This is a genomic window from Actinoplanes utahensis, assembly GCF_016862455.1.
Classification (GTDB): Bacteria; Actinomycetota; Actinomycetes; order Mycobacteriales; family Micromonosporaceae; genus Actinoplanes; species Actinoplanes utahensis.
Genome location: NZ_BOMZ01000012.1, coordinates 1 through 57,120, shown reverse-complemented (window position 1 = coordinate 57,120; position 57,120 = coordinate 1). Strand labels below are relative to the sequence as shown.

General features: G+C 72.1%; 51 protein-coding genes and 2 pseudogenes (1 of these 53 only partly in view). 29 read left to right on the top strand and 24 right to left on the bottom strand.

Features of this window, described 5'->3' with window-relative positions; genetic code table 11:
- A protein-coding gene (locus tag Aut01nite_RS03215) for a hypothetical protein (protein ID WP_043533667.1) crosses the window boundary here: on the top strand, positions 1-50 show its 3' portion. 505 nt of this gene lie to the left of the window's left edge; the window shows 50 of its 555 coding nt (coding positions 506-555); the start codon falls outside the window, past its left edge; the stop codon is at positions 48-50.
- A gap of 1,403 nt (positions 51-1,453) precedes the next feature.
- Here Aut01nite_RS03215 and Aut01nite_RS03210 read toward each other — a convergent pair.
- Both Aut01nite_RS03210 and Aut01nite_RS03205 read right to left on the bottom strand, forming a co-directional pair.
- Positions 1,454-3,988, bottom strand: coding sequence for an ABC transporter permease (locus Aut01nite_RS03210; RefSeq protein WP_043533668.1), 2,535 nt, complete (start codon positions 3,986-3,988; stop codon positions 1,454-1,456).
- Positions 3,988-4,764, bottom strand: a complete 777-nt coding sequence (locus Aut01nite_RS03205; RefSeq protein ID WP_043533669.1) for an ABC transporter ATP-binding protein — start codon at positions 4,762-4,764, stop codon at positions 3,988-3,990. The genes Aut01nite_RS03210 and Aut01nite_RS03205 overlap by 1 nt, the downstream gene beginning before the upstream one ends.
- 197 nt (positions 4,765-4,961) lie before the next feature.
- Here Aut01nite_RS03205 and Aut01nite_RS03200 point away from each other — a divergent pair, with 197 nt between their 5' ends.
- Together Aut01nite_RS03200 and Aut01nite_RS03195 are read left to right on the top strand one after the other, a co-directional pair.
- The gene (locus Aut01nite_RS03200) at positions 4,962-5,672 is read left to right on the top strand and encodes a neutral zinc metallopeptidase (protein ID WP_043533670.1); all 711 of its coding nucleotides are present in this window, start codon (positions 4,962-4,964) and stop codon (positions 5,670-5,672) included.
- 53 nt (positions 5,673-5,725) lie between these two features.
- Positions 5,726-6,403 (top strand): HAD family hydrolase, encoded by a 678-nt coding sequence (locus tag Aut01nite_RS03195; protein WP_043533671.1) that lies wholly within the window; start codon positions 5,726-5,728, stop codon positions 6,401-6,403.
- A gap of 216 nt (positions 6,404-6,619) precedes the next feature.
- Here the strand turns inward: Aut01nite_RS03195 and Aut01nite_RS43200 are convergent, their stop codons facing one another.
- The 3 genes and pseudogenes from Aut01nite_RS43200 to Aut01nite_RS44730 form a co-directional block, all read right to left on the bottom strand.
- On the bottom strand, positions 6,620-7,225 hold the full coding sequence (locus tag Aut01nite_RS43200) for a LuxR C-terminal-related transcriptional regulator (RefSeq protein ID WP_236643216.1): 606 nt from the start codon (positions 7,223-7,225) through the stop codon (positions 6,620-6,622).
- Positions 7,226-8,428: 1,203 nt separating this feature from the next.
- Positions 8,429-9,019, bottom strand: a pseudogene (locus Aut01nite_RS43195) (RecB family exonuclease); the annotation flags it as partial.
- Between the two features lie 324 nt (positions 9,020-9,343).
- A pseudogene (locus tag Aut01nite_RS44730) lies at positions 9,344-9,691 on the bottom strand (RecB family exonuclease); the annotation flags it as partial.
- Between the two features lie 173 nt (positions 9,692-9,864).
- Here Aut01nite_RS44730 and Aut01nite_RS03180 point away from each other — a divergent pair.
- The 3 genes from Aut01nite_RS03180 to Aut01nite_RS03170 all read left to right on the top strand — a co-directional run bounded on the left by Aut01nite_RS03180 (position 9,865) and on the right by Aut01nite_RS03170 (position 12,630).
- Entirely contained in the window at positions 9,865-11,019 is a 1,155-nt protein-coding gene (locus tag Aut01nite_RS03180) for a M50 family metallopeptidase (protein ID WP_373871437.1), read from the top strand.
- A gap of 21 nt (positions 11,020-11,040) precedes the next feature.
- Complete coding sequence (locus Aut01nite_RS03175; RefSeq protein WP_043533672.1) at positions 11,041-11,976, top strand: tRNA (adenine-N1)-methyltransferase; 936 nt, start codon at positions 11,041-11,043, stop codon at positions 11,974-11,976.
- Between the two features lie 63 nt (positions 11,977-12,039).
- A complete protein-coding gene (locus Aut01nite_RS03170) occupies positions 12,040-12,630 on the top strand; it encodes a hypothetical protein (RefSeq protein ID WP_043533673.1) in 591 nt (196 codons plus the stop codon).
- A gap of 6 nt (positions 12,631-12,636) precedes the next feature.
- On the opposite strand, the gene Aut01nite_RS03165 is transcribed toward Aut01nite_RS03170, so the two are convergent.
- A complete protein-coding gene (locus Aut01nite_RS03165) occupies positions 12,637-12,933 on the bottom strand; it encodes a ferredoxin (RefSeq protein WP_173476769.1) in 297 nt (98 codons plus the stop codon).
- Between the two features lie 174 nt (positions 12,934-13,107).
- Here Aut01nite_RS03165 and arc point away from each other — a divergent pair, with 174 nt between their 5' ends.
- The 9 genes from arc to Aut01nite_RS03120 all read left to right on the top strand — a co-directional run bounded on the left by arc (position 13,108) and on the right by Aut01nite_RS03120 (position 22,501).
- Positions 13,108-14,889: a proteasome ATPase gene (gene arc, locus Aut01nite_RS03160; RefSeq protein WP_043533675.1), complete on the top strand. Its 1,782-nt coding sequence runs from the start codon at positions 13,108-13,110 to the stop codon at positions 14,887-14,889.
- Between the two features lie 241 nt (positions 14,890-15,130).
- The gene (gene dop / locus Aut01nite_RS03155) at positions 15,131-16,651 is read left to right on the top strand and encodes a depupylase/deamidase Dop (protein ID WP_043533676.1); all 1,521 of its coding nucleotides are present in this window, start codon (positions 15,131-15,133) and stop codon (positions 16,649-16,651) included.
- A 98-nt stretch (positions 16,652-16,749) separates the two neighbouring features.
- Entirely contained in the window at positions 16,750-16,965 is a 216-nt protein-coding gene (locus Aut01nite_RS03150; protein ID WP_043533677.1) for a ubiquitin-like protein Pup, read from the top strand.
- Positions 16,929-17,501: an endonuclease VII domain-containing protein gene (locus tag Aut01nite_RS03145; RefSeq protein WP_084000224.1), complete on the top strand. Its 573-nt coding sequence runs from the start codon at positions 16,929-16,931 to the stop codon at positions 17,499-17,501. The genes Aut01nite_RS03150 and Aut01nite_RS03145 overlap by 37 nt, the downstream gene beginning before the upstream one ends.
- Positions 17,420-18,259: a proteasome subunit beta gene (prcB, locus tag Aut01nite_RS03140; protein ID WP_043533678.1), complete on the top strand. Its 840-nt coding sequence runs from the start codon at positions 17,420-17,422 to the stop codon at positions 18,257-18,259. Before Aut01nite_RS03145 ends, prcB begins: the two co-directional genes overlap by 82 nt.
- Positions 18,260-18,291: 32 nt before the next feature.
- Entirely contained in the window at positions 18,292-19,098 is an 807-nt protein-coding gene (gene prcA / locus Aut01nite_RS03135) for a proteasome subunit alpha (protein WP_043533679.1), read from the top strand.
- A gap of 105 nt (positions 19,099-19,203) precedes the next feature.
- The gene (pafA, locus tag Aut01nite_RS03130; protein ID WP_043533680.1) at positions 19,204-20,562 is read left to right on the top strand and encodes a Pup--protein ligase; all 1,359 of its coding nucleotides are present in this window, start codon (positions 19,204-19,206) and stop codon (positions 20,560-20,562) included.
- Positions 20,563-20,585: 23 nt separating this feature from the next.
- Complete coding sequence (locus tag Aut01nite_RS03125) at positions 20,586-20,786, top strand: hypothetical protein (protein ID WP_043533681.1); 201 nt, start codon at positions 20,586-20,588, stop codon at positions 20,784-20,786.
- A 242-nt stretch (positions 20,787-21,028) separates the two neighbouring features.
- The gene (locus tag Aut01nite_RS03120) at positions 21,029-22,501 is read left to right on the top strand and encodes a GGDEF domain-containing protein (protein WP_236643217.1); all 1,473 of its coding nucleotides are present in this window, start codon (positions 21,029-21,031) and stop codon (positions 22,499-22,501) included.
- A gap of 172 nt (positions 22,502-22,673) precedes the next feature.
- Here Aut01nite_RS03120 and Aut01nite_RS03115 read toward each other — a convergent pair whose 3' ends face one another.
- Together Aut01nite_RS03115 and Aut01nite_RS03110 are read right to left on the bottom strand one after the other, a co-directional pair.
- Positions 22,674-23,756 carry a DUF3866 family protein gene (locus Aut01nite_RS03115; protein ID WP_043533682.1) on the bottom strand — a complete coding sequence of 361 codons (1,083 nt, stop codon included), beginning with the start codon at positions 23,754-23,756 and terminating at the stop codon, positions 22,674-22,676.
- Positions 23,757-23,766: 10 nt separating this feature from the next.
- Entirely contained in the window at positions 23,767-24,738 is a 972-nt protein-coding gene (locus Aut01nite_RS03110) for a cation diffusion facilitator family transporter (protein ID WP_043533683.1), read from the bottom strand.
- A 68-nt stretch (positions 24,739-24,806) separates the two neighbouring features.
- On the opposite strand from Aut01nite_RS03110, the gene Aut01nite_RS03105 reads away from it, so the two are divergent.
- The 7 genes from Aut01nite_RS03105 (at position 24,807) to Aut01nite_RS03075 (ending at position 29,701) form a co-directional block, all read left to right on the top strand.
- Positions 24,807-25,796: a helix-turn-helix transcriptional regulator gene (locus Aut01nite_RS03105; RefSeq protein WP_043533808.1), complete on the top strand. Its 990-nt coding sequence runs from the start codon at positions 24,807-24,809 to the stop codon at positions 25,794-25,796.
- Positions 25,793-26,782, top strand: a complete 990-nt coding sequence (locus Aut01nite_RS03100) for a helix-turn-helix transcriptional regulator (RefSeq protein WP_043533684.1) — start codon at positions 25,793-25,795, stop codon at positions 26,780-26,782. The genes Aut01nite_RS03105 and Aut01nite_RS03100 overlap by 4 nt, the downstream gene beginning before the upstream one ends.
- A 15-nt stretch (positions 26,783-26,797) precedes the next feature.
- Positions 26,798-27,043, top strand: a complete 246-nt coding sequence (locus Aut01nite_RS03095; RefSeq protein ID WP_043533809.1) for a hypothetical protein — start codon at positions 26,798-26,800, stop codon at positions 27,041-27,043.
- Positions 27,044-27,170: 127 nt separating this feature from the next.
- A complete protein-coding gene (tatA, locus tag Aut01nite_RS03090) occupies positions 27,171-27,551 on the top strand; it encodes a Sec-independent protein translocase subunit TatA (RefSeq protein WP_043533685.1) in 381 nt (126 codons plus the stop codon).
- Positions 27,552-27,560: 9 nt separating this feature from the next.
- The gene (gene tatC / locus Aut01nite_RS03085) at positions 27,561-28,526 is read left to right on the top strand and encodes a twin-arginine translocase subunit TatC (protein WP_043533686.1); all 966 of its coding nucleotides are present in this window, start codon (positions 27,561-27,563) and stop codon (positions 28,524-28,526) included.
- A 39-nt stretch (positions 28,527-28,565) separates the two neighbouring features.
- Complete coding sequence (locus Aut01nite_RS03080) at positions 28,566-29,465, top strand: diacylglycerol kinase family protein (RefSeq protein ID WP_043533687.1); 900 nt, start codon at positions 28,566-28,568, stop codon at positions 29,463-29,465.
- A gap of 41 nt (positions 29,466-29,506) precedes the next feature.
- On the top strand, positions 29,507-29,701 hold the full coding sequence (locus Aut01nite_RS03075; protein ID WP_043533688.1) for a hypothetical protein: 195 nt from the start codon (positions 29,507-29,509) through the stop codon (positions 29,699-29,701).
- Positions 29,702-29,708: 7 nt separating this feature from the next.
- On the opposite strand, the gene Aut01nite_RS03070 is transcribed toward Aut01nite_RS03075, so the two are convergent.
- A complete protein-coding gene (locus Aut01nite_RS03070) occupies positions 29,709-30,452 on the bottom strand; it encodes an HAD family hydrolase (protein WP_043533810.1) in 744 nt (247 codons plus the stop codon).
- 88 nt (positions 30,453-30,540) lie between these two features.
- Here Aut01nite_RS03070 and Aut01nite_RS03065 point away from each other — a divergent pair, with 88 nt between their 5' ends.
- The 3 genes from Aut01nite_RS03065 (at position 30,541) to Aut01nite_RS03055 (ending at position 34,596) form a co-directional block, all read left to right on the top strand.
- Complete coding sequence (locus Aut01nite_RS03065; RefSeq protein WP_043533811.1) at positions 30,541-33,294, top strand: DEAD/DEAH box helicase; 2,754 nt, start codon at positions 30,541-30,543, stop codon at positions 33,292-33,294.
- A 115-nt stretch (positions 33,295-33,409) separates the two neighbouring features.
- Positions 33,410-34,249: an ATP-binding protein gene (locus Aut01nite_RS03060; protein ID WP_043533689.1), complete on the top strand. Its 840-nt coding sequence runs from the start codon at positions 33,410-33,412 to the stop codon at positions 34,247-34,249.
- On the top strand, positions 34,246-34,596 hold the full coding sequence (locus tag Aut01nite_RS03055; RefSeq protein WP_236643219.1) for an STAS domain-containing protein: 351 nt from the start codon (positions 34,246-34,248) through the stop codon (positions 34,594-34,596). The genes Aut01nite_RS03060 and Aut01nite_RS03055 overlap by 4 nt, the downstream gene beginning before the upstream one ends.
- Here the strand turns inward: Aut01nite_RS03055 and Aut01nite_RS03050 are convergent.
- From Aut01nite_RS03050 to Aut01nite_RS03040, 3 genes are read right to left on the bottom strand one after another with little or no spacing between them, the layout of a single operon-like run.
- Positions 34,571-35,290: a hypothetical protein gene (locus tag Aut01nite_RS03050; protein ID WP_043533691.1), complete on the bottom strand. Its 720-nt coding sequence runs from the start codon at positions 35,288-35,290 to the stop codon at positions 34,571-34,573. The two genes, Aut01nite_RS03055 and Aut01nite_RS03050, sit on opposite strands and share 26 nt — an antisense overlap.
- Positions 35,291-35,346: 56 nt before the next feature.
- A complete protein-coding gene (locus Aut01nite_RS03045; RefSeq protein ID WP_043533692.1) occupies positions 35,347-35,730 on the bottom strand; it encodes a VOC family protein in 384 nt (127 codons plus the stop codon).
- A 9-nt stretch (positions 35,731-35,739) separates the two neighbouring features.
- On the bottom strand, positions 35,740-37,416 hold the full coding sequence (locus Aut01nite_RS03040) for an AMP-dependent synthetase/ligase (protein WP_236643220.1): 1,677 nt from the start codon (positions 37,414-37,416) through the stop codon (positions 35,740-35,742).
- 78 nt (positions 37,417-37,494) lie between these two features.
- Here Aut01nite_RS03040 and Aut01nite_RS03035 point away from each other — a divergent pair, with 78 nt between their 5' ends.
- Positions 37,495-38,265, top strand: coding sequence for an inositol monophosphatase family protein (locus Aut01nite_RS03035; protein ID WP_236643221.1), 771 nt, complete (start codon positions 37,495-37,497; stop codon positions 38,263-38,265).
- A 35-nt stretch (positions 38,266-38,300) separates the two neighbouring features.
- Here the strand turns inward: Aut01nite_RS03035 and Aut01nite_RS03030 are convergent, their stop codons facing one another.
- The 8 genes from Aut01nite_RS03030 to Aut01nite_RS02995 form a co-directional block, all read right to left on the bottom strand.
- Positions 38,301-38,957 (bottom strand): double zinc ribbon and FHA domain-containing protein, encoded by a 657-nt coding sequence (locus Aut01nite_RS03030; RefSeq protein WP_043533695.1) that lies wholly within the window; start codon positions 38,955-38,957, stop codon positions 38,301-38,303.
- Positions 38,954-40,219, bottom strand: a complete 1,266-nt coding sequence (locus tag Aut01nite_RS03025) for a vWA domain-containing protein (RefSeq protein WP_043533696.1) — start codon at positions 40,217-40,219, stop codon at positions 38,954-38,956. Before Aut01nite_RS03025 ends, Aut01nite_RS03030 begins: the two co-directional genes overlap by 4 nt.
- Before the next feature lie 10 nt (positions 40,220-40,229).
- Positions 40,230-41,342 carry a PP2C family protein-serine/threonine phosphatase gene (locus Aut01nite_RS03020; RefSeq protein WP_236643222.1) on the bottom strand — a complete coding sequence of 371 codons (1,113 nt, stop codon included), beginning with the start codon at positions 41,340-41,342 and terminating at the stop codon, positions 40,230-40,232.
- The gene (locus Aut01nite_RS03015) at positions 41,339-43,639 is read right to left on the bottom strand and encodes a serine/threonine-protein kinase (RefSeq protein WP_043533698.1); all 2,301 of its coding nucleotides are present in this window, start codon (positions 43,637-43,639) and stop codon (positions 41,339-41,341) included. Before Aut01nite_RS03015 ends, Aut01nite_RS03020 begins: the two co-directional genes overlap by 4 nt.
- A complete protein-coding gene (locus tag Aut01nite_RS03010) occupies positions 43,636-44,850 on the bottom strand; it encodes a hypothetical protein (RefSeq protein WP_043533699.1) in 1,215 nt (404 codons plus the stop codon). Before Aut01nite_RS03010 ends, Aut01nite_RS03015 begins: the two co-directional genes overlap by 4 nt.
- Entirely contained in the window at positions 44,847-45,779 is a 933-nt protein-coding gene (locus Aut01nite_RS03005; protein ID WP_043533700.1) for a glutamate ABC transporter substrate-binding protein, read from the bottom strand. Before Aut01nite_RS03005 ends, Aut01nite_RS03010 begins: the two co-directional genes overlap by 4 nt.
- A complete protein-coding gene (locus tag Aut01nite_RS03000; protein ID WP_084000208.1) occupies positions 45,776-47,002 on the bottom strand; it encodes a GlnX family signal transduction membrane protein in 1,227 nt (408 codons plus the stop codon). The genes Aut01nite_RS03005 and Aut01nite_RS03000 overlap by 4 nt, the downstream gene beginning before the upstream one ends.
- Positions 47,003-47,185: 183 nt before the next feature.
- Complete coding sequence (locus tag Aut01nite_RS02995; protein ID WP_043533701.1) at positions 47,186-48,733, bottom strand: long-chain-fatty-acid--CoA ligase; 1,548 nt, start codon at positions 48,731-48,733, stop codon at positions 47,186-47,188.
- A gap of 225 nt (positions 48,734-48,958) precedes the next feature.
- Here Aut01nite_RS02995 and Aut01nite_RS02990 point away from each other — a divergent pair, with 225 nt between their 5' ends.
- A complete protein-coding gene (locus Aut01nite_RS02990) occupies positions 48,959-50,119 on the top strand; it encodes an EAL and HDOD domain-containing protein (RefSeq protein WP_236643223.1) in 1,161 nt (386 codons plus the stop codon).
- Positions 50,120-50,322: 203 nt separating this feature from the next.
- On the opposite strand, the gene Aut01nite_RS02985 is transcribed toward Aut01nite_RS02990, so the two are convergent.
- The 3 genes from Aut01nite_RS02985 to Aut01nite_RS02975 form a co-directional block, all read right to left on the bottom strand.
- Positions 50,323-50,760 carry a hypothetical protein gene (locus Aut01nite_RS02985; protein ID WP_043533703.1) on the bottom strand — a complete coding sequence of 146 codons (438 nt, stop codon included), beginning with the start codon at positions 50,758-50,760 and terminating at the stop codon, positions 50,323-50,325.
- A 151-nt stretch (positions 50,761-50,911) separates the two neighbouring features.
- On the bottom strand, positions 50,912-53,284 hold the full coding sequence (locus tag Aut01nite_RS44185) for an FtsX-like permease family protein (RefSeq protein WP_268871753.1): 2,373 nt from the start codon (positions 53,282-53,284) through the stop codon (positions 50,912-50,914).
- On the bottom strand, positions 53,281-54,093 hold the full coding sequence (locus Aut01nite_RS02975; protein WP_052164664.1) for an ABC transporter ATP-binding protein: 813 nt from the start codon (positions 54,091-54,093) through the stop codon (positions 53,281-53,283). Before Aut01nite_RS02975 ends, Aut01nite_RS44185 begins: the two co-directional genes overlap by 4 nt.
- Positions 54,094-54,204: 111 nt before the next feature.
- Between Aut01nite_RS02975 and Aut01nite_RS02970 the strand changes: the two genes are divergently transcribed.
- The gene (locus Aut01nite_RS02970; protein ID WP_204037425.1) at positions 54,205-55,437 is read left to right on the top strand and encodes a sensor histidine kinase; all 1,233 of its coding nucleotides are present in this window, start codon (positions 54,205-54,207) and stop codon (positions 55,435-55,437) included.
- The gene (locus Aut01nite_RS02965) at positions 55,434-56,084 is read left to right on the top strand and encodes a response regulator transcription factor (protein ID WP_043533704.1); all 651 of its coding nucleotides are present in this window, start codon (positions 55,434-55,436) and stop codon (positions 56,082-56,084) included. Before Aut01nite_RS02970 ends, Aut01nite_RS02965 begins: the two co-directional genes overlap by 4 nt.
- A 124-nt stretch (positions 56,085-56,208) precedes the next feature.
- On the opposite strand, the gene Aut01nite_RS02960 is transcribed toward Aut01nite_RS02965, so the two are convergent.
- A complete protein-coding gene (locus tag Aut01nite_RS02960) occupies positions 56,209-56,793 on the bottom strand; it encodes a peptidase associated/transthyretin-like domain-containing protein (protein ID WP_043533705.1) in 585 nt (194 codons plus the stop codon).
- Positions 56,794-57,120: the final 327 nt, after the last annotated feature.

Genomic DNA, 57,120 nt, shown 5'->3' with positions numbered 1-57,120 from the left:
CCGAGGTCCTCCTCGCCGAACTGCACCGCCGCGTCCCGAGCAAGGTCTGACGGCCGGTCACGGTCAGATCTCTCCACCCCACTCTTCGGTACGCCGTGCCCCGCTCCCGCCGGATCGGCCCGTCCCGTGACCCCCGCGCGAGGTGGCTGCTCGCTCCGGGCCGCAGCGCGGCCACCGGGCCGAATGCGGCCCGAACGGCTACCCCATCCCACCCGCCCTCGACGGCCCCTCCCACCCACCGGCCGTCAACCGGCATTCCCACCGCTCCCGCTCCCGGTCCCGCTCCCGGTCCCGCTCCCGGTCCCGCTCCCGGTCCCGGTTCCGCTTCTGGTCCTGGTCCTGGTCCTGGTCCTGGTCCCGGGACTGTCTGATGGCCTCGCGGGCAAGCCGGCCACCGGGGTTACTTCTGGCTGGCTCTCACTGCTGATCCGGCTGGCCGATTGCTCGCCCGCCGGTTGTCGATCTTGTGAGGTCGTGGTGAATCGGTTCGCCCGAAACTCACTGGATCTCGCGCGCAAGGGGTGTCTCCGTCGCGGGCCGGCGGCTTTTCGTCCGCTGGGTTGGAGCTGGTGAGCGCGTGGTGGCGCGGACAGCGCATGGGCCTGCCCCGTTTTGACGGACATCCAAGATCAGGGGACCTGGAATCGACCCTGTCCGTCAAGATGGGTCAAGCCCAGCAGTCTCCACGTTCGACAGGGGGCGGGGAATCGGCCAGTTGGTCGTCACCGCTCTCTCAACCAGCGGGAGACAGCACTGAGAGCCAGCCGGGAAGATCCGCCGCTGTGCGGACAGCCCCAGGTCCGCCGGTTGGCTGGGCCTGACCGCTGGCCAACAGGTGGATGAGAGTCGCCGGTCAGCAGGCGCCAGCCGGCCAAGGACCGCGTGGTGATGTGCGGCGCGGGCTGGGCCGCAGGTTTCCACGCAGCCGGTGGCGCGCGGATCGTGGTGATGTGCGGCGCGGGCTGGCGCGGTGGGCAGGGCCGTGTCGGGGTAGCTGAGGCGTTCGGGCGGACCTCGTGTACCGCCGAGCTCGATACGCCGCTGGCCGAACGGTTCCGCCGTATCAGCGAACCGGGGTACGGCAGGTGGTGGGGTTCCGGTTACCGCTGTTCGCGAGTCGCCGGTCTGAACTGCCTCGCGGGCTGGGCACAGGGCTGGCATACGGCTTTGACGGGTTGGCGGTGACCGTCGCATTCGGCCCGGTGGCCGCGTTGCGGCCTGCGCCCGGAGCTACCTCGCGTGGGAGACACGGGACGGGCCGGGGTTGGCGAAGGGCGATTCACGGCGTACAAGATCGCGGTTCCAGGGTGGTGACGTGAACCGCGACCCGTGCGCAGTGCGGGAGCCAGGCGGGATTCGACGGCTGTCGCGGGCATTCGGGACGGGCCGCCAGTGGTCTGCCTGGCGCCACCGATCCGCCCCGGCCGGGAGCCGGGGCCGGATCGGTGGTGGGTTAGTCGTGGGCGATGGCGTTCAGGATGTTGAGGCGGGCGGCGCGGATGGCGGGAAGGACCGCGGCGAAGATGCCGACCAGGGCGGCCAGGGCCAGGTAGGTGGCCATCCGGGTCCAGGGGAGGACGAGTTGGGTGATGCCGTCGTTCTCCAGGGCCCGGGTGACCGCGCTGCCCATGCCGGCGCCCACGACGACGCCGAGCAGTGCGCCGAAGACGGCGATCACCACGGCCTCGACGGTGATCATGCGCATGGTCTGGGCGCGGCCCAGGCCGATGGCGCGGAGCAGGCCGAGTTCGCGGGTGCGTTCCAGGACGGACAGGGCCAGGGTGTTGACCACGCCCAGCACCGCGATCAGGATGGCCAGGCCCAGCAGGATCTGGATCATCATGATGATCTGGTCGAACTGGGCGGCCTGCTCGTCGACGAAGGTCTGCTGGTCGATGGCGCTGAACTCGGGACTGTCCGCGAGCAGCGTCTTGATCTGCGGCAGGACCGCCGAGACGGCGACCCCGTCGTCGAGGCGCACGAAGCCCATGACCGGTCCGGTGGCGCCGAAGCCCGGGATCGCCGCGGCGGGCAGGATGATCCGGCCCGGCAGGCTGTTCTCCGGATAGATCGCGGCCACCGTGTAGGTGCGAGGCTCGCCGCGGGACGTCTGCACCGGAACCCGGGCGCCGGTCTGCCAGCCCCGCTCCGTCGCCTCGGTGTCGCTCACCGCGAGCTGGCCGGGCGTGAGCGTGGCCGCGGTCGTGCCGTAGGCCTCCGCCAGCCGGGACAGGTCCGGGGTCGCCACCACGTACGACACGTCGGCGCCGACCTTCGCCATGTCGGTGTGCATCCCGGCGGCCGCCCGGACACCCGGGATCGCCTCGGTTCTCGTCAGGATCGCCGGGTCGAACGTCGGCGCCTGCGCGGTGTCCTGATCGCCGTTGATCAGGATCTGGGCCTTGAGGACGCTCGCCACCTCCGACTTGAGGCTGGCCTTCGCCGAGTCCATCACCACGGTGACACCGGTGACCAGGGCGATGCCGACCATCAGGGCGGCGGCGGTGATGGCGGTCCGGCGTGGGTTGCGGCCCGAGTTGAGCCGGCCCAGCCGGCCCGGCACCGACCAGGCGAACAGCCGGCCCAGCAGCGACACCACCGGACGGCTGATCAGCGGGGTGAGCAGGGCGACGCCGATGAACGTGACGAGCACCCCGCCGAGGATCAGCCACAGCACCGAATCACCGGACGCGACGAACAGGCCGGCGCCGAGGGCGGCCGCCCCGGCCGCGGTGACCAGCGAGCCGACCACCGTGATGCCGGTGAGCGGGCGGTCCGGGGTGGCGACGTCCTGCATCGCGGCGATCGGGGAGATCCGGGAGGCGCGCAGCGCGGGCAGCACCGCGGCCACCACGGTGACCAGGACACCGACCGTGAACGCGCTGATCACGGCGGACAGCGGAACCCCGATCGGGGCCAGGTCCATCCCGCCGCCCATGCTGCTGAACAGCGCGCCCAGCCCGGCACCGGCGCCGATCCCGGCGGCCAGGCCGAGGACCGCCGCGAGCAGGCCCACGATGACCGCCTCCACCAGCACCGAGTTGATCACCTGGCCGCGGCTCGCGCCCATCGCCCGTAGCAGGGCCAGTTCCCGGGTGCGCTGGGCGACCACGATCGAGAACGTGTTGAGGATGAGGAAGATGCCGACGAACAGCGCCACCCCGGCGAAGCCGAGCAGGATCTGGTTGAAGAAGGAGATGCCCTCCTTCAGGCCGGCGGCGCTGTCGGCGGCCAGCTGCTCCCCGGTCCGCACCTGGTAGCCGTCGCCGAGCAGCGGGGCGAGCCGGTCGCGTACCTCCTCCGGGCTGACGCCGTCGGCGGTCTGGACGGTCACCGACGTGAACACGTCCTTCGCGCCGAGCATCAGCTCCTGCGCGACAGGCGTGGTGAAGGCGACCTCCTGCACACCGCTGACGCTGTCCCGGCCACCGGTGTAACCCCAGATGCCGACCAGCGTGAACACGCGTTTCGGCTGCTGTGTGAGGACCGGCACCTGGTCGCCGACCCGATAGCCGGCGAGTTCGGCGGTGGCCGCGTTCATGGCGATCTCGCCGGGCGTCTCCGGGCCACGGCCGGATCGCATCTGCATGATCTCGTCGGTGCCGGTCCAGTTGGAGCCCATCCGGGGCGGGCCGAACGAGGTGAGGACCTTGCCGTCGGCGCCGATCACGCGGGCCCCGTCGGCGTCGACGCGGCCGGTCGCCGACCGTACCCCCGGCTGGGTCTGCACCGTCCGCACGACGGAGGCCGGAAGCGTCGCGGCGACCTCCTCGCCGTCCATCTCCGAGATCTCGACCTTGGGCTTCGCAGCGACCGAGACGTCGGTCGAGGCGTAGGCGTCGGCGAAGATCGAATCGAAGGTGCGGTTGAGCGTGTCGGTGAGCACCAGCGCCCCGGACACGAACATCACCCCGAGGATCACCGCCAGGCCGGACAGCACCAGCCGCAGTTTGCGGGCGAGCAGGCTCTTCAGTGTCGCGCGGATCATCAGAGCATCACCGGGGCGGCCGGGACGTCCGGGGTGTCCAGACGTTTCATCGTGTCCAGCACGGTGTCGGCGGTCGGGTCGGCCAGCTCGTCGACGATCGAGCCGTCGGCGAGGAAGACCACCCGGTCGGCGTAGCTCGCCGCCACCGGGTCGTGGGTGACCATCACGATCGTCTGCCCGTGCTCGCGCACACTGGACCGCAGGAACGACAGCACCTCGGCGCCGGACCGGGAGTCCAGGTTGCCGGTCGGCTCGTCCGCGAAGATCACGTCGGGGCGGCCCATCAGCGCCCGCGCGCACGCCACCCGCTGCTGCTGGCCGCCGGACAGCTGACTGGGACGGTGCCCGAGCCGGTCGGCCAGGCCGACCGTGGCGATCACGGTGTCCCACCACTGCGGATTCGCCTTGCGCCCGGCGATGTCCAGCGGCAGCCGGATGTTCTCCGCCGCGCTCAGCGTCGGCAGCAGGTTGAACTGCTGGAAGATGAACCCGATCCGGTCGCGGCGCAGACGCGTCAGCGCCTTGTCACCCAGCCGGCTGACCTCCGTGCCGCCGACGTGCACGGTGCCCTTGTCGATCGTGTCCAGACCGGCGAGGCAGTGCATCAATGTCGACTTGCCGCTGCCGGACGGCCCCATGATGGCCGTGAACCGGCCCCGGCCGAACTCGGCGCTGACCCCGCGGAGCGCTACCACACGGGCCTCGCCCGAGCCGTAGACCTTCCAGATCTCCTCCGCGCGCGCGGCTACCGGCTCGCCGGCCTTCGTCACTGCCACCGTCTTCTCCCCCTGTGGACTCGATTGCGTCCGCCTCAGTGTTTCGGCGGATGGGGCGGTCTGCCTCCGCCCGGCGGTGGAGGCCGACGCGGAGATTTCCTCGGGGGTGGCACCCAGGAGGTCCTCAGGGGAGCCCCTGAGGAACGGCGGAACTCGATGGCGCCGTCTAACGTGGAAGCCCCGCCCTGGAGGACCGCATGCGCGTTCGACCGGCACCGCTCCTGGCTCTTCTCACCGTCCTCCCGCTGCTGGCCGGCTGCATGCCGGTGGCGCCCGGGCCGGAGAGCCCGCCGACACCGAACCGGACGGCGAAGACCAGCCCGACCCCCTCCACCGACCCGGACGGCACCGACACGCCTGAGGAGTTCGCGTCCGACATCCGGGACTCGACGTTCATCGCCGAGCAGTACTGGTCGGGCCGGCTCGGCAGCGGATTCCAGCCGGTGCGGCAGGTGATTCCGTACGAGCGGGACGGTGAAGTGGAATGCGCCGGGCAGCCGCTGCCCCGCAACAACGCCGTCTACTGTTCCGCCGGGGACTTCATCGCCTACGACGTGAACTGGGCGTTCGCCGCGTTCCAGCAGATCGGCGACTCGTTCGTGTTCTACCTGCTCGGCCATGAGTACGCGCATGCCATCCAGGCCCGGCTCGGCATCCGCAAGGAGTTCACCATCCAGCAGGAGCTGCAGGCCGACTGCATGGCCGGGGCGTTCATCGGCGACAAGGCCCGCCAGGGCGTCCTCACCATGCAGGACGACGACACCCAGGAGCTCGCCGACGGTCTTGCCGCTGTCGGCGACGACCCCGGGCAGCCGTGGTTCGCGCCGGGTGCGCACGGCACGCCTGCGCAGCGGTTCCAGTCCTTCGCCGACGGCTACCAGAAGTCCCTCGACGCCTGCGGGGTCTGAGGGGGCCGTCACAATCGATCGGCCGGGGCCCCCGGGGCGGCCAGAATGGGGCGGTGACTTCCGCCTATCCGGCCGCCGTGCTCTTCGACATGGACGGGACGCTCGTCGACAGCGAACGGATCTGGGGCATCGCCCTGGCCGAACTCGCCGTCCATGCCGGCGGCGTCCTGTCCGACCCGGCCCGGCTCGCCATGGTCGGCACCAGCATGGCCACCAGCATGCAGATCTTCCGCGACGACCTGGGACAGCCCGGCCGTCCCGAGGAGCCGGACGTGCGGTGGCTGTCCGCGCGGGTGCGTGAGCTCTTCGCCGAAGGCCTCGTCTGGCGTCCCGGCGCGATGGAGTTGCTGCTCGCGGTCCGCGATGCCGGGATTCCGACAGCGCTGGTCACCTCCACCGGCCGCAGCCTCGTCGAGGTGGCACTGAAGACCCTCGGCGCGGAGAATTTCGACGTCGTCGTCTGCGGCGACGAGGTGAAACGTCCCAAACCCGACCCCGAGCCGTACGTCACCGCCGCCGCCCTGCTCGGCGTGCCGATCACCGCCTGCGTCGCCATCGAAGACTCCCCTAGCGGCGTGGCCAGCGCGTCCGCCGCGGGAGCAGCCGTCCTCGCCGTCCCGGCCGAGCTGGAACTGGCCCCGGTCGACGGCGTCCACCTGCGCGACACCCTCACCGGTGTCGACCCGGCTTTCCTCGCCACCCTCCTGACCGCCTCGTCCCCCGCCTCCTGAATCCCGTCCGGCTGTCTTCCGGAGGTCCGGCGCGCGGCCCCGCCTCCGGTTCTCCTGAGCCCTAGCCCTCCATATCCCCGGCCCTGCGGCGCTCCATATCCCCGGCCCAGCGGCGCTCCGGATCTGCGGATGCCGGCTGCGCGGTTGCGGAAGCCCTCGCCGGACGGTGTGTGCAGAGGAAAGGACGATCGGGACGGGGAGGCGGGGCTTCGGGCGTCAGGAACGCGGGCGGACCAGGCCGGTCTCGTAGGCCAGGACCACCGCTTGAGTACGGTCGCGCAGGCGCAGCTTCGTCAGCACGTGCCCGACGTGGGTCTTGACCGTGGTCTCGCTGACGCCGAGCGTCTCGGCGATCTCGGCGTTCGAACGGCCGCGAGCGACGTGGACCAACACCTCTCGTTCCCGCCCGGTCAGCGGGGCCAGACGGGTGGCGGCGGTCTCGGCCGGGCTCGTCGGCAGCGCGCCGGTGACCCGGCTCAGCACCCGCGCCAACACCGTCGGGGTGATCACCGCACCGCCGGCGGCGACGGCCCGGACGGCGGCGACCAGCTCATCGTGGGGCGCGTCCTTGCAGAGATAGCCGGTGGCTCCGGCGGCGACGGCGGCCACCACCTCGTCGTCACTGTCGCGGTCGGTGAGCACGAGGATCCGTACCCCCAGCCGGGTCGCGGTGATCGCCCGGGCAGCCGCCAGGCCGTCCAACCGCGGCAGCGTGACATCGGTGATCAGCACGTCCGGCAGCAGCCGCCGAGCCAGATCGACCGCCTCCACACCGTCCCCGGCCTCCCCGGCCACGACGATCTCCGCCGGCTCGCCGTTCACCCAGTCGGGTGGGCCCTCGCCCGCGATCGGACTGCCGGATCCGGGTCCCCCCGCACGGCTCTCACCCGGTGCCGGATCCGCGGCTCGCAGATCGGCGGCTGCCGGCCGGGCCGATCCTGGGACACCCGGCCCAGTGCTGGCTGATCCTGGGATACCCGGTCCGGTGCGGGCCGATCGCGGGGTACCGGATGCCGGGTGAGCCGAACCTGAGAGACCCGGCACCGGGTGGGCTGCTGGGGGATCGCCCGGCGGTGGGCCGGGACGGCCTTGCCCCGAGGCCGAGTCCTGATGGTTCTGCCCCGGCGCCGAGGCAGGACGGCCTTGCCGGGAATCTCCGCCTCGGAGCGTCTGAACATCGGCCGCTGCCTCCCCGGACGGTGGAGTCGACGGTTTCCACCCTGACTCGCCGGGAGCGGGAGCCGAGGCATTCCGCCCTGACCTCCCAGGAGCAGAAGCCGAGGCATTCCCCCGTGGCTTCCCCGACATCGAAGCCGGCGGACCTCCCGTTGCCTTCCCGGATGGTGGAACTGACGAATCGTGTCGTGGCGTTCCGGAGGCCGGCTCGGGGACATCGGGCCGGGGCGCTGCCTGGCCGGGTGCCGCCCGTTCGGGTGACGGAAGTGCGGGCGACGAAAGTGCGCCCGCGGCGTTCGACGCGGTGTTCGACGCGGTGAGAACCGCGCGGAGACCGGCCCGTTGAAGCGGCGCCGAGTCCGCCAGCAGAACCCGGATCGGTCTGGTCATGCCACCGGTCCCGGTCCGCAGCACCGATGCCGTCTCCGCACGGTGCCGGACCGGCCGAGTAGGTGCAGCCGACCGGGCCGGGCGGACGAGCCAGGTCGGCTGGTTCTCAGTGCTGTCTCGCGCCGGTCGAGACAGCACTGAGAACCAGCAAGGACCTGTGCGGGTGAGCCGGGGCGGCCGGCCCATGCGGATGGGCCGGGACGGCCGGACCGGGCGGGATCGCGGAGGCGGCCCGGAGGCGCAGGCGCGTCGTGGACGCCAGGCCCGGACGAGGCGCCTGGGCGGCCGGGCCACGTGGATGGGCCGGCGCGGCCGGGCCGGGCGGGATCGCGGAGGCGGCTTGGAGGCGCAGGCGCGTCATGGACGCCAGGCCCGCGGAGGCGGCTCGGAGGCGCAGGCGCGTCGTGGACGCCAGGCCCGGACGAGGCGCCTGGGCGGCCGGGGCGGGTGGTGTCGTGGTCAGCCAAGGGGGTCGTCCCGCAGGTGGGTGCCGACCCGGTCGGGTTCGGGATCTCCGGTGGGGCTGCTCACGGTGAGCAGTTCCGGGTAGGGCGGTGGGGTGCCGCCGAACTCCGGGCACAGCGCCTGATGGCTGCACCAGCCGCACAGACGGCTCGGTTTGGGGCGGAAGTCCTGGTCGCGTTTGGCCCGCTCGATGGCCTGGGAGAGGGCGATCAGGGTGCGCTCGAAACGCTCCAGCTCACCCGCCTCGGGGCTGTAGTCGAGAGCCTCGGCGTCCTTGAGGTAGAGCAGGCGCAGCGCCCGGGGGACGACACCGCGGGTGCGCCACAGCACCAGGGCGTAGAACTTGAGCTGGAACAGCGCCCGGCCCTCGAACGCCTCCCGTGGCGCGCCGCCGGTCTTGTAGTCGACCACCCGCAGGTCGCCGGCGGGGGAGACGTCGAGCCGGTCGATGTAACCGCGGATCAGCAGCTCGTCGCCGATCGTCGTGGAGATCAGGGTCTCCCGCTCGGCCGGTTCGAGGCGCTGGGGATCCTCGACGGCGAAGTAGCCGTCGAGCAGGTCGCGGGCACCGGCCAGAAACGCGGCGATCCGGGCCACCTCGGCCGTGCCCTCCGGAACGTCGACCAGCGCGATCTGGCCGGTCGCGTCGGCCTCCGCCGCGACAGCGGCCGGATCCCGCATCGGCGCGCCGGGCACGGGGACCGAGGAGGCGGCGCCGGGCACGGGGACCCAGGAGGCGGCGCCGGGCACGGGGACCGAGGAGGCGGTGCCGGCCGAGACGGCGGCATCATGCGCGGTGGCGGGGGCGGCGATGTCATGCGCGAGTGCCGAAGAGGCGACATCGATCGTGGAAGCGGAGGCGACAGCGTCCGGCGCGAGGTTCGAGGTGCCGGCGCCGGGTGCGGGAGCCGCGGAGGCGGCGCCCGCGGATGTGTCCGAGGCGGGGGCGCGGCGGCCCCTGACTGGTGGCTCCTTGGCGAAGATGGCGGCCAGGCCGGGCTCCTCGGCGAGCAGCCGGTCCCACTCGGGGGCGACCAGCGCGGCCGCGGCCTCCGGGGTGCGCTCGGTGGCGGGCAGGTCGAACAGGCGCTCCAGCACCGCGTGGACGAGGGTGCCGCGGACCTGGTCGGCCGACGGCTCCTCGGGCAGTTTGTCGACGGTGCGGAAGCGGAACAGCAACGGGCAGGTCTTGAAGTCGGCGGCCCGCGACGGGGAGAGCGAGGGCCCGGTCGGCCGCTCGGGGCGCCGCCCGCGCCCGGCGGGAACGGCGGTGCCGGCGCCGGACCGGTCCGGGTCGCCGGGCTGCGGGGGCGGGGAGACCGGCTGGGCCGCCATGGGAGAGAGCGCCGTCATGCATCAGAGGCTAGGCCAGGGGTACGACGAAAAACGCGGGGTGGGTCCGGCGCGGGCGTGTCCGTAGCATCGATCGCGTGGAGCAGAGCCGCACCCCGCAGGGTCCGCCGCCGCCGGGAGCCGGCCGGCCGGTCGGGCACGTGGCCGGCATCCCGGTGCATGCGAGCGCCTCGATGCTGCTGCTCGCGGTGCTGGTCACGGTGGTGTACGGCAATTACGCCCGGGAGCAGCTGGGCCTGGCGCAGCCGTGGGCGTACCTGGTGGGCCTGGGTTTCGTGGTCTGTCTGATCGGCTCGGTGCTGTTGCACGAGCTCGGTCACGCGCTGACCGCCCGGCGCTGTGGCATCGGCGTGCGCCGGATCACTCTGGAGCTGCTCAGCGGCTGGACCGAGATGGACCGGGACGCACCAGCCCCGCGGGTGGACGCGCTGGTGTCGCTGGCCGGGCCGGCCGTGTCGCTGCTGCTGGGCGGGGTCGCCACGGCGGCCGCGCTGGCGTTGCCGGACCGCACGGTGCCCGGCGAGATCGCGTTCCAGCTGGCGTTGAGCAACGTGCTGGTGGCGGTCTTCAACGTGCTGCCGGGGTTGCCGCTGGACGGCGGCCGGGCGTTGCGGGCGCTGCTGTGGGCGGTGCTGAAGGACCGGAACCGGGCGACGGTGGTGGCCGGCTGGGCGGGCCGGGTGCTGGCGGTGCTGACCGCGGCGCTGACCACGATGCTCTACCAGCTCGGGGTGATCACGGTGCTGGGGCTGGCGTTCGTGCTGCTGGTGGTGTTGACGCTGTGGCAGGGGGCGGGGCAGTCGATCCGGTTGGGCCGGATGACGGGGCGGTTCCCGCTGATCGATCTGGGCGCGCTGACCCGGCCGGTGCTGGCGGTGCCGGCGGGGACGCCGCTGGGGGAGGCGCAGCGGCGCCGGGCCGAGGACCCGAGGCCGGACGTGGTGCTGGCGGTGGCGGACTCGGCGGGTAGCCTCACCGCGCTGGTCGATCCGGTCGCCGCCGAGCGGATTCCGGTCGACCGGCGGCCCTGGGTGAGCGTGGAGAGCGTGGCCCGGTCCCGGGACGCGCTGACCGCGCTGCCGCTGGGATTGACCGGTGAGCAGGTGATCCGCGCCCTGCAGGCCCACCCGGGTGCGCAGTACCTGGTGACCGCAGGCGAGGATGTCGTGGGCGTCCTGCGGGTCGCCGATGTGGCCGCCGTGCTGGAACCGCGGCGGGCCAGCCGGAATTGACAGCCTCCTGAGAGAAGATCCGTGACCACAACCCCAGCCACCGTCGTCGACGACGTCCCCGCGCACCGCGGGCCGTTCCGGGCGGGCGACCGCGTCCAGCTCACCGACCCGAAGGGCCGGATGCATACGATCGTGCTGGAACCCGGCAAGGCGTTCCACACCCATCGTGGCGCGATGTCGCACGACGAGCTGATCGGCCTGCCCGACGGCAGTGTCATCACCGCCGCGAGCGGCACCGCGTACCTGGCGCTGCGCCCGCTGCTGTCCGACTACGTGCTGTCGATGCCGCGCGGCGCGCAGGTGATCTATCCGAAGGACGCGGCGCAGATCGTCGCGATGGGTGACGTGTTCCCCGGGGCGAAGGTCCTCGAGGCGGGCGCCGGCTCGGGCGCGCTGACCTGCTCGCTGCTGCGGGCCGTGGGCAGCTCCGGCGAGGTGCACAGCTACGAGCTGCGCGATGACTTCGCGGCGATCGCCCGCAAGAACGTGGAGGCGTTCTTCGGCGGCCCGCACCCGGCCTGGCACCTGCACAACGGTGACGTCGCGGGCAACGAGATCACCGGTTTCGACCGGATCGTCCTGGACATGCTGACCCCGTGGGAGGCCCTCGACATGGTCGAGCGGTCGCTCATCCCGGGCGGTGTGTTCATCGGTTACGTGGCGACCACCCCGCAGCTGTCGGAGCTGGTCGAGGCGCTGCGCGAGCGGGGCGGCTGGACCGAGCCGCGGGCCTGGGAGTCGCTGGTCCGCGACTGGCACGCCGACGGTCTCGCGGTCCGCCCGGACCACCGGATGATCGCGCACACCGCCTTCCTGGTGTCGGCTCGCAAGCTGGCCCCGGGCGTCACCGCGCCGCCACGGCGCCGCAAGCCGAGCAAGGGCGCGGAGGCGTACGCCGCCCGCAAGGCCACCCAGGCCGCGCTCGCCGCCCAGCAGACGGAGACCACCGGGGAGTGACGCTCGCCTTTGGAGTCCGGTAGGTTCCGGGGGGTCTGCGATCGGAGGACAGGGGTGGGAACGATGAGCTCTCCGCCGTTCGGCGGCGGCAACGAGATGCCGGCGGTGTTCCCCGACTGGTCGCCCTACCCGGACCTGGACTCGGCGGCCCGCGCCTATCTGCGTGACCCGGACGTGGCCCTGGAGGCGCTGTTCGGGGTGTTGCGCGGCGCCCAGGTGCTCTGTTTCACCCTGGAGCGTTTCGTCAACGAGGTGAACGGGGTGTGGCAGGAGGTCGTCGTCTGCGACGGCAGCCGGCTGGTGCTCTGGCACGGCGAGGACGTGGCTCCCGGCGACGGCCCGGTCGGCGCGATGACCTCGTCGCTGCGGGTGGTGCCGTTGTCCACGGTGACCGAGGTGGGCTGCCGGCGGCGGCTCACCCGGACCCCGAACGGGCAGGCCCGGGTCGACAGCATCGACGTCTACCTGCTGCTCAGCTCGGTCGACGACGCGGTGCCGCCGCCCGGGGTGGGTGAGGAGGAGGGCCGCGCGCCGTTACGCCACGACGCCCTGCGCTTCGGCAAGACCCTCGACGACGGCGGGCCGGGGCAGATCAACCGGCTGGAGGAGTTCTCCCGGGTGGTGGCGTCGCTGGTCGGGCGTCCCACTCTGTAAGCTCGGTCACGTTCCTTCATGCGCGTCCGGGCCGGCGACCGCCACGTCGTCGGCCGTCCGCACGACGTGGATGCAGTCGCCCGGGCACTCCTTGGCCGAGTCGATGACTTCGAGCAACAGGCCGGACGGCACCAGTGTGCGGACCCCTGGACTCTGAAGCAACTCGCCGGAGTGGTCTTTCACATAGGCGAGGCCGTCGATGTCCAGTTCGAACACCTCCGGGGCGTACTGCACGCAGAGTCCATCGCCGGTGCAGAGGTCCTGATCGATCCAGACCTGCAGCTCATCAGTGTCGGCCGCCACATCTACCTCCCACAACAGCGAACGCCCGACGGTACCCGAAGTCTGTCCGGCCGGGTCACCGCCGGTACGGCCAATCGATCAAGAGTCGGTGACAGGGGTGTTGCATGGGTCAAAAACGGTTTCTGAACGGCTAGTGTTGACCCAAGACGTTCGAGCCCCCCGGGGAGGTGGGACGTGGCACGTAGCGACGAAGCGGACTCCCGCGCCGCACGATGGGAGAAAGAGGCCAACGATCTCTCCAGCCAGGTCGCGTTCCTGCAAGAGGAACTCGCTCTGGTTCGGCGGAAGTTGACCGAGAGCCCCCGACACGTCCGGCAGCTCGAGGAACGGCTTGCGGCGACGCAGGCGCAGCTCTCCCGAGTGACCGAGAACAATGAGAGGCTCGTGGCGACCCTCAAGGAAGCCCGGGCTCAGATCGTCACTCTCAAGGAAGAGATTGACCGGCTCGCCCAGCCGCCCAGCGGCTACGGCGTTTTCCTGGCAGCCCACGAGGACGGCACGGTGGACGTGTTCACCGGCGGCCGCAAGCTGCGGGTGGCGGTCTCGCCGTCGCTCGCGGTCGACGAGCTCCAGCGGGGCCAGGAGGTCCTGCTGAACGACGCGCTCAACGTCGTCGACGCGTTCGGGTTCGAGCGCACCGGCGAGGTCGTCTCGCTCAAGGAGGTGCTGGACAACCCGTCCGGCGGCCCCCGCGACCGGGCACTGGTGATGTCGCACGCCGACGAGGAGCGCATCGTGTTCCTCGCCGACTCGCTCGACATCACCAAGCTGCGCGCCGGTGACTCGCTCATGATCGAGCCCCGCTCGGCGTACGCCTATGAGCGGATCCCGAAGAGCGAGGTCGAGGAGCTCGTCCTCGAGGAGGTCCCCGACGTCGACTACACCGACATCGGCGGCCTGCACTCGCAGATCGAGCAGATCCGCGACGCGGTGGAGCTGCCGTTCCTGCACGCCGACCTGTTCCGGGAGCACCAGCTGCGCCCGCCGAAGGGGATCCTGCTCTACGGCCCGCCCGGCTGTGGCAAGACCCTGATCGCCAAGGCGGTGGCCAACTCGCTGGCCAAGAAGATCGCCGAGCGGCGCGGCGAGGAGAAGCACACCAGCTACTTCCTCAACATCAAGGGCCCGGAGCTGCTCAACAAGTACGTGGGCGAGACCGAGCGGCACATCCGCCTGGTCTTCCAGCGGGCTCGTGAGAAGGCCGGCGAGGGTACCCCGGTGATCGTGTTCTTCGACGAGATGGACTCGATCTTCCGGACCCGTGGCTCGGGTGTCTCCAGCGACGTGGAGAACACGATCGTTCCCCAGCTGCTCAGCGAGATCGACGGTGTCGAGGGCCTGGAGAACGTGATCGTCATCGGCGCCTCCAACCGGGAAGACATGATCGACCCGGCGATCCTGCGCCCCGGACGACTCGACGTGAAGATCAAGATCGAGCGCCCGGACGCCGAGGCGGCCAAGGACATCTTCGGCAAGTACATCCTCTCGGACCTCCCGCTCAGTGCCGACGACCTGGCCGAGCACGGCGGCAACCGGGACGCGACGGTCGCCGCGATGATCGAGGCGGTCGTGCTGCGGATGTACACGGAGACGGAGGAGAACCGCTTCCTGGAGGTCACCTACGCCAACGGTGACAAGGAGGTCCTGTACTTCAAGGACTTCAACTCCGGCGCGATGATCCAGAACATCGTCGACCGTGGCAAGAAGATGGCGATCAAGGAGTTCCTCACCTCCGGCAAGAAGGGCCTCCGGCTGCAGCACCTGCTCGACAGCTGCGTCGACGAGTTCCGGGAGAACGAGGACCTGCCGAACACCACGAACCCCGACGACTGGGCCCGCATCTCCGGCAAGAAGGGCGAGCGGATCGTCTACATCCGCACGCTCGTCTCCGGAGGCAAGGGCGCCGAGGCCGGCCGGTCCATCGAGACCGCCAACAACACCGGCCAGTACCTGTAACAGGCACCGTGACGCGGGGCTGGAGGGTCTCCCTCCAGCCCCGCTTCGCATCATTCGCGCGGACCCGCGCGTGCATCGACGGGTGAAACCCCCCGCTCAGGACCATGCCCGCCCACGCCACGGTGATCAAACTCGCCACGCAAGGTACCGGCGCGCACACAGGCAGCTTCGGAAAGCGATACGAGAGCGTCTAGGCTCGATGCATGAGCAGGCTTGGCTTCGTGGCGGACAGGGTGGTCGCATGAGCGTTCGACGGATTATGGGGTCCGAGGTCGAGTACGGCATTTCGGTTCCCGGGCAGCCCGGCGCCAATCCGATGGTCACGTCGTCCCAGGTGGTCAACGCCTACGGCGCCCGTCCTGAGCTCAGCAGCAAAGGCCGGGCCCGCTGGGACTACGAGGAGGAGTCGCCGCTGCGCGACGCCCGCGGTTTCACCTACTCCGGCGCCGCCTACGATCCCGCCGAGGCCCTCGCCGACGAGGATCTCGGCCTCGCCAACGTGATACTGACCAACGGCGCCCGCCTCTACGTCGACCACGCCCACCCGGAGTACAGCACTCCCGAGGTCACCAACCCCCTCGACGTGGTCAAGTGGGACAAGGCCGGTGAGCGGGTGATGGCCGAGGCGTCGCGCCGTGCCGCCACCATCCCCGGCACGCACCGCATCCAGCTCTACAAGAACAACACCGACAACAAGGGCGCGTCGTACGGGGCCCACGAGAACTACCTGATGCGGCGCCAGACCGCGTTCGCCGACATCGTCGCCCACCTCACCCCGTTCTTCGTGACCCGGCAGATCTTCTGCGGCGCCGGCCGGGTCGGCATCGGGCAGGACGGCAGCGGCGCCGGCTTCCAGATCTCCTCGCGGGCCGACTTCTTCGAGGTCGAGGTCGGCCTGGAGACGACCCTCAAGCGGCCGATCATCAACACCCGGGACGAGCCGCACGCCGACGCCGACAAGTACCGCCGCCTGCACGTGATCATCGGCGACGCCAACCTGTCGGAGATCTCCACCTACCTCAAGGCCGGCACCACCGCCCTGATCCTCAACATGATCGAGGAGAAGGTGTTCACCGGCGAGCTCGGCATCGCCGACCCGGTGAGCGAGCTCAAGGCGGTCAGCCACGACCCGTCGCTCAAGCACCTCATGCGACTGCGTGACGGCCGCCGGCTGACCGCCCTGGACCTGCAGTGGGCGTACTACGAGCGGGCCCGCCAGTTCGTCGACGAGCGGTACGGCGCCGACGTGGACGAGCAGACCGCGGACGTCATGGATCGCTGGGAGGACGTGCTGGACAAGCTCGGCCGCGACCCGATGCTCTGTTCCGACACCCTGGACTGGGTGGCCAAGCTGCGTCTGCTGGAGGGTTACCGGGAGCGGGAGAGCCTGGCCTGGTCCTCGCCCAAGCTTCAGCTCGTCGACCTCCAGTATTCCGACGTGCGCCCGGAGAAGGGCCTCTACCACCGGCTCGTCGCCCGCGGGTCGATGCAGACCCTGCTCGACCCGGACGACACTCAGCGGGCGATGTACGAGCCGCCGGAGGACACCCGCGCCTACTTCCGTGGCCGCTGCCTCGCGCAGTACGCCTCCGAAGTGGTCGCCGCCAGCTGGGACTCGGTCATCTTCGACGTGGGCCGCGAGTCGCTGGTCCGGGTCCCCATGATGGAGCCGGAGCGGGGCACCAGGAAGCACGTCGGCGCGCTCTTCGACACGTGCGAGAGCGCGAAGGATCTGCTCGAGGTGATCACGAGCCGGCAATAAAACACCCGTTCCGGCGGGCCGTTTCGTCACAGGTGCGAGGTAGGTTTTTTCCAACCCGATGTTGCAGGACTTCGGGTGGCTTCAGAAGGGGGACATCCATGGCAACCCGAGACACAGGTGGTCAGTCGCAGAGCAGCAAGGGCTCGAGCGACCAGGAGATCGAGGACGTCACCGTCGAGGCCAATCCCGAGGTCGCCGAGCGGGTCGCGGAGATCACCGAGGACGTCGACGACCTCCTGGACGAGATCGACTCCGTCCTGGAGGAGAACGCCGAGGAATTCGTCCGCGGATACGTACAAAAAGGCGGACAGTAGGGCATAGTTCGCTAAACGGACATGCCGCTGGGTCGGAAGGTCCACAGAGCAGGGTTGTTCCCGAGAGGCACCGCTGCTGTCCGGACTGCGGGGAGACGAAGGCGTCGGCCGAGTTTCCCCGCAGTCGTAACGACACGGGTGGCCGTGGCAGGTACTGCAAGCCGTGCCGCAACGCGCGCGGTAACGAGACCAGGCAGCGGCTATCCGGTGGCAACCGGGAGTGTCACCCGCGCCAGAGGTATGGCATCGGCCAGGCGGAGGTCGACGCGCTTCTCGCGGAGCAGGGGGATGTCTGCGCCATCTGTGGCGCGGCCGACCCGCAACACGTAGATCACGATCATCGCACCGGTGGGGTGCGCGGGATATTGTGCTTCAACTGCAACGGCGGTCTGGGGCAGTTCCGGGACGACCCGGTTCTCCTCGCCGGCGCGATTACGTACCTGAAAGGAACCACGTGGCGACGGGCTTTGATCCATCCGGGCGTCTACCGGATTTCTTCACCAGCACGGGGACGTCCTCCTTCACGCAGTTCCTGAGCCAGGCCGCCCCGGAGCTGCTTCCGGGACGCCGGCCGCTTCCGCCCGGCCTGTCCGCGGACATCGCGCCGCACGGCACCACGATCGTCGCGATCGCGACGGCCGAGGGTGTGGTGATGGCCGGTGACCGCCGGGCGACCATGGGCAACCTCATCGCCAGCCGGGACATCAAGAAGGTGCACCCCGCCGACGCCTACTCGCTGATCGGCATCGCCGGCACCGCGGGCATCGGCATCGAGCTGATCCGTCTGTTCCAGGTGGAGCTCGAGCACTACGAGAAGATCGAGGGCGCGATGCTCTCGCTCGACGGTAAGGCGAACCGGCTGGCCGCGATGGTGCGCGGCAACCTGGGCGCGGCGATGCAGGGCCTGGCCGTGGTCCCGCTGTTCGCCGGGTTCGACCTGGCGCCGGGTGACACGGCGCGTGCCGGCCGGATCTTCAGCTTCGACGTGGCCGGCGGGCTCTACGAGGAGACCGGCTACGAGGCGATCGGGTCGGGTTCGCTGTTCGCCAAGTCGGCGCTGAAGAAGCGGTACCGGGCCGGCCTGAGCACCGGCGACGCGATCAACCTGGCGGTCGAGGCGCTGTACGACGCGGCCGACGACGACACCGCGACCGGCGGGCCGGACGTCACCCGCAAGATCTACCCGGTCGTGATGACCGCGACGGCGAACGGCACTCACCGGCTCAGCGACGAAGAGATCACCACGGTGGCCGAGCGGGTCGTCGCGGGGCGTATGGAGAACCCGGGCGGCTGACCCGCGCGTCGAGGAGAGAGAGGTAGCCACCTGTGGCCATGCAGTTCTATGCATCACCCGAGCAGGTCCAGCGGGACCGCTCGGAGTACGCCCGCAAGGGCATCGCCCGCGGCCGGTCGGCCGTGGTGCTCACCTACGAGGGCGGCATCCTGCTGGTCGCCGAGAACATCACCACCCTGCGGAAGATCAGCGAGATCTACGACAAGATCGCGTTCGCGGCGGTGGGGCGCTACAACGAGTTCGAGGCGCTGCGCCGTGGCGGTGTGCGGATGGCCGACATGGTCGGTCTCAGCTACGACCGGCGTGACGTGACGGCCCGGGCGCTCGCCAACACGTACACGCAGACGCTCGGTGCGATCTTCTCGGAGACGCAGAAGCCGTACGAGGTGGAGATCTGCGTCGCGCAGGTCGGCGCGACGCCGGAGGCCGACGAGCTGTACCGGATCACCTACGACGGCTCGGTCATGGACGAGCCCGGTTTCATGGCGATGGGCGGCCAGGCCGAGGCGATCGCGAACGTGCTGCGGGAGCGGCATGACGCGTCGGCGGAGCTGTTGGCGGCGCTGACGCTGGCCCGGGAGGCGCTCGGCAGCGTGGGCGGCGAGAACGGCCAGGCGCGCACCCTGGAGGCCAAGCAGCTGGAGGTGGCCGTGCTGGACCGGCGGCGGCCGGGCCGGGCGTTCCGGCGGATCACCGGGGCCGCGCTGACCACGCTGCTCGGCCACGAGTCGGTGCCGGAGGCCGATCTCGGTGACGTCGACGCGGCGCCCCCGGCTCCGGCCGAGGCGAAGCCGACGATCTCGGCGGCGTCGGAGGACACCGAGGGCACCGACAAGTAAGGCGGATCATGATTGCGGGGCGTGTTCCGCCGGAACACGCCCCGCAATCATGGAAAGCCCGATTGTGGGTGCCACTTAACCGGTCCTTACCGGTAGTGTTTCGACATGGAACGGCGAATTTTCGGCCTCGAGACCGAGTACGGAGTCACGTGCACCTATCGGGGGCAGCGGCGGCTGTCTCCGGACGAGGTGGCCCGCTACCTGTTCCGCCGAGTGGTGTCCTGGGGACGCAGCAGCAACGTCTTTCTCCGTAACGGCGCCCGTCTCTACCTCGACGTCGGTTCCCACCCTGAGTACGCGACCCCCGAATGCGACTCCGTCACCGATCTGGTCGCCCACGACCGGGCCGGCGAGCGGATCCTGGAAGGCCTGCTCGTCGACGCGGAGAAGCGTCTGCACGACGAGGGCATCGCCGGGGAGATCTACCTCTTCAAGAACAACACCGACTCCGCCGGCAACTCGTATGGTTGCCACGAGAACTACCTGGTCAGCAGGCACGGCGAGTTCGGCCGGCTCGCTGACGTGCTGATCCCGTTCCTGGTGACCCGGCAGCTGATCTGCGGCGCCGGCAAGGTGCTGCAGACCCCGCGCGGGGCGGTGTTCTGCCTGTCCCAGCGGGCCGAGCACATCTGGGAGGGCGTCTCCAGCGCGACGACCCGATCCCGGCCGATCATCAACACCCGCGACGAGCCGCACGCCGACGCCGAGCGGTACCGGCGCCTCCACGTGATCGTCGGCGACTCCAACATGAACGAGGTCACCACCCTGCTGAAGGTGGGCAGTGCCGACATCGTGCTCCGCATGATCGAGGCGGGCGTGGTGATGCGCGACCTCACCCTGGAGAACCCGATCCGGGCGATCCGCGAGGTCAGCCACGACGTCACCGGCCGTCGCAAGATCCGTCTGGCGAACAACAAGGAGGTCTCCGCGCTGGAGATCCAGCAGGAGTACCTGGCGAAGGCCACCGAGTTCGTCGAGCGCCGGGGCGGCGACCCGGTCGCCAAGCGGGTCGTCGAGCTGTGGGGCCGGGTGCTCAACGCGATCGAGAGCGGCGACCTGGACCCGGTGTCCCGCGAGATCGACTGGGTGTCGAAATACAAGCTGATCGAGCGCTACCAGGCCAAGCACGACATCCCGATGTCGCACCCGCGGATCGCGCAGCTCGACCTGGCCTACCACGACGTGCGCCGGGGCCGTGGCCTCTACGCGCTGATGGAGAAGCGCAAGCAGGTCGACCGGATCGCCAACGACCTGCAGATCTTCGAGGCGAAGGAGACGCCGCCGCAGACCACCCGGGCCCGGCTGCGCGGCGAGTTCATCAAGCACGCCCAGGAGAAGCGCCGCGACTTCACCGTCGACTGGGTGCACCTGAAGCTGAACGACCAGGCCCAGCGCACCGTGCTCTGCAAGGACCCGTTCCGGGCCTACGACGAGCGGGTGGAGCGCCTGATCGCCAGCATGTGATTCCGCGATAGGCTGGCCGGGCCATGACGATGCCCGGCCAGCCCGAACCGCCCGAGCGCTCCGAGTCCGAGATCCGCTGGCGGCGTCTGGAGCGCCGCCGGGAGCGGGTGTTCCGGCAGATCCAGCGCGACCGGGCCGGCGGCCACAAGGTGCCGACCTGGGTGCTGGCGGCGATCCTGGGCCTGCTGCTGGCCGGCTGGGCCTATCTGATCGTCACGAGCTGAGCCCGGCCGCGGGTGCAGCCGCCGGGATCGTCACGAGCTGATCTCGGCCGCGGGTGCAGCCGCCGGGATCGTCACGAGCTGAGCCCGGCCGCGGGTGCAGCCGCCGGGATCGTCACCAGCTGATCTCAGCCGCGGGTGCAGCCGTCGGGTGGAGACGGCGGCGGGATGCGGAAGGCGAGCGGCAACCGGCCCGCACCCGGACGGCGAACCCGCCTGTCCCCTCGGTGTCGTCTCCTGAGGGGGTGCCGGAGCAGCGAATCGCGAGGACGTACGTGATGGTGGCGGTCCTCGCCCTGATCACGTACCAGTTTCTGCCCGAAGGCGGGTGGTGGCCGACCGTCATGCAGGTGGCGATCGGCTGGACCGGTGTCGCCGCGATCCTGATCGGCGCGCACCGGATGCCGCGCCGGGACCGGCTGCCCTGGTGGCTGTTCGCCGCCGGGGTGTTCAGCAACGCCACCGGCATCGGTGTCGCCGCGGTCGCCGCCGAACGGTACGGGCTGGTCGACCTGCCGACCCCGGCCGACCCGTTCTTCCTCGGCCTCTATCCGGCGTGCGCGGCCGGCCTGATCGTGCTGATCCGGCGCCGCAACCCGCGCCGGGACTGGGCGGCGCTCGTCGACGCGGCCACCATCACCACCGGGTTCGGGCTGCTGGCCTGGGTCTATGTGATCGCCCCGGTGAATCTGGGCGATCCGATGGACCGGGCGGCCCACGCGACTCAGGTGGCGTACCCGATCGGGGATGTCCTGCTCCTCGCGGCGACCACCCGGCTGCTGCGCAGTGGGGGCAGCCGCGGCGCGCCGTTCTGGTGGCTCACCGGCTCACTGGCGGCCTTTCTGATCGGCGACAGCGCCTGGGTGATCCTGGACAACCTGGGCGACACCGGCACCGTGCTGATCGGCACCCCGTGGTTCTCCCGCGCCTTGGAGTCGGTGTTCCTGGTCGCGTTCCTGCTGTTCGGGGTGGCGGCGCTGCATCCCGGCGCCCGCGCGGTGGCCGGTCCCACGGACGCCCGCCCGGCCAGTCTCGGCACCGGTCTGCTGACCCTGCTGACCGGCGCCTCACTGATCGCGCCGGCGGTGCTGGCCGCGCAGACCGCGTCCGGCACGGTGTCCGACGGCTGGAGTATCGCGTTCTGCTCGGCCACCCTGTTCCTGCTGGTCGTGGCCCGGATGGCGCTGCTGATCCGGGAGGTGGAGACGCAGGCGCGGCAGGTCCGCGCGCTGGCCCGCTCGGACGAGCTGACCGGGCTGCCGAACCGCCGCGCCTGGAACGACGAGCTGCCCCGCGCTCTGGAACGGGCCCGCCGCGACGGCCTGCCGGTCGCGGTGGCGATCCTCGACCTGGACCACTTCAAGAGCTACAACGACACGTACGGGCACCCGGCGGGGGACCGGCTGCTCAAGGAGGCGAGCGCGGCGTGGCATGCGGCCCTGCGTGACGTCGACGTCATCGCCCGGTACGGCGGTGAGGAGTTCGTGGTGCTGCTGCCGGCGGCGGGCGCCGGGGACGGCGTGCGGGTGCTGACCCGGGCGCTGACGGCGACCCCGTCCGGGCAGACGTTCTCGGCCGGTCTCGCCGTCTGGAACTCCACCGAGACCTCCGACGAGCTGCTCACCCGGGCCGACACGGCGCTCTACGCCGCCAAGGCGGCCGGCCGCAACCGCATCGAGGTCGCCCCGAACGACCGGGCCGGCGCCGCGGCGGCGTGACGGCCCGCCGGGAGCGGGAGGCCCGTCAGGTCAGTAGCGCGGCGGCATGAGGGCCGCCCTGAGGGGGAGACGTGTCAGGTCGGTAGCGCGGCGGCATGACGGCGGCCCTGAGGGGGAGACGTGTCAGGTCGGCAGTGTGGCGGCATGCCGGCCGCCCTGAGCGGGAGGCCCGTCAGGTCAGCAGCGCGGCGGCGTGCCGGCCGGCCGCGGCGGCGGCCAGGAAGTAGCCGTGGTCCTGGTCCAGCTTGCGGCCCATGGTGGACAGTGGGACCGGGCAGGCGCGCAGGGCCGCGTCGAGGCCGTCGGTGGCGACACGGACCACGCGGTGCCGCCCGGACAGCGGGGCGAGCGCGGCGTCGACCGCCGTGGCCAGGGCGGGGTCGAGGCCGTCCGGCACCGGCAGGTCGGCGGCGGCGAGAGCGACCTTCCCGTACGCCGTCAGGCTGTGATGCGACACCCCGCGGTGCCGCTCCCGCCCGTCGCCGTCGGAGATCCGCAGCGACCCGACCGGCCGGCCGCCGAGCACCGCCACCGCGTTGACCGCCTCCCCCAGCGCCACCCCGGAGAACCCCCAGGTGGTGCCGGTCCCGAGGTTGCCGGGGCCCTGCGCGACGATCGTCACGTCGGCGTGCAGCACGTGCCGGGCGGCCAGCAGCCCGGTGTGCACGGTGCCGGCCTCCAGATCGCCGCCGAACGCCTGGCCGGTGGTGATCGTCCCGGCCAGGTGGCCGCGCAGTCCGTCCAGGGTGCGGGAGAACCAGGCGGGCAGCGCCCCGCCGTCGGTCATCAGGTAGGCCACCCGGGCGTTCGGCCGGTCGGCGTGGATCCCGGCCAGGATCGCCGGCAGCGCCGAGTGCAGGTCGGCGGTGACCACCGGCATCCCGTCGATCGACTCGGCGGCAGCCAGGACGGCCCGGTGTGGGGACGCCTCCTCGTCGACGCCGAGCAGGATCGGCTGCAGCGGGGTGTAGCGGGCTTTGACCAGGTGGCCGTGGCCGCGGTCGGTGCCGTCGTCGGGCGGGTCGGCGGGCAGCCGGTCGGGCAGCGCGACGACCAGCGCGTACCCGCCGGTGCCCAGACCCATCACCAGCGCACCGACGTTGAGCAGCACCCGGTCGCCGGGTTGCGGGGTGCCGACCAGGTGCGGGTAGGCGAGGGCGCGCATCGGGCCGTCGCCGGTCGTCACGTCGAGTTCCACGGCGCCGTGCCAGCCGCGCCGCACCGACTGCACTGTTCCCGACCGCCACCGCACCATGGCGGCGACCCTATCGCCCGGGACGGGCGGCGCCCCTGGTCGGGTCGAGGAACACGTACCGGATCTCCGGGAAGCGGGCCCGCAGCCGCTGTTCCGCCTCGTCCGCCGCCGCCTCGATGTCGCGGCCGGAGGCGTCGTCGGCGAAGTCGACCTTCGCGGCGACCAGGATCTCGCCCGGCCCGATCCGCATGGTCAGCAGCGTCGGCACCGCGGTCACCACCGCGATCGCGGCCAGGTCCTCGGCGATCCCGGCGTGGATCCGGGCCGGCACCGCCTGCCCGACCAGCAACGACGCGTTGCTGCGGGCCAGCATGGTCGCCACCACGAGCAGCAGCAGCCCGATCAGGATGGACGCCACCCCGTCCCACATCTCGTCGCCGGTCACCTGCGCCAGGGCCAGGCCCGCCGCTGCCAGCACCAGGCCGATCAGGGCGGCGGCGTCCTCGAAGAACACCGCCTTCACCGTGGTGTCGGACGTGTGCCGCAGGAACCGGCGCGGCGTGGTCCGCCAGCGGCCCGCCTCGCCCCGGATCTGCTTGACCGCCTTGGCGAACGAGACGCTCTCGGCCAGGAAGGCGACGGCCAGGACGATGTACGACACCAGATAGTCGCCGGTGTGCTCACCCTCGACGATCGTGACGACACCGTGGTAGATCGAGAACCCGGCGCCGCCGACGAACGTGAAGATCGCCGCGATGAAGGCCCAGATCCAGCTCTCCTTGCCGTACCCGAACGGGTGTTGTTCGTCCGCCGGTTTGCGCCCTCGGCGCAACGCGACGTAGAGGAAGACCTCGGTGACGGTGTCGGCCAGGGAGTGGGCCGCCTCGGAGAGCATCGCGGCCGAGCCGGAGATCAGCCCGGCGACCAGTTTCGCCACCGAGATGGCCAGATTGGCGGCTCCGGCGACCAGGACGGTGCCGACGCTCTCCGACGTGGCGGGCGGTTCGGTGGGGGCGACGAGGGGGGTTTCAGCGGAGGTCACGAATGCGGTCTTCCCCGGCACAACGACGGATAACCGTCGCGCACACACGCCTGCTAGCGTTGCGTCTCGTGTCGCGCACTCGGACCGAGCGCCTGGTTAACCTGGTCATCTGTCTCCTGTCCACGCGGCGGTTCCTGACCGCCGCGCAGATCGCCCTGACCGTGCCCGGTTACGAGCACGATCCGTCCGACCCACGTGACCACGAGGCGTTCCAGCGCAAGTTCGAGCGGGACAAGGCCGAGCTGCGGGAGCTGGGCGTGCCCCTGGAGACGGGCACGGCGAGCATCTTCGACCAGGAGCCGGGTTACCGGATCGCGCAGCGGGAGTACGCGCTGCCCGACATCCTGCTCGAGCCGGACGAGGCCGCCGCCGTCGGCATCGCCGCCCGCCTGTGGCAGCACGCCGGGCTGGCCGCCGCCGCGTCGTCCGGCCTGGCCAAGCTCCGGGCCGCCGGGGTCGAGGTGGACCCGCAGGCCACCCTCGGCGTGGAGCCGGTGGTCACCGTCGACCCGTCGTTCGGCCCGCTGACCGCGGCCGCCCGGGACCGTCGCGCGGTCACCTTCAAGTACCGGGTGCCCGAGGTCGACGAGCCGAGCACCCGCCGGCTGGAGCCGTGGGGCGTGGTGTGCTGGCGCGCCCGGTGGTACGTGGTCGGCCACGACCGGGACCGGGACGCCCCCCGCTGCTTCCGGCTGTCCCGGATCGTCGGCGACGTCCGCGCCGCCGGCCGTCCCGGCGCCTTCGAGCCGCCGGCCGGCGCCGACCTGATCAGTCACGTGCGGCGGTTCTCCGGGCCGATCGCCCGCAACGGCCGGGCCACCGTGACGGTCCGTCCCGGGCGGGCGGCCGGGCTGCGCCGGCTGGCCGCCGAGGTGCTGCCGGGCCCGGACGGCGACCGGCTGACCATCAACTACGGCGACGTCGAGTGGCTGGCGTCACGGATCGCCGGGTACGGCCCGGACGCCCGCGCCGACGGCCCGCCGGAACTGCGCGAGGCCGTCGTCCAGCATCTCAAAGAGCTGATCACCCGGCACGAGGTCGTGGCGGTGACGGCATGAGCACGGCGCGCACCCCGTCGGGGGACCGGCTCGGCCGGCTGTTGAACCTGGTGCCGTACCTGCTGGCCCGTCCCGGCATCCTGATCTCCGAGGCGGCCGCCGATCTCGGTGTCACCGGCAAGCAGCTGCGCGAGGACCTGGAGCTGCTCTGGGTCTGCGGGCTGCCGGGGTACGGCCCCGGCGACCTGATCGACATGGCCATCGACGGCGACCACGTGACGATCAGCCACGACGCCGGCATGTCCAAGCCGTTGCGGCTCAACCCGGACGAGGCGCTGGCCCTGGTGGTGGCGCTGCGGATGCTCGCCGAGACGCCCGGGATCGGCACCCGCGACGCCATCGAGCGGGCCCTCGCCAAGATCGAGAACGCTGCCGGGGACCTGGCCGACGCGCCGGTCACCGTGCGGATGCCGGCCAACCAGAAGCGGCTGGCCGAGGTGCGTGCCGCGGTGGAGTCCGGGCACGCGCTGCGGCTCACCTACTACACGTCGGCGCGGGACGAGACGACCGACCGGGTGGTCGACCCGATGCGGATGCTGATGGTCGGCGGTTTCAACTACCTGGAGGCGTGGTGTCGCCGGGCCGAGGCGACCCGGCTCTTCCGGATCGACCGGATCGACGCGTTCGCCGAGCTGGACGAGCCGTCCGCGCCGCCGGTCGAGGCGGTGCCGCACGACGTCACCGGCGGCGTCTTCCGGCCCGGCCCGGAGCTGCCGCTGGTCACCCTGCGGGTGGGCCGGGGCGGTCGGTGGATCACCGAGTACTACCCGGTCGAGCAGGTCGTCAAGGACGCCCCGGAGTGGCTGGTCACGATGCGGGTCACCGACCTCGGCTGGGCGCAGCGGTTCCTCACCGGCCAGGGCCGCGACGTCACCGTGATCGGCCCGCCGGAGCTGCTCGAACGGATCCGGGCGCAGGCGGCCACCGCCCTCGATCAGTACGCCGCGCCGCAGGCCCTCGCTGCCGACGCGCCCGCCGGCCGGTAGGGTTGCGGCGTGCTGATGTGGGTCTGGATCGCCGTGGTGGTGCTGGCTGTGGTCGTCCTGGCTGCTGCCGGGACGAGGGTCGTGGGGCGGTTGCAGGGGTTGCAGCGGGCCGCTCGCAAGTTGCAGCATCGTCAGGAGGAGGCGCTGGCGTTGCAGGTCAAGGCCGAGCGGATGCAGCAGACGATGCTGGAGCTGCAGCAGCGAGCCGAGGCGGCGCAGGGCCAGGTCGCGCAGATCAAGGCCGGTCTGGGCCGGCGCTGAGCCGTTCCCGGCTGTTGTCCTGACCTTCCCAAGATCATAAGAAACCGGAAGGATCCAGGGGGCAACTTCGCCGGGATACACACGTACGATGGACCCCGCAACCTGATCCGACCGACTGGAGTCTCCCATGGGCGCCCTCAAGCCATGGCACATCATTGTTCTCGTTGTTGTGCTGATCCTGCTCTTCGGCGCGAAGCGACTGCCTGACGCGGCGCGGTCCCTCGGCCGCTCGCTGCGGATCATCAAGGCGGAGACCAAGGGGCTCGTCGACGACGACAACAACGTCGCGGAGAAGGCGGAGCCCCAGCACAGCCGCACCCCGTTGCAGGGCGAGGTCCAGCAGCCCTACCAGCAGCCGGGCTACCAGCAGGCGCCCCCGCCGGCCGGCTACCCGCAGCAGGCGCCCCCGCCGCCGGCCGGGTACCCGCAGCAGGCGCCGCAGGGCTACCAGCAGCCGCCGGCGCAGCCGTTCGTCGACCCGGTGCAGCACCGCACCAACGACCGCTGACCCGGACCGATGGCACTGAGCCTGCGTAAGAAAAAGGGACCGACCAAGTTCCAGCAGGCGGCCGACGGCTCGATGACGCTCATCGAGCACGTTCGGGAGCTGCGAAACCGGCTGTTCTTCGCGTCCCTCGGCATCGTGGCCGGCCTGGTCGTCGGCTTCATCCTCTCCGAGTGGGTCTTCGATCTGCTCCGGGCGCCCTACTGTGGTCTCGACACGTCGTGGTCGCTGGCGAAGGTCGGCCGGGGGACGTGTGATTTCCTCACGTTGGGCGTGGCGGATCAGCTGATCCTGAAGCTGAAGATCGCGCTCTGGGTCGGTCTGATCGTCGGCGCGCCGGTCTGGCTCTACCAGCTGTGGGCGTTCATCGCGCCCGGCCTGCACCGGCACGAGCGCAAATGGGCGTACGTGTTCGTCGCGATCGCCGCGCCCCTGTTCATCGGCGGCGCGACCCTCGCCTACTTCGTGGTGAAGCACAGCCTCAAATTCATCATGACCGCCGGTGTCATCGGTGAGACGACGCAGCTGGAGATCACGCAGTACACCGGCTTCGTCACCAGCATGATCATGATCTTCGGGGCGGCGTTCGAGTTCCCGCTGGTCCTGCTGATGCTGAACTTCACCGGCGTGGTCTCCGCCCGGCGGCTGCTCAGCTGGTGGCGGACCGTGGTCTTCCTGTCGTTCGCGTTCGCCGCGGTCGCCACCCCCGACCCGGGGCCGTTCGGCATGACGCTGCTGGCCGCCTGCCTGTCGCTGCTCTACTTCATCGCCGTCGGCGTGGCGTTCCTCAACGACAAGCGCAAGGGCCGTGGCAAGGAGATCTACGCCGGCCTCGACGACGACGCGATCTCCGAGCTGCCCGAGGAGCGGATCCCGGTCGGCGCGTCCGACCCGATCGAGGCCCCGAGCGCCGTCGAGGGCCCGAGCCCGGTCGAGCAGCCCCGGCCGATCGAGCGGCGCTTCGACGACATGACGTGATCTAGGCACGGGTCGCGGGCGGGTCTATCGTCTGCGGCTGTGACGGGCGACTTCATCGCGGTGCTGGCCAACCCCTCGGCGGGGCGCGGCCGGCACCGCGATCTGCTTCCCGGGGTGCTGCGAGCGCTCGCAACGGCCGGGCACACCGTGCGGCCCCTGGTGGCCGGCAGCGGCGTGGAGGCCGAGCACGCCTGTCATCAGGCGGTGGCGGACGGGGCGGCGGCGGTGGTGGCGGTCGGCGGCGACGGGACGGTGCACCGGGCCCTGCAGTCGGTGGCCGGAACCTCGACCGGATTCGGGGTGGTGCCGGCCGGGACGGGGAACGACTTCGCGAGCGCGGTGGGCGTACCCCGCAATCCGCTCGAAGCCGCGGAGGGGATCGCCGCGGCGTTGCGGGACCGGCGTGACCACCGCTTCGATCTGGCTCGCACCCGTGACGCCCACGGTGCGCGGCGCTGGTTCTGCGCGGTGCTGGCGGCGGGCTTCGACGCGCTGGTCAACGAGCGCGCCAACCGGATGCGCCGGCCCACCGGCCCGCGCCGCTACGACCTGGCGATCCTGCTCGAACTGGCCCGGCTCCGGGCGCGTGGCTACGTGGTGTGCGTGGACGGCGTGGAGCACCGGTTCCCCGCCGAGATCGTCGCGGTCGGCAACTGCGCGAGTTACGGGGGCGGGATGCGGATCCTGCCGGACGCCGACCCGGCCGACGGGCTCCTCGACGTCATCTTCGCGGCGCCGCTGGGGCGCGGTGGGCTCACCCGACTGAAACCGCGGCTGCGGCACGGCACCCACGTCGGCGATCCGCGGGTCACCGTGCTGCGGGCGCGCGAGGTGCGGATCGAGGCCGCGGGCATCGTGGCGTACGCCGACGGCGAGCGGCTCGGCCCGTTGCCGCTCGAGGTGAGCTGTGTGCCGGGTGCGATTCGGTTGCTGCGCTGACCAGCGGGTCAGATTTCCGCGGGCGGGCCGAACGGTAAGGCATGACGAACTCGATCAGCAGCAGCAACCGGCCGTCGGTGACCAGCCTGGCGACCTCGGTGTTCGGCAACGCGCGGGAGGCGATGAAGGCGATCGCCGACGCGGCGACCAGCCCGTCGGCCGAATCACCGGCCGCGACCGCGGAGACCGCCGCGAAGAAGGGCCGCCGCGGTGTCTCGCTGGACCGTTATGCCTGATCCGGCGCTATTTCTCTGACGGCAGTGCGAGCGCCAGAACCGCCGACAGGCCGTTGGGCTTGCCCGCGTCCGCGGCCGGCACCACCAGTGCCGTGCAGCCCGCCTTGACCGCGCCCGCGTCGGCCGGAGTGTCGCCGACCATCAGCGTGTGCTCGGGATCCACGCCGAGCAGCCCGCACGCCCGGTAGAAGATCGCCGGGTCGGGTTTGATCCGCCCCAGCTCGAAACTCAGCGCGAACGCGTCGACCAGGGTGTCCAGCCCCCAGGCGGCGAACAGCGGCCGGATGTCGAAGGCGATGTTGCTGACCACCGCGACCTTGACGCCCGCCTCGTGCAGCTTGCGCAGCGTCGGCTCGGTGTCCGGGTAGGGGACCCAGCCGTCCGTGGTGAGCAGCCGCTCGTAGAGGGCGTCGGCGAGGCCCTCGACGTCGCTGTGCACGGTCGCGGCCAGCCCGGTGTAGGCGGCCCGGTGACTGTGCGCGTACAGGTCACGGTCGGCCCAGTGCTCGGCCAGATGCGGCGGCACCCGGTTCGGCAGCGGGCCGCCGGCCCGGCCCGCGGTCAGCAGTCGGTCGGCCAGGATGGTCGCCTTCCCCCGGTCCAGATCGGCGCCACAGGCCGCGGCGGCGGCGAGAACCCAGGTCAGGGGATCCTCCACCTGCGCCAGGGTGCCGTGGAAGTCGAACAGCACGGCCTCGACGGGCCGCACGGGATGGGCGGGAGGATTCGAGACATGCGGCACGTCGTGCACCTTACCGAGCGCCGGTGACGGCCCCGACGGCCCGTACACCCCAATACCGTGCTGCGTTTTGTCACACCCACGAACTAGCCTGGTGTTCATGACGAGTCCCGCCGAGAAATATGCGGCATCAAAGCGGCGGGCGGCGCGGGTCGCCAGCTACCCGGCCCTCGAGGATTTCATGCTCGACGTGGGCTTCGACCTGGACGACTTCCAGCGCCAGGCGTGCGAGGTCCTGGAGCGCGGCAGCGGGGTGCTGGTCTGCGCGCCGACCGGCGCGGGCAAGACCGTGGTCGGTGAGTTCGCGGTGCACCTGGCGCTGCGGTCGGGCGAGCGCAAGTGTTTCTACACCACCCCGATCAAGGCGCTGTCGAACCAGAAATATCACGACCTGGTGCAGCGCCACGGCGCCGACAAGGTCGGCCTCCTCACCGGCGACAACGCGATCAACGGCGACGCCCCGGTGGTGGTGATGACCACCGAGGTGCTGCGCAACATGCTCTATTCCGGCTCCGACCAGCTGCGCAACCTGGCCTATGTGGTGATGGACGAGGTGCACTACCTCGCCGACCGGTTCCGCGGCGCGGTCTGGGAAGAGGTGATCATCCACCTGCCGGCCTCGGTCACCCTGGTCTCGCTGTCCGCCACGGTCAGCAACTACGAGGAGTTCGCCGACTGGCTGGTCACCGTCCGCGGGCAGACCGAGGTGGTGGTCAGCGAGCACCGGCCGGTGCCGCTCTGGCAGCACATGCTGGTCGGCAAGCGGATGTTCGACCTGTTCCACGACGCCGACGCGGCGAAGAAGCACGACGTCCACCCCGAGCTGCTGCGCTACAGCCGGGAGATGGAGCGGCGGCTGGAGATGACCGACCGGGCCGGCGCCGGCTGGCGCGGCGGCCGCGGGCGGCGCTGGCAGCCACCGCCGCGGGCCGAGGTCGTCGACCGGCTGGAGCGGGCCGACCTGCTGCCGGCCATCCTGTTCATCTTCAGCCGGGCCGGCTGCGACGCGGCCGTCAAGCAGTGCCTGGACGGCGGCCTGCGCCTCACCGGCCCGGACGAGCGGGCCGAGATCCGGCGCATCGTCACGGCCAAGGTGGCGCACCTGCCCGCCGAGGACCTGTCGGTGCTGGGTTACTGGGAGTGGCTCGACGGCCTGGAGCGCGGCGTCGCCGCCCACCACGCCGGCATGCTGCCCGCCTTCAAGGAGGCGGTCGAGGAGTGCTTCGTCAAGGGCCTGGTCAAGGCGGTCTTCGCCACCGAGACCCTGGCGCTGGGCATCAACATGCCGGCCCGCTGCGTGGTCCTCGAGCGGCTCGTGAAATTCAACGGCGAGGCCCACGTCGACCTCACCCCGGGGGAGTACACCCAGCTCACCGGCCGGGCCGGCCGCCGCGGCATCGACGTCGAGGGCCACGCCGTGGTGCTGTGGAGCCCCGACGTCGACCCGCGCCACGTGGCCGGCCTCGCCTCCACCCGCACCTATCCGCTGCGCTCCTCGTTCCGCCCGTCCTACAACATGGCGGTCAACCTGGTCGGCACCGTCGGCGCGGAGAAATCCCGGGAGCTGCTGGAGTCGTCGTTCGCCCAGTTCCAGGCGGACCGGTCGGTGGTCGGCCTGGCCCGGCAGGTGCAGCGCAACGTCGAGACCATGCAGTCGTACTCCGAGGACGCCACCTGCCACCACGGCGACTTCGACGAGTATTTCGGGCTCCGCGTCGCCATCGCCGACCGGGAGAAGGCGCTGTCCCGCCAGGGCGTCCAGCAGCGCCGCTCGGCCGCCGTCTCCTCGCTGGAGCGGCTGCGGATCGGCGACGTGATCCGGGTGCCGCAGGGCCGGCGGGCCGGCCTGGCCGTGGTCCTGGAGCCGGCCGCCACCGGATTCGGCGAGCCGCGCCCGCTGGTGCTCACCCAGGACCGCTGGGCCGGCCGGGTCAGCCCCGGCGACTTCGGCGGCGAGGTCGAGGTGCTGGCCCGGGTGCGCGTGCCGAAGAATTTCAACCACCGCTCGCCGGGCGCCCGCCGGGATCTAGCGGCCCAGGTCAGCGCCACCGGCCTGGACCGGCACCCGGACCGCAGGCGCAGCGGCCGGAGCAAGGGCAACCCCGGTGAGGACGCTGAGATCGCCCTGCTCAAGGTGCAGATGCGGCAGCACCCCTGCCACGCCTGCCCGGAGCGGGAGGACCACGCCCGCTGGGCCGAGCGGCGGCACCGGCTGCTGCGTGACACCGACACGCTGCGGGCCAAGGTGGCCGGGCGCACCGGTTCGCTGGCGCGCACCTTCGACCAGGTGTGCGCGGTGCTGACCGCCCGCGGTTACCTGTCCGCCGACGGCGAGGTGACCGAGGCCGGGCGGATGCTCGGGCGGATCTGGTCGGAGGCCGATCTGCTGGTCGCCGAGTGCCTGCGCCAGGGCGTGTGGGACGGTCTGGCCCCGGAGGAGCTGGCCGCCGCCGTCTCGATGGTGCTCTACGAGTCCCGCCGCGAGGGCGAGGACCGGGCGAACGTGCCGAAGGGCCCGATCAGCGCCGCGGTCGACGCCTGCGCCAAGCTGTGGGGCGAGATCGCGGCCGACGAGAGCGAGCACGGGCTGTCGCTGACCCGCGAGCCCGACCCCGGCTTCGTCTGGCCGATGTACCGGTGGGCCCGCGGCGAGCCGCTGGCCCGGGTGCTGGCCAGCGGGGCCTACGACGCCGACATGCCGGCCGGTGACTTCGTCCGGTGGGCGCGGCAGGTGCTCGACCTGCTCGGTCAGGTCCGCGAGGCGGCCGCCGCCTCACCGAGCGTGAAGGAGACCGCCCGCAAGGCGATCACCGCGGTGAACCGGGGGGTGCTGGCTCTGCAGAGCGCCCTCTGAGGACGGCGATCATCGCGGATGGTGAATCTCCGTTGACGGCCACTTTGGGCTGAATCAAGAATTGCGGCGGCGGCATCGACGTCGCTGATTCCCCAATGGTCGGGAGACAGAGGACATGGGCTCGGGCTCACCGCATCTGATCGGATGGTCCGGTGACGCGGTGGCGGATTCGGTGCTGGCGGTCATCGACGCCGACACCGCGGTCATCGAGTTCTCGGTGTGGGGCGACTGGGACCGGCGGCTGTCCGCGCAGGCCCGGGTGGTGCTCGACAAATGCCTCGCCGAGCACCCCACCGGGTTGATCATCGACCTGCACCGGCTGCATGACCCGCACGCGGTGAGCGCGCCGCTCTGGCTCACCGCGTGCGCCAAGGCCGCGGCCATGCAGCCGCCGGCCGCGGTCGCGGTGTGCCTGCCCGCCTCGGCGCCGCTGGCCCGCCGGTTGCGGCGGCTCGGCGCCCGCGACTGGCTGGTGCTCTACGCCTCCGTGCCGCAGGCGCGGGCCGTGCTGTCCGGCCGGCACCCGCTCGCCGACCGGCTGCGCCTGGCCCTGCCCCCGGACCCGGCGGCCGCCATCCAGGCCCGCAGCCTGGTCACCGACGCGTGCACCGGCTGGGGCCTGGGGCACCTGTGCGAACGCGCCCGGCTGGTCATCTCCGAACTGGTGGTGAATGCGGCCGAACACGCGGGCACCGACATCGAAGTGATCGCGTCGTCGCGCGGGCGGACCGCGTCGAACGGGGCGGCCGCCCTGCACCTGGCCGTCTACGACGGGGACCAGACACTGCCGCGGGTGCCGGACCCGGTCACCGGGCCGCTCGGCGCGTCCCTGACCGACCGGGGCCTGGGGCTGCGGATCGTCGGGGCCGCCGCGTCGGCGTGGGGTGCGCTGCCCGCCCGCGGTGGCAAGCTGGTGTGGGCGATCATCCGTACCCGGCCGGAGGAGCAGTGGTGAGCGGGACCAGGATCGACGGCGCACGTGACGGCGACCGTCTGCTGATCACGCTGTGCGGCAGCCTCGACGCGATGTCGGTGGAGGCGCTGCAGAGCCAGCTCTACGACCTGGCCCGGGTGCACGACCTGATCGGCTTCGGCGTGCCGGTCCGGCAGATCCACATCGACGTGGCGGGCGTCGACTTCTGCGACGCCGCCGGCCTGCGCATGCTGGTGGCGGCGCGGCGGGTGGCCGAGGCCCGGCAGGCCACCTGCCACCTGCACGGCCCGCAGCCGCACCTGCGCTGGCTGCTGCGGGCCACCCGCGCCGACGGTCTCTTCGCTATCTCGGGACCGGAGGGACGATGACCGGCCGGCCGTGATCGCTCAGCGTGGTGACGATCCGGTGGGTCTTGCCGAGGCTCTGGGCCTCCATCGTGAATGCGGTGATCCATCCGGCCGCGTCGGTGGTCACGTTCACCCGGACGGCGCCGCCGAGCCTGGAGAACACCTGCACCGAGCCCGGAGCCCCGATCGGCAGGAAGGAATCGGCCGCGGTGATCGAGGACTCGCCGGGCTGCACGTACACCCAGTAGAGACCGGGCCCGGCCGACCGGACGTCCTGGATCGCCTCGGCGAACCGGGACAGGCCCATCGGGTCGCTCATGTCGGCGGCGCCCGGCATCGACGTCCAGGTGAGCCGGGCGCTGCTCCGCACCCAGGTCTTCGCGCCGTCGACGCGCAGCGCCTCGAATCCACCCGGAAGGTCACCGCCGGTCAGTCGCCGTTCCGCGACCAGGCGACCGGCTTTCGCGTCGTAGGCGCCCGAGGCGGTCAGGTTCTGTCCGGCGGGCAGATCACCCTGAACCCGGTAGGCGTACGGAGCGGCGCGGGTCCGGTTCAGGATCGTGGTGAACTCGTCGACGACGACCGGGTAGGAGGGCGCGGGGGCGGCCGGGGCGGGACTGTCCGGCGACGGCGGGCCGACACAACCCGCGGTGAGCAGGACAGCGAGCAGCGGCACGATGCGGTGGCTTCTCGACAGGTCGTGCCGCGACAGCATGAATCTCCCCCGTGGATCACTGAGCCGGTGATCTTAGAGGGCTCACCGGGCGGAGTTCAAGCGGGCCAGGAGCGGGCCTCGGCGTCGAAGAGGCGCGGGTCGCTCTGGATCGGGACGACGCAGAGCAGGTGGCCGCCGGGCGCCCGCAGTGTCTGGTGACCGCCGTGGTCGGCCACCAGCGTCGCGCCGAGCGAGAGCAGCCGGGCCGCCTCCGCCGCCACGTCGTCGCTCTCGATGTCCAGGTGATAGCGCGGGGCGTCGTCGACCGCCTGCACGTCCACCGCGAGGCCGGGGAAGGCGTCGTGGAGGGCGATGAACTCCTCCTCACCGGGAACCGGCTGCGCGGTGGTGCCGAAGGCGCCGGCCCAGAACTTCGCGGCGGCGGGCGTGTCGGCGGCGGGCGTGTCGATGAAGAGCCCGAACAGGCGACTGCGATGCATGATCAGACCTTACCGATAGAGACCGTCCAACAGCGACCCGTAGCGTTCCTCGGCGACCCGGCGGCGCAGCTTCAGCGACGGGGTCAGAAGCCCGCTCGCCACGTCGAGGTGTTCGTCCAGGATCGCGAACCTCTTGATGGTCTCCCACGGGTTGAGGCCGGCGTTCAGCCGGTCCACGCAGGCGGCGACCTCGGCCTCCACCTCGGGGGTCCGGGCGACCCCCTCGTCCAGGTCGATCAGGGCGGTGACGTACTTGCGCTTGTCGCCGTGCACCAGGATCTGGGCCGCCAGCGGGCACAGCGCCTTGAACCTCGCCTCGATCGCCTGCGGGGCCACGTACTTGCCGTTCGAGGTCTTGATCAGGTCTTTCTTGCGGTCGGTGATCCGCAGCGAGCCGCGGTCGGTGACCTCGCCGATGTCGCCGGTGTGCAGCCAGCCGCCGGCCAGCACCTCGTCCGAGCTCAGGCCGTGGTAACCCCGCATGATCCCCGGGCCGCGCAGCAGCACCTCGCCGTCCTCGGCGATCCGCACCTCGGTGCCGGGCAGCGGGCGGCCGACGGTGCCGTACTCCGGATCGTCCGGCCGGTTGAAGATCGTGGTGGCGCAGGACTCGGTCAGCCCGTACCCCTCGGCGATCGGCAGCCCGACCGCGCCGAACCAGGACGCGATGCCGGGGTCGAGAGCGCTGGCGCCGGAGATGAAGTACCGCATCCGGCCACCGAACCGGGCCCGCACCTTCGACAGCAGCACGTCGGCGAGCGGGTTGTGGTGCCCGGCCTTGACGGCGAGCGCGAACAGCCGGCCCTTCAGCCCGCCGCCGATGGTGGCGCCGACCCCGGCGTACACCTTCTCGAAGATCCTCGGCACGGCCGGCATGATGGTCGGCCGGACCTCGGCGAGGCGCTCCACGATCCGGCTCACGTCGCCGTCCACCGCGAACTCGAAACCGACCGACAGCTGGCAGGACAGCAGCGCCTTGCCGAAGGCGTGCGACAGCGGCAGCCACAGGTAACCGACGTCGTCGGGGCGCACGATGCCCATCGCCTGGATGGCCAGGCCCTGATAGACCCACGCGTCGTGGGCGATCCGCACCCCCTTCGGCAGGCCGGTGGTGCCGGACGTGTAGATCAGCGTGGCCAGATCGTCCGGCCCGATCGCCGCGGTGGTGCGATCGACCAGGTCCGGTTCCTTCTCCAGCGCGTCCCGGCCGCTCGCCCGCAGTTCGCCGAGGTCGTCGAGGCGGAACACGCGCTCCACGTGCGGGGCGACCTTCTCCTGCTGGGCGGCGTCCTCGGCGAACGCGAACCGGCTGCCCGAGTCGGTGAGGATGTGCGCGACCTCCTCCGCCGACGACGACGGATACACCGTGGTGGTCGCGCCACCCGCGCACATCACCGCGAAATCCGCCTCGATCCACTCGACCCGGGTGCCGGACGCGATCGCCACCCGGTCCTCCCGGCGCAGGCCCGCGGCGAGCAGGCCGGCGGCGATCTCGCGGACCGCCCGCGCGGTCTCGGCCCAGGTCTGCGCGGTCCACGCACCGCCGGTCCCGGGCTTGCGATAGGCGACGTCATCGGGGGTACGGTCGGCGCGTGCCAGGAACATCGCGCCGAACGACGACGGGCTGTCGCGCCGCAACTCGGTCAGAAATCGCTCTTCGTGTGCGGGGGCGGTACACGGCGTCACAAGGTCTCCTCTGATATTCCCGTGAATATTCTGTGTCACCGCCCGGCCGGGCCGCCCGGCGAGGGCAGGATGGGTGACGTGGCAGACGACCTTCAATTGGCACAGGAGGCCGCCCTCGCCGGCGCGGCCGAAGCCCTCCGGCACTTCGCGGCGCTCGCCGAGCTGCCACGCGAGCTGAAACAGGACGGCACCGTGGTGACCGCCGCCGACCGTGCCGTCGAGGACCGGATCCGGGCGGTGCTGACCGCGGCCCGGCCCGGCGACGCCATCCTCGGCGAGGAGCACGGCGAGACGCTCGGCACCGACGGACGCCGGTGGATCATCGACCCGATCGACGGCACCCACCTGTTCGTCGAGGGCGACGACCGCTGGCTGGTGCTGATCGCCCTGGAGGACCAGGGCGAGATCACCGTCGGGGTCGCGGCGGTTCCGGCGCAGGGCCGCATCTGGTGGGCGGTGCGCGGCGGCGGCGCCTGGGAGGCGGAGGTCCGCGACGCGCGTATCGAGGACGAACGGCGCATCCAGGTCGCCGAGACGGGCCCGGCGCGGGCCCGTCTCGGGGTGGTGCCGCATTGGGGCCGGGAGCCGTACGAGGCGTTCATCGCCGCCGCCGACGAACGCCAGTGGCCGGTGCAGCCGTCCCTGATGGTGGCCCGCGGCGACCTGGACCTGTCCCTGCAGACCGGCGGCAAGATCTGGGACTTCGCGGCCACGTCGCTGATCGTCACCGAGGCCGGCGGCGACTATCGGGGCGTCGACGGGCGGACCGTGCCGGGCTCCGGCGCGTCGCTGTTCGGCCGTTCCGCGCAGGTCAACGACATCGCCCTGGAGCAGCTCAGGGTTCGGTGAGAGGAGAGGGCCGTCCGCGCGGGGACGGCCCTTCCTCATGCCGGGGCGTGCAGGGTGATCGTCGTCCAGGCGCCGACGTGCACCTGGTCACCGTCCTTCAGTGTCCGCGACGATCCGGCGCCGAGCGGCTGATCCTCGTCGTTGATCCAGGTGCCGTTGGACGAGCCGACGTCGGAGACCAGCCACGTGCCGTCGACGGTGAAGGTGAGCAGCGCGTGGTTGTGCGACACGCCCGGATCCGAGGGCGCGGCGGCCAGGTCGATCTCCGGCATGGTGCCCTTGGACGTGCTGTGCCGCCCGATCCGCACCTGCGGCGGGGTCAGCGTCACGGTCTGCGGGATCGCCTGCGCCGGGAACGTCACGCCCTCGATGTCGTTGAGCGCGAAGTACTCCGGATCGGCGGCGATCGTCGCGGTCCAGTCGCCGGCCGGAACGGCGGGCGGCGGCGTCTCCATCTGCGGGACCCGGCCGGTGCTGTGGTCGAACCCGCAGTCCTCGCAGAAACGGAACGGGCCGCTGCGCGGGTAACCGCAGTTCGGGCACTTCTCCTTCGGCGGTTCCTGGACGGCGACGGGCGGCGCCTCGACCAGGATCGGGGGCGTCGCGGAACCCTCGATCCGGGTCCCGCACGTGTCGCAGAAGTCCGGCTCGCCGGAGATGTGCCCCTTCGGGCAGGGGTAGGTTCCGCTCACTGCCCCCGCCCCACGCGCACCGTCTTCGTCGACCGGGTGTCCAGGGCCATCTCGTCCTCGGCGGCGACCTTACGGCGCAGCCGGACCGTGCCGGTCACCGCGTCCTCGATCTCCACCACCTTGGACAGCAGATCCTCGGTCGCCTTGTTGCCGCTGGCGTGCGCGAGCTGCGCGGCCCGGCCGAACTTGATCGTCGCGGTGCGCTCGTCGCCGGCCTCCCGCGCCGCGATGCCGGCCTGGATCGCGTCGGCCAGCTCGGCCTGCCCGGTGTAGTGGGCGACCTGCCGGTTGATCCGGGTGGACAGCGCGGTGTCGTCGGTCCACACCGCCCGGATCAGGCCCCGGGCGTGCTCGGTGTCGCCCTCCATGATGTGCACCCGGGCGGCGAGCATCTCGTCACCGGCCGCGCCGGCCGGCACGTCGACGCAGATGTGGTAGTCACGGCTCTCCTGGCCCCAGGAGCCCAGCGGGTAACGGCCGGCCCGCGGCCCGTCCTCGACCCGCTTGCCGGTCAGGTCGGCGACCTGCGGCTCGACCTGCTTGACGAACCGGACCGTGCTGTTCACCGGCGTCCACACCTTGAGCTGCACGTCGGCGGCCGTCTTGCCCATCGCCGCGGTGATCATCTGCTGGAACGAGGCGGTCAGCTCGGTGGGCCGGGCCACGATGTCCACCGTCCCGAGCATGCTGTCGGCGATCTTGCGGAGCTCGGAGACCTTCCAGTTCGCCCCGACGCCGCGGCAGTCGCAGATGAACTTCTCCTTGATCTGGTTCAGCACGCTGTCCAGGTAGCCGTGCCGCTCGCCGTTGTCGCCGTCGGTGAGCAGGATGGCGTGCTTGATGTCGCCCGGCCGCTGCTCGAAAAGCTGGGCCGCCAGCAGCAGCCAGGCGCCCATCGCGGTGCCGCCGTTGGCCTGCAGCCGGTCGATCGCGTGCGACGCCGCCGCCCGGGTCTGCGGTGAGGCGACCGCCAGCTGACCCGGGTCCGGGAAGAGCTGCTGGGCGGTGCTGACCCCGGCGATGATCGCGAAGTGGACGCCGTCGTCGAGGCACTCCACGGCCGCCTTGGCCGCCTGGCGGGCCGCGCCGATGCGACCCTCCGCCTGCATCGACCCGGACGCGTCCACGATGATGATCTCGGTCGCGCCGCCGGACCGGCGACCGCCGTCGCCACCGGTCGACGTGACCGTCACGATCGCGTTGACTTCGCTCGCACCCAGGGCGAGGTACTCGTTCTGGAACGTCTCGGCGGTGTAGGACACGCAGGGCTCCTTAAACCTCGGTGGTCTCGGGTTCGAGATCGTTGACCGGCCGCACCGGCACCAGTGCGACCGTGATGTTGTCGGCGCCACCGGCCGCGTTCGCGTACGCGGTCAGGGCCCGGGCCGCCCCCAGCAGCGTCGTCGCGCCGTCCAGGCAGTCGCGGACCACGCGGGTGAAGTCGGCGGGGTCCGGCAGGTAGTTCCACAGGCCGTCGCTGCAGAGCACCAGGTGACCCGGCTCGGTGGCGGTGAACGACCGGACCCGCGGCGCCACCGGCCCGGCGTCGGCGCCGAGCCAGGCGGTGATGGCGTGCGCCTTCGGATCGTTCATCGCGGTCACCGGGTCGACGCCGAGCGCGATCACGTGGGTGGCCCAGGAGTCGTCCTCGGTGAGCTGCTGGGCCACGCCGTCCGGGCCGAGCCAGTAGATCCGGCTGTCACCGACCCAGCCGTACCCGACGTGCGGGCCGCGCACCGCGGCGGCGACGATCGTGCAGGCCGGGTTCGCGGCGGCGCGGCGCGGGTCGCCGGTGTGGGCGAGCGACGCGACCGCGGCGGCGGCGCCGGCGATCGCGTGCGCGACCGACCCGGCCAGGCCGACCGCGCCGACCGGCTGCTCCAGGCCCTCCAGATCGGCGGTCTCGTCCGGGTTGCCGGCCGGCGGTGGCTGATCCGGATGCCGGGCGCCGGCCAGCAGCTCCCCGGCGGTCCGCACGGCGATGTCGGAGGCGGCGTCCGGGTCGTACGACGCCGAGACGCCGTCGGAGACCACCACGTCGGCGGCGTCCACACCCACCGCCAGCCACATCGCGTCCTCGTTGCGGTGGTGACGGCGGCCCCGGTCACTGACCGCGGCTCCGGCCACGCCGCCGTCGGCCTCGAGATGATCACGCGATCGTCCGGCCATCATGCCGCACTCCTGGCAGTACCCGTCCTCGCCCACGGAGCCGGCCGCCCCGCAGTGCGCACACTCCTGCTTGCCGTCCGCCGCCGGCGCCTCGACCTCCACGGTGCCGGCCAGCTTGCGCCCGCACACCTCGCAGAAGGTGGCGCCGGCGGCGCGCTCGTCCTCACAGGCCGTGCATTCGGTCACGATCATCGGTGCGGTTGCCGCCTCTCTCACGTCCGCGTCCGCGGGCGTACCGCGTTCGCCAGGTCCACCAGGCGGATCTTCTCCGCGCCCTGCGCCGCCCGGGCCATCTCCCGGTACGCCGACTCCAGCGCGAACCGCACATCCCGTTCCGGCATCTTCTCCGCCGGGGCGCCGCCGATCACCGTGGCCAGCACGTCCCGGTCGATGGCCGTACCGTCGCCGATGGTCTTCAGTGCCTGCTCCAGCAGCTCCGAGCGCAGCGCCGCCAGCTGCGCGGCCTCCAGCTCCAAGCGCGCGATCAGCTCCGCGGCACGGGCCAGCGAGTCCACGTCGACCGCCGCGGTACGGTGCGCCCGGACCAGCGCCCGGATCGCGCCCACCTGCGAGCTCGGGTACGCCGACGAGGTGCCGGGCACCCGGTTGTACGCCTCCACCGCCCCGGCCCGGTCCCCGGTCTCCAGACGGCACCGGGCCAGCCCGGCCGCCGCCGTGGTGTACGCCGGGTCGGTCCGGCTCACCACGTCGTAGAAGCCGCAGGCGGTGGCCGCGTCCCCGGCCAGCTCGGCGGTGACCCCGAGGGCCAGCTGCGGGGCCAGCTCACCGGGCAGCGCCGACCACACCGCGTCGAACCGCTGCCGGGCCCGCGCGTGGTCGCCGGTGGACAGCGCGAGCAGCCCGTCGTACCAGTCGGCGCGCCAGTCCGGGGTCAGCTCCCGGTACGCCGTCGCGGCCGCCCCGGCGTCACCCTGGTCGATGTACGCCCGCATCCGCCGCAGCCCCACCTCGTCGGAGTCGGCCGGAGCGGACGCCAGCTGGGCGAGCACCGTCTTCGGGTCGGCGGCGGTGATCGAGGCGAGGAACCCGGCGGCCGGGTCGGTGAGATCCAGCAGCGGGGTCGGCAGATCCTGCCAGCGGGGCCGGTCGTCGCGCAGGTCGGTGCGCAGCTCCGCGGTGAAGAACCGGGAGATCGCCGGGTGCGGGGTGCCGCCGGCGGCGAGCACCTGCCGCAGCACGCCCAGCATCTGCTCGGCCATCTCGGCGGCGTCGGCGAACCGCTCGTCGCGGTCGGTGCGGGTGGACCGCTCCAGCAGCCGGTAGAACGCCTCGTGCTTCTGGTACACCTCGAACTCGCCGCGGTCCGGCAGGCTGTCGGCGAACGTGGTCTGGTAACCGCGGAAGTCGGTGGTGAGCACCGCCAGGGTCCGGCCGATGGTGTAGAGGTCGGAGGCCGGCGACGGGCCCAGGGTCGCCATCTCCGGCGCCTGGTAACCGACGGTGCCGTAGATCGCGGAGTCCTCGTCGTCGATGTGCACCACACCGCCGAGGTCGATCAGCCGCATCTGGTCGCCGGACTGGATCACGTTGTCCGGCTTGAAATCGCAGAAGATCAGGCCACGGTCGTGCAGGTAACCGAAGGCCGGCATGATCTCCAGCACGTAGGCGAGTGCCCGGTCCACCGGCAGCTGCTCGGACGTGCCGTTCGCGCGGCGCTCCTTCAGCAGGTCCTTGAGGGACTTGCCGCCGACGTACTCCATCACGATGTAGCCGGCGCCCTCGTGCTCCACGAAGTTGTAGATCTTCACGATGTTCGGGTGCTCGACCTCGGCCAGGAACCGCCGCTCGGCCACCGCGGCGGCGAGCGCGTCCTCGTCGCCGGAGTTGAGCAGGCCCTTGAGCACCACCCAGCGGTCCGACACGTTCTTGTCGACGGCCAGATAGATCCAGCCGAGGCCGCCGTGCGCCAGCGGGCCGACCACCTCGTATTGCCCGGCGACCAGGTCACCCTTGGCCAGCTTGGGCGTGAAGTCGAACGCCTCGCCGCAGGAGGCGCAGAAGCCGGAGGTACGGGCGGGCCGGTCACCGCGGGTCCGGCCGACCGGTTTGCCGCACTTGGCGCAGTACCGTTTCGACTCCGGCACCTCGGCCACGGCCATCACCGCGGTCGCCGGGTCCGCGGTCCGCACCGGCTCGATGTCCACCAGGCCACCGCCGAAGCGGCGGGCCGATCCGGTGCGGGAGCTGCCGGAGGTGCGGCCGCTTCCCCGGGTACGGCTGGACAGCGCGCTGCTGCGCGACGACGCGGCGGTGCCCTGCCGGGGCGCGGGGACAGCGGCTTTGACCGCGGCCAGCCCGCAGGTGTCGCAGTAGCCGTCCTCGATCGCGCCGTCGCAACCGGTCCGCTGACACCTGCCGGTGGCGGCGACCGGAACCGGCGCCACGGGCGCGGACGTGGGGGCGGGCGCCGTGACGGCGGGCGCCAGCCCGCACTCGTCGCAGTACCCGTCCTCGATCGTGCCGGAACAGTTGTTGCGCTGGCAGCGGGTCATCGGGCCTCCCGAGCGGCGATGGTGGCGGAGAGCGCGTCCTGGTACGCGTCGACGGCGGCACGGGCCGCCGCCAGATCACAGGGAGCCTGGTAGAGGGCGTCACGGGCGGTCTCGGCGAGCGGGCCGAGCCGCGGGTCCTCGCCGAGACCGCGGCCCAGCGCCTTGGCCCGGTAGGCGTCGAAACGGCCGCGCAGCTCGTTGCGCTCGGCGAGCAGGCCGGTGTGGTGCGCCCGCGCGGACCGCAGCGCGGCCAGCCGCTCGCGGGCCTGCCGGTTCCACGCGGACAGGCGCGGGCTGATCAGAGCCCAGTGGCCGGCCGCGGCGAGCGCGTCGATCCCGGCGAGTTCGGGGCGCAGGTCGGTCACCCGTACCGCATGAATCCGGTGCTCCGGGAAACGCCCGGCCACCGCCTCCCGGGACGCCTCCGCCTCCCGCTCGGCCGTGTCCAGGTCGGCGAGCAGCGCACGGGCGTCGCGCAGGCGCTGCGTCAGCGAGGCACGCAGCTCGGCGGCCGAGGTGCGCTCCGCGTCCGCCCGCGCCACCAGATCATGGACCCGGGCCAGGCCGGACAGATCGGCGCCCGCGCCGAGCGGATCCGACGCGAGGGCCCCGGTCAGGTCGCCGAGCAGCCGGTCCGCCTCGTCGAGCATCCGGTCGGCCTGCACCGCCAGCCCGCCCGCCCCGGACTGCCGGGTCAGCTCACGCACCCGCCGCAACGCGTCCGCGGCCTCGGCGGCGGCCGGCATCGCCCGGCGCCAGACGTCCCCGGCCCGGGTCACCACCGCGACCGCCGTGGTGAACGCGGACTCCATCGCCGACAGCAGCTCGGCCGGTGTGGACGTGGACACCACCTGCCCGGAGCCGAGCAGCCCGCGCTGCGCCAGCGGCACCGTCGCGGTCGACAGCGTGATCGAACTGCCCAGCACCTCGTGCCGGTAGGCGGCCCGGTCGGCGTCGCTCATCCGGCGCTGGCCGCGCAGCGCCCGGGCCCGCATGATCACCTCGGTGAGCTGGCGGTGCCCCTGCCACAGCCGGGCCAGGGCGTCACCGGCGGTGTCCCACGCCGCCGCGGTGCGGCCGGTCAGCTTGATCCGGCCCAGTTCCTGACGATCCGGGTTCTGATCCAGCTCGACCAGGTTGGCGGCGATCGCGGCGACGGCGTTCTCCAGCCGGGCCAGTTCGGTGTCGGCGGCGGTCAGGGCGGGCGTCATCGGTACCGTGCCGCGGGTGGCTGCGGGGCCGGGCCGGAACCGGCCAGCCAGCGGTCGTGGATGGACGCCCAGGTGCCGTCCCCGCGCATCCGCTCCAGGACCGCGTTGACGAACCGGGTGAACTCCGGATGCTTCTTGTCGATCGCGATAGCGTAGGGCTCCTGGGTGAACGGCACGCCGACGACCTTCGCGTACGGGTCCTGGGCGGCCAGACCGGCCAGGATCGTGTCGTCGGTGGAGATCGCCTCGACCTCGCCCAGCTGGAACGCGACCAGGCACTCGCCGAAATCGGCACGGGCCACCGCGACCGGCGGCGGGTTCACCCTGCCGATGTTCTCCAGGGAGGTCGAGCCGGCGGCGGCGCAGACCGGCCGGCCACCCATGTCCTCGATCCGCTGCGCCGTCGAGTCTTTGCCGACCAGCAGACTCTGACCGGCCTCGTAGTAGACGGTGGAGAAGTCGACCTGCTCCCAGCGGGCGCAGTTCGCCGTCATGGTGTTGATGACCAGGTCGACGGTGCCCTTCTGGACCGCCTCGATCCGTTTCGCCCGCGGGACGACCCGGATCTCCAGCTTGTCCGGGGAACCGAGGACGGCCCGGGCGATCTCGCGGCCCATGTCCACGTCGAAGCCCTCGATCTTCGCGGTGAACGGGTCACGGGAGGCGAACAGCAGGGTGTCCTGGCTGGTGCCGAGGATGAGGCGGCCGCGGTCCCGGATGGTCTTCATGTGGCTGCCGGCGGGGATCTGCAGCGCGGTGGTGGGCCGGAAACTGGCCCGCGGGTCGCACGTCTCCGCCGGCGGCGCGGCCTCCTTCGCCGGCGGAGAAGCGGCCGGCGCCGCCGTTTCCTTCACCGGCTGGGCATCGGTGCAGGCGGTCAAGCCGGCGAGGAGCGCCACGGCAGCCAGAGCGAGACGGGTACGCGTCACCGGTACTCCTCCAACCGGGCCCGCAGGCCGATCGCCGCGGACATCCCGATCCCGATCGCCAGCAGCGGTCCCAGCACGGTCAGCACGCCCAGCCCGCGCCCGGCCGATCGGACATCCGCGTCGAAGGCCGCGGCACGGTCCGCCACGGCGGCGCCGAGCGTCGTGGTCACTTCCTTGAACGCCTTGGTCGTCTCGTCGCCGACGGCCATCCGGACCGCGCCCTCGTAGTCACCGCCGTCGTCGAGCTCCCGGATCCTCTGATGCAAGGCGAGATAGGCGGCGTGCTGGCTCTCCGCGGTCGCCATCAGCCCCCGCACGTCGTCGAGCCGCCGCGCGTCGAAGGCGAGGCCGCCCGCCATCCGGGTGAACTCGTCCTCCAGGTCGCCGTGCCCGGCACGGGCGGCCAGCGTGAGCGCCTCGTTGGACCGCTCCCGCAGCACCGTGATCCGCATCTCGGCCAGTGCCTCCACCGGCCCCGACCCGTCCCGGTCCGCGTCGGCCAGCCGGACCCACTGGTGCACGAAGATCACCGAGCAGGTGACCGCCACCAGCAGCGTCAGCGCGGACGCGACCAGCAGCGGCACGTTGAACGTCCGGCGTGTGCTGCGGCTCAGATGCACCTGCGTCCACACCAGGGCGGCCATCAGCAGGACCACCAGCGGCACCAGCAGCACCAGCCACCCCGCGCTGCGCGCGTTGTTGTAACCGACCTCCGCCTCGCGCCGTGCCGCCGACAGCAGAAGCTGCGCCTGCGGCTGCAGGGCGTTCCGGTTCAGCTGGGAGGCGGTCGACAGGTACGCCGCGCCGACCGGTTTGCCCTGGCGGTTGAGGGCGCGGGCGGTGGCGACCAGCGCCATGTAGTCACCGAGCCCGGTGTTGATCTCGCGGATCGCCCCGGCCGCCGCGGAATCGGCCGGAACCCGGCGGGCCGCCGAGGTCAAGGCGGTCGCGACGGCCGTCAGCTTCTCGTCATAATGCCGGGTCAGCGCGGGCGGCTCCAGGCCGCCGGTGATGAACGCCTGCGCGGCGGTCGAGTCGGCGTCGGCGAGCGCCGAATAGACGGTCTCCGCCTCGACCATCAGAGGCTGGGCGCGATCCCGCAGGTCGGCGGTGCCGACGGTGGCCGAGCGGGCGGCCAGGCCGGCGACCAGACCGGTCAGGGTGGTGAGCACGAGCAGAATGACGAGCAGCAGCTGGAGACGGCCGGGCGAGGTGTGTCGCAAGCCGGCGAATCGTCGCAGCGCCGCCGTCGGCGGCGCCTGAACTGCTGTCACTCCGGGTGCCCTCTCGCTGGGGGATCGCACGTCCACTGTGCGTCATGGATGCAAGGGATCACCGCTGCCGACGGGAGTCTACGAACGCGAGGCGCCCGGCGGAACCGCCGGGCGCCTCGTCCTTGCCGTCGATCAGCTCAGTTCACGTTTGAGCAGCTTGCCGGTGGCGGTCATGGGCAGCGCCTCGACGATCTTCACGATCCGCGGGTACTTGTACGAGGCCATCTGCTCCTTGCCCCAGGCGACCAGCTCCTCCTCGGTGGCCGAGGCGCCCGGCTTGAGGATCACGAACGCCTTGATCTCCTCGCCGTGGCTCTCGTGCGGCACCCCGATCACCGCGGCCAGCGAGACCGCCTCGTGGGTGAGCAGCACCTCCTCGATCTCCCGCGGGTAGACGTTGAAGCCACCCCGGATGATCATGTCCTTGGCGCGGTCGACGATGTAGTAGAAGCCGTCCTTGTCCCGGCGGGCCAGGTCACCGGTCCGGAACCAGCCGTCCCGGATCACCTCGGCCGTCGCCTCCGGCCGCCCGTAGTAGCCGCGCATGATGTTGTGCCCGCGGATCGCGATCTCGCCGATCTCGTCCGCGTTGTCGATCGTGTTCCACGCCTGGTCGATCAGCTTCACCTCGACACCCCAGATCGGGACGCCGATCGAGCCGGGCCGGGGCTCGCTGTGCGGGTCGCTGAAGGTGGCCACCGGCGAGGTCTCGGACAGGCCGTACCCCTCCAGGATGGTGACGCCGAACCGCTCCCGGACCGCCTTGATGATCTCCACCGGCAGGCTGGAACCGCCGGACACCGCCACCCGCATGTTCCGGGCGATCCGGTCCACGTCGACGCCCTCGCCCAGGGCGTTGAGCAGGCCCCAGTACATCGTCGGCACCCCGGCGAAGAACGTCACGTCCTCGCTCTGCAGCAACTGCACCGCCGCCGCCGCGTCGAACCGGGGCAGCAGCACCAGCGTCGCCGCGGTCGAGAAACCGGCGTTCATGTTCACCGTCGAGCCGAACGAGTGGAACAGCGGCAGGACCAGCAGGTGCGTGTCGGTGGCCGGCTGGGTGCCGAACAGCCGGTTGCAGGTCAGCGCGTTCAGCACCAGGTTCGAGTGCGACAGCTCGGCGCCCTTGGCCTGGCCGGTGGTGCCGCTGGTGTACAGAATCACGGCGGGGTCGGTCTCGTCCCGCTGCACCGTCGCGAAGAACGGCGACTTCCCGGCCAGCGCCGCGCCGAGCGTCTCCACGCCCTCGATCGGCGAAGCGGCCGCCGGGTCCGCGGTGATCAGGAAGAAGTGCTCGGTGCCGGCGGCCTCCTGGAAACCCGCGAAGCCCTCGGCGCCCATCGGCAGCTCCGGGGTGCCCTGGAAGCAGAAGTACGCCTTGGCGTCCGAGTCCTTCAGGTGGTAGGCGATCTCACGGCCCTTCAGAAGGACGTTGAGGGGTACGACCACCGCGCCGGCCTTGAGGATGCCGTAGTACACGATCGGGAAGTACGGAAGGTTCGGGCAGGTCAGCGCCACCTTGTCGCCGGGCTGGATGCCACGTTCCCGCAGCAGGCCGGCCACCTGGTTCGCCGCGGCGTTCACCTGCGCGTAGCTCAGCCGCTGCGGGCCGAGCACCACGGCCGCGCGCTCCGGGTAGTGGCGAGCGCTGTCCTCCAGGAGAACGGAGAGGTTGAGCATGCGGTGGAACCCTTCTTACCGGTGAGTTGTGACGGCGGTCTCATCCGCTGTTTTGCCATCCCAGCATGCGCACCCGGGTCCGTGGAACCCTTCGTTTCGTCTTTGTTTCCCTGCGCCTTTGTTTAGGTCCGGACATCCGCTGCCGATGGCTCCGTCGTGGGAATCCCGGTGTTGGATGCGGTACATGTGGGCCGTCAGCCGATCTTCGACGCTCAAGGCGCCGTCGTGGCTTACGAGCTGCTGTTCCGTGGCCGTATGGACGACGTCGCGTCGGGGCGGCAGGACACCTACGCCACCAGCGCCGTCATGGTGAACGCGTTCACCGAGTTCGGTATCGCTGAAGTGGCCGGCAACCGGCCCTGCTTCATCAACCTCACCCGCGAGTTCGTGACCGGGCGGCTGCCGTTGCCGTTCGGCCCCGAACAGGTGGTGCTCGAGGTGCTGGAGACGGTCGACGTCGACGACGAGGTGATCGCCGGGCTGACCGCCCTCGCCGAGGCCGGATACAAGATCGCCCTCGACGACTTCGTCTGGGGTTCCGGGCACGAACGGCTGCTCGGGCTGGCCTCGTACGTCAAACTCGATCTTCTCGACGGCGACCTCAGCCGGCTCGGCGACATCGTCGCCGCCTGCCGCGAGCACCCCGGCATCCAGCTCGTCGCCGAACGCCTCGAGACGGCCGACCAGGTCGCGATCGCCGACCACTTCGGCATGGAACTGCGGCAGGGGTACGCGCTGAGCCGCCCCCAGGTGCTCAGCACGCCCAGCCTGTCCCCGTCCCGGATGCGCCGGCTCGAACTCGTCGCCGCGCTCATGTCACCCGACGTGCCCCTCGACAAGATTACCGCGATCATCGTCAGCGACCCGGCGCTCGCCCTGCGCGTGCTGCGGGTCAGCAACTCGGTCGCCGCCGGCGTGGTCAGTCGGATCTCCTCGGTCCGCCAGGCCGTCATGCTGGTCGGCCTCACCCGGATCCGCCGCTGGGCCACCCTGATGGTGGTCGACGACGTGGCCGAGGCGCCCGAGGAGCAGCTGCTCACCGTCCTCACGCAGGCGCGCCTGTGCGAGAACCTGGCCCCGCGCTTCGGCGCCGACCCGGGCGCCGCCTTCGTGGCCGGCCTGGTCGCCGGCATGGCCGGGCTGATGGCGCTGACACCGTCCGCGATGACCGACCAGCTGCCGCTGACCGTCGAGGTCTCCGACGCCCTCGCCTACGGCACCGGCCGTCTCGGCGAGGTGCTCCGGGCGGTCCGCGCCTACGAGGACGGCGAGTGGGGCAGCGGCGACCTGGCCGGCCTGTCCCTCGACGCCATGCGCTGGTCGACGCGGACGCTGACGGCGGCGCATCGCTTCAAGCCGCCGTCCACCCGCCGCCGCCCCGCCTGACCCGGACGCCCTCCCACCAGGCCGCCTTTCGCCGTCCGCCCTCCCCGCCACGCCTGCTCTCGCCGGCCCGCCCTTCGCCGGGCCGGCCTCTCGCCGGGCCGTCCCGTCGGGCCGCCTCCCGTCGGGCCGCCTCCCGTCGGGCCGCCTCCCGTCGGGCCGCCTCCCGTCGGGCGAGTTCCGGCCGCGCCCCGGCAGGAAGCCGATCAGGGCCTCGGCCCGGCGTCCTCCAGGTCGCCGGCGTCTTCGATGACCTGCCAGTCGGTGGCAGTCACCGGGTGCCGGCCGGTCCACCAGACCCCGAACGCGGTGATCGCCAGGTTCAGCACGGCGGGACCGAGCACGAACACGTCACGGGCACCGCTGTCGAAGAGCCCGTAGTGGTTGTCGAGCAGGCAGACGAACATCGACCAGGGCAGACCGGCGATCATCAGCAGCAGCCCGACGAGTCCGGCGCCGAGGTCCGGCTCCGGGTTGGCGGCGGCCGTCGCGCTGGCCGGTCCCAGCCAGAGGTACGCCGTCGGAACGACGAGCAGCGCCTGCAGGCCCACCAGCGTCCAGAGGAGTCTCCGGCGCCGATCGGGCCGGCCGTCGTCCTGCCACCCGGTGTGCGGTGTGGCGTCCTGCCGCGTGTCATGGCGCATCGTTGCGGCCCCCTGCTCTGGTGCTTTCGGGTCAGCCTAGAACCTCCCGGTCACCCACAGGAATGCCTGGTGGGGACCGGTATGAAGGCACCCCGCTCAAGATCATGAAATATCCTGCCGCGCGGTTCGTTACCGGGCACACGACTTTCGCTCACCCCCGCCGCAGGACCGGGACGATCGCGGCGGCCGTGGCCAGCGCCGCACAGATCGCGGTCACCGCAGCCGTGATCGTCCAGGGGATGACCAGGGCGATCTCCGCGCCGACCTCCGCTGCGAAGGCGGCCCGGATCCCGGCGAGCGAGATCACCGCGACCAGGGTCCCGAGAACGGCCCCGGTCAGCACCGCCAGCAACGTCTCCGCGGTGACGATCCGGAGCACCTGCCCGGTGCCCGCCCCGGCCAGCCGCAGCGCCCCGAACTCCGGCCGCCGCGCCGCGGTGGCCATCAGCAGCGTGTTGCCGACCGCGATCCCGGTGTATCCGGCCGTGAGCCCGATCAGCGCGACCAGGAACAGATCCACCAGCCGTCCCTCCTCGTCGACCTCCTCCCGCACGTACTCCTGAACCGGCAGGAACCGCCCGCCGGGGACGGCCACGGCATCCTCCTCCAGGACGACCAGGCGGGTCAGCGCATCAGGGTCGTGCCGGCGAACCATCTCCACCGGCACCTGGACCTCCGCCCCGACCGCCCGGACCGGCAGCGACGTCACCGCGCCGTCGGCGAACCGCACCCGCACCACATCTCCGGCGCGGGCATCGAGTTCCGCCGCCGTGTACCGGTCCAGGACCAGGAACTCCCCGCCGGGAGCCGGTCCGTCACCGGTCCCGGCGGGGCCGGTGACGGAGCCGCTCGCCGGGACGCCGGTCGTCGCGCCGCCGTGGGTGATCAGGAGGCGGGTCGACGGGGTGGGCTCGGCGCCCTGGGCGGTGACCGCCGCCGCGGACAGGCCGGGGGTACCGTCCGGGACCAGCAGCGTGCCGGCGGGGTACTTCGCCGACTCGTCGATCCCGACGGCGGCCTCCGCGGTCGCCACCGTGCCGGCGAGCAGCACCGTGAACCCGACCGTGGCGAGGACCGGCGCGGCAGTCGACGCGACGCGCCGCACCCCGGTCAGGGTGCTCTCGCGGACCAGCATGCCGATGGCGGTGTTCCGCCAGGGCCGGGCGATCACCCGGACCAGCGGGACGATCAGCACCGGCGACAGCAGCGCGGCCGCGGTGAGCAGCAGCATCGCGGCGCCCAGCCCGGCGGTCGAGCGCAGTTCCAGGGGCAGCGCGGGAACGGAGGCCAGCAGACCGGCCCCGGCGACGGCGCAGAACGGCCCGGCCACCCAGCGGGCCGGGGTCATCGCCCGCGGATCGGCGGCGGCCTCGCGGAGCGCGTCGAGCGGTGGGATCCGGCTGGCCCGGCGAGCGGCCGCGGCCACTCCGGCCAGCGCCACGACGAGGCCGAGCAATATCGCCCCGGCCAGCGCGGTGGGCTGGCTGGTGACGGCGAACCCGGCCGGTTCCAGACCGGTGCCGACCATCGGCTCGGCCAGCAGCGGGGCGGCGGCCGCACCGGCGGGCGCCCCGAGCAGCCCGGCGAACAGCGCGATCAGGGCCGTCTCGGTGTACATCAACCGGCGCACCTGACCCGGGGTCGCGCCGATCGCCCGCAGCAGCCCGAGCTCCCGGCGGCGCTGTGCCGCGCTCAGCGCACACGTCGACGACACCACGAAGACGGTCGCGAACGCCCCCAGCATGACCAGCGCGATCAGCAACTGCGCGCCGAGCCAGCGGATCCGGGTGACACTGTCCGGCTCCAGCGAATCCCGATCGGCGCCGGCCCGGACCACCCCCTCCGCGCCGACCTCGGCACGGACCGCCGCAACCTCGGCCCGGCCGGCGCCGTCCCCGACCTCGCCCGCGCCGGCGGCCAGGGTCAGACCGATCACGTGGACGCCGGAGGCGCGTCGTGCCGCCTCATGGTCCGCCACATAGAAGCCGGGCCCGCTGACGGTGCCTGTGACCAGCCACTTCTCCGGCCCCGCCGAGGTGAGCACGTCGGTGGTGGCGCCCGGGGACAGCCCGGCGACCGCGACCTCGCCACCGGTCCGTGGAGGCCGCCCAGCGGTGAGACGGTATCCACCGAGCGCCGCCGACGACCACGAATGCCCGTCCACCAGCGCCGCCTGGGCGTCACCGGTCGCCCGCCCCGCCACGAGCCGCTGCACGTAGAACCACGGGTCCGCGACGGCTGCCGTGACCCCCGGCAGGCTCCCGAGCCGGGCGGCGAGCCCGGCGGCCTCCCGCGCGGTCCACGCCCGGCGGTCACTGTCCTGACCGGTGCCCGGATCCGGCGGCGTCACCAGCACCGGGGACTGACCGTACCGAGCGGGGGCCTGTGGCTGCGAGCTGAGATGCAGGGTGGCCGCACCGGCGACGACGGCCACACCCAGGAACACCGCGACGAACGTGCCGGCGAACCTCGGGAAACGGTGCCGGACCGTGGCCCAGCCGGTGCCCACCGCACCCGCGATCACCGGGTCACCGCCGCGCCCGAGCCATCGGTGCGGACGGCGGCGCTCACGGTCTTCGTGGCCTCCAGGCGTGCGGTGTGCAGCGCGATCCGCTCGGCCCCGGCCGAGCCCGGCAACTCGTCCACGACCCGGCCGTCGGCCAGGAACAGCACACGGTCCGCGGTGGCCGCGGCGAGCGGATCGTGGGTCACCATCAGGATCGTCTGCCGATGCCGGTCGACCGCCTCCCGCAGGAGCCGCAGCACACCCGCTCCGGCCGTCGCGTCCAGGGCGCCGGTCGGCTCGTCGGCGAACAGCACCGCGGGCCGTGCCACCAGCGCCCGCGCGATCGCCACCCGCTGCTGCTGGCCGCCGGACAGCTCCGACGGCCGATGCCGCTCCCGGCCCTCCAGCCCCACCTCGGCCAGCACCGCGGCCACCTCGCCGCGGTGCGGGCGGCGCCCGGCCAGGCGCAGCGGCAATGCCACGTTCTGTGCCGCGGTGAGCGCGGGGACCAGGTTGAACGCCTGAAAGACGAAACCCACGCGGGCGCGGCGCAGACGGGTCAGCGCCCGCTCGCTCAGACCTCCGACCGGCACGCCGTCGATGATCACTTCGCCGCCGGAGGCCCGGTCCAGGCCGGCGGCGCAGTGCAGCAGCGTGGACTTGCCGGAGCCGGACGGGCCCATGACCGCGGTGAAGGTGCCCGGCTCGAACCGGGCGTCCACGCGGTCGAGCGCGGTCACGGCGCGTTCACCCGTCCCGAAGCTCCTGGTAACCGCGCGCAGCTCGACCGCTGGCGTCTCGGCCGCTGGTGTGTCGTGATCCGTCATGCCGTCCAGCCAACCGTCGCGGCGGCCCCGGCACAGTCGTGCGGGATCGACACCCGGTGGTATATCCAGCACTACCGACGGAGACCCGCCCGGCCGGTACCGTGGCCATCCATGCAGGCCCGTACCGCCCTCGAAGCGCTCGCCCTGCGCCCGGTCGTCCTGATGCGATCGTCCTGGCCGTGGCGCTCGCTCGCCTATCTGGCGAGCGGCGCGCTGCTGGGCGCCGCGACCGTCGCGGCGGTGCTGGCGCTGCTGGTGGCGGGCACCCTGCTGCTCGCGGTGGTCGTCGGCATCGGCGGCTATGTGGCCTGCCTGCTGTCCGGGATCGTGGTCGCCCGGGTCGAGCGGATCCGGTTGCGCCTGGTCGACTTCGACGAGCTGGCCGACGCGCACCAGCCGGCGCCGCGAGCCGGTCTGCGGGCCTGGATCACCCTGCGGTTGCGGGAGGAGGCGACGTGGCGGGAGCTGTTCTACGCGGCGCTGGCGGCGGCGCTGCTGTGCTGGCTGGACCTGCTGGTGCTGGCAGGAGTGGGCTTCCTGCTGTCGATCTCGGTCGGGGCGCCGCTGAGCATCCGGGACGAGCCGCTCTCCAGCACGCTGCCGGCCACCTTCCTCGGGTTGTTCTGCGCCCCGATCCTGGTGTACCCGGTGATGGCCTGGGCCGGCGCCCGTGCCGCGATGGTCCGGGCGATGCTCGCGCCCCGCGACGACGACGCCCGGCTGATCGAGGTGACCCGGTCCCGGGCACGGCTGGTCGACGCCTTCGAGGTGGAGCGGCGGCGCATCGAGCGGGACCTGCACGACGGGGCCCAGCAGCGGCTGGTCGCGCTCAGCATGCAACTCGGCATGGCCCGGCTCGAGGTGCCACCGGGCTCGCCCGCCGACGAGCCTCTCAGCGCCGCGCACGAGCTGGCGAAACAGGCGCTCACCGAGCTGCGGGAGCTGATCCGTGGCGTGCACCCCAAGGTTCTCACCGACCGTGGCCTGGCCGCAGCCGTCGGGGAGGCCGCTTCCGTCGCACCGCTGCCCGTCGACATCGATGTGCGGCTGCCCGGCCGGCTTCCGGCGGCGGTCGAGGTGACCGCCTATTTCGTGGTGTCCGAGGCGCTCACCAACGTGGCGAAGCACAGCGCGGCGACCCGGGCCCGGGTCAGCGCGTTCGTCAGGGGGGATCGGCTGCTGGTGGAGGTCCGTGACGACGGGGTGGGCGGCGCGGAGCCGGCGGCGGGTTCGGGGCTGGTCGGGCTCGCCGACCGGGTCGCGGTTCTGGACGGGACGGTCACGCTGTCCAGCCCGGCCGGAGGGCCTACCGTCGTGCGCGTGGACATTCCGGTGCGGGCATGAGCGGGCTGCGTGTCGTCATCGCCGAGGACGGGCTGATCGTGCGGGAGGGCGTGGCCGGGATGCTGCGCCGGTTCGGCCACGAGGTGGTCGCCGCGGTGGGTGACGCCGTCGCGCTGCGCGAGGCCGTCGCCCGGGAGAGACCGGACATCGTGGTGACGGACGTGCGGATGCCGCCCGGGTTCGGCGACGAGGGTCTGCAGGCGGCGATCGAGATGCGGGCCGCCGACGACACTCTGCCGGTGCTCGTGCTCAGCCAGTACGTGGAGCAGACCTATGCCGCCGAGCTGATCCACTCCGGCCGTGGGGCCGGCGTGGGTTACCTGCTCAAGGACCGGATCGGGGAGGTCACCGAGTTCGTCGACGGTCTCGAGGCGGTGGCCGCGGGGCGGACCGTGATCGATCCCGAGGTGATCCGCCAGATGATCAGCCGGCGGCGTGATCCGCTGAGCCGGCTGACCCCACGCGAGCGTGAGGTCCTGGCGCTGATGGCGGAGGGGCGGTCGAACACGGCTATCGCCCGGACCCTGGTGGTGACCGAGGCGATGGTCGCCAAGCACATCGGCAGCCTGCTCGCCAAACTCGACCTTCCACCGGACGCCGACGACCATCGCCGGGTCCGCGCCGTCCTGGCCTACCTGCGCGGTTGAACGGGGGTGGCGGCCGGCGTGCTCGCTGCGGATCGTGTCATGGGAGTGACGCTCGGCGGGGTGCATCACCGGTTCGGCCGTCTCAGCGGTACGTTGCGGCCCGGCTGGGCCGCTCGGGACCCCTCTAGTCGCCGACGGCCACGGTCATGGTGGCGAGCAGGCCGGCGGTCACGTCGAAACGGTCGCGGGGGACGACGTTGAGCACCCCGCCGCTGATGGGGTGCGGTTCGCCGTTGGGGGCGGGCCCGGGCGCCACCTGCCCGGCGATCTGCTCGGGGACGATGAGCGGACCGGTGTACGTCAGCGCCCGCCCACCGGCGAGGATGCCACCGACGTGGACGGCGGTGTCGATCCGGACGGGTTCGCCCGGTGCGCGGCCGGGGTGGACGGTACGGAACTCGGCGTACCCCTCGGTGTCGGTGACCTGCGCACCGCGCAACTCGCCCGTCCCGGTGGGAGGCAGGTGCCGGATGTCCACCACCGCGGCCGGGACGGGGAACCCGGAGACCGTGTGCAGGACCCGCACCCGCAGCATCAGCGGCACCCCCGGCTGATCGCCGGCGATGTCGCGGCGGACCAGTTCGAGAGGAAGATCGTTGTTGACGGCGGGTTCGGCGAGCAGCAGCGGGGCGGGCTGCGGGCCCCGATGGGCGGGCCGGGGCACCGGCCTGTTGATGACCGGCGTGCTGCCGCTGTCGTCGTTCCGCACTGCCCACCCCCGCTGTCGATCACGTCAATCGAGTTGATCTTCGCAGGAGTAACGTCATTCTAGGGCGCTTTTTACCTATTTGTCTGCTGTGGAAAAAGAGTGTGACTTCCCGTAACACCGGTGGCGCACACTGCCTGCGTGCGGGCCGGGCGCCCACCGTGGCAGAGTCCGATCCGCAGACGTGAGAGCTCGGCCGTGCCCGCCGCCCCGGGCGTGGCCCGCCGGACCGCCCGGCCGGAGTGCGGTCCCGGCGCGGTGCTGCGGGCGGGTCGGCTCGTTGCCGCGACCCACCCGCCCGCAGCGCTCGCCTGACTTCGCTTCCTGGCG

Excerpts from the sequence above, each read along its gene's own strand:
- Aut01nite_RS02995 (WP_043533701.1), bottom strand. The coding sequence starts at position 48,733 with ATGCTCAACCTCTCCGTTCTCCTGGAGGACAGCGCTCGCCACTACCCG.
- tatC (WP_043533686.1), top strand. The coding sequence starts at position 27,561 with ATGGCACTGAGCCTGCGTAAGAAAAAGGGACCGACCAAGTTCCAGCAG.
- Aut01nite_RS03015 (WP_043533698.1), bottom strand. The coding sequence starts at position 43,639 with ATGACCCGCTGCCAGCGCAACAACTGTTCCGGCACGATCGAGGACGGG.
- Aut01nite_RS02985 (WP_043533703.1), bottom strand. The coding sequence starts at position 50,760 with ATGCGCCATGACACGCGGCAGGACGCCACACCGCACACCGGGTGGCAG.
- Aut01nite_RS02970 (WP_204037425.1), top strand. The coding sequence starts at position 54,205 with ATGCAGGCCCGTACCGCCCTCGAAGCGCTCGCCCTGCGCCCGGTCGTC.
- Aut01nite_RS03115 (WP_043533682.1), bottom strand. The coding sequence starts at position 23,756 with ATGGTGCGGTGGCGGTCGGGAACAGTGCAGTCGGTGCGGCGCGGCTGG.
- Aut01nite_RS03050 (WP_043533691.1), bottom strand. The coding sequence starts at position 35,290 with ATGCTGTCGCGGCACGACCTGTCGAGAAGCCACCGCATCGTGCCGCTG.
- Aut01nite_RS03200 (WP_043533670.1), top strand. The coding sequence starts at position 4,962 with ATGCGCGTTCGACCGGCACCGCTCCTGGCTCTTCTCACCGTCCTCCCG.
- Aut01nite_RS03095 (WP_043533809.1), top strand. The coding sequence starts at position 26,798 with ATGTGGGTCTGGATCGCCGTGGTGGTGCTGGCTGTGGTCGTCCTGGCT.
- Aut01nite_RS03060 (WP_043533689.1), top strand. The coding sequence starts at position 33,410 with ATGGGCTCGGGCTCACCGCATCTGATCGGATGGTCCGGTGACGCGGTG.
- Aut01nite_RS03045 (WP_043533692.1), bottom strand. The coding sequence starts at position 35,730 with ATGCATCGCAGTCGCCTGTTCGGGCTCTTCATCGACACGCCCGCCGCC.
- pafA (WP_043533680.1), top strand. The coding sequence starts at position 19,204 with ATGGAACGGCGAATTTTCGGCCTCGAGACCGAGTACGGAGTCACGTGC.
- dop (WP_043533676.1), top strand. The coding sequence starts at position 15,131 with ATGAGCGTTCGACGGATTATGGGGTCCGAGGTCGAGTACGGCATTTCG.
- Aut01nite_RS03170 (WP_043533673.1), top strand. The coding sequence starts at position 12,040 with ATGAGCTCTCCGCCGTTCGGCGGCGGCAACGAGATGCCGGCGGTGTTC.
- Aut01nite_RS03150 (WP_043533677.1), top strand. The coding sequence starts at position 16,750 with ATGGCAACCCGAGACACAGGTGGTCAGTCGCAGAGCAGCAAGGGCTCG.
- Aut01nite_RS03065 (WP_043533811.1), top strand. The coding sequence starts at position 30,541 with ATGACGAGTCCCGCCGAGAAATATGCGGCATCAAAGCGGCGGGCGGCG.
- Aut01nite_RS03125 (WP_043533681.1), top strand. The coding sequence starts at position 20,586 with ATGACGATGCCCGGCCAGCCCGAACCGCCCGAGCGCTCCGAGTCCGAG.
- Aut01nite_RS03100 (WP_043533684.1), top strand. The coding sequence starts at position 25,793 with ATGAGCACGGCGCGCACCCCGTCGGGGGACCGGCTCGGCCGGCTGTTG.
- tatA (WP_043533685.1), top strand. The coding sequence starts at position 27,171 with ATGGGCGCCCTCAAGCCATGGCACATCATTGTTCTCGTTGTTGTGCTG.
- Aut01nite_RS02975 (WP_052164664.1), bottom strand. The coding sequence starts at position 54,093 with ATGACGGATCACGACACACCAGCGGCCGAGACGCCAGCGGTCGAGCTG.
- Aut01nite_RS03075 (WP_043533688.1), top strand. The coding sequence starts at position 29,507 with ATGACGAACTCGATCAGCAGCAGCAACCGGCCGTCGGTGACCAGCCTG.
- Aut01nite_RS03010 (WP_043533699.1), bottom strand. The coding sequence starts at position 44,850 with ATGACGCCCGCCCTGACCGCCGCCGACACCGAACTGGCCCGGCTGGAG.
- Aut01nite_RS02965 (WP_043533704.1), top strand. The coding sequence starts at position 55,434 with ATGAGCGGGCTGCGTGTCGTCATCGCCGAGGACGGGCTGATCGTGCGG.
- Aut01nite_RS03210 (WP_043533668.1), bottom strand. The coding sequence starts at position 3,988 with ATGATCCGCGCGACACTGAAGAGCCTGCTCGCCCGCAAACTGCGGCTG.